Source organism: Haladaptatus sp. CMAA 1909 (assembly GCF_043952005.1).
Classification (GTDB): Archaea; Halobacteriota; Halobacteria; order Halobacteriales; family Haladaptataceae; genus Haladaptatus.
This window is the reverse complement of record NZ_JBIOAV010000001.1, coordinates 1,145,592-1,199,940: the sequence shown is the minus strand read 5'-3', so window position 1 is coordinate 1,199,940 and position 54,349 is coordinate 1,145,592. Positions and strand designations below refer to the sequence as shown.

Here is a 54,349-nt window from a genome sequence, read left to right as displayed (position 1 = left end):
CGACGGTATCCTTTTCCAGATAATGGTCAACAGTTGCAGTTTTAGTACCGGTCGGTTTCTTCAGACTCCATGTTATTTTCGGACGATAGCTTCCGATTCGCCAGTTGTCAGCTTGAGTGAGCGACATCGCGACGTCCCGCTTCGCCGTGGTGGACTTTTGTTGCCACTCGTACTGAGCATCTCGAACCTTTTCTCGAGTTTGTACACCGTAGGTGTAGTCGACGCGGGTATGCCGTTCCGAATACTCGAACCGATACTGCGTCTTGTATTCGGCGTCCTCGACCTTCACTCGTTTTCGATTCCCCGTGGCCCAATCATCGAAATGGAACTTTTGGTACGACCAGTAGGTGCTCGTCCTGGGCACCGTATACGTGTACTCCTCTGTCGTCGTGTAGGTTCTCGTGACCGTCGTCGTGTACGTGTACTCCTCCGGGACTTCGAGGCAGATTCCGTACGGACTGCACTGCATCACGTACTTCGTATCCGTTTTCGTCACTTCGACTTGCTTTGTCTTCCGGACCGTTCTCGTTCCCGTTTTCTCCACTCTGTACTCGTGAGCATATTCCTTCAACGTTCGATACTCGGGTGGGTGCGTTTGTACCCGGCGCGTTCTTCCAGTGAATGTTCCTCTGCCCGATTTCGAATCGCGCCATTCGTGTTCGGTGGTCGTGTAAGTGTGTTTTTCCGCTTCACGACCCGTGGACCACCAGTCCGGATGTCCTTGTAGGAATGCGGACTGCTGTAGTTCATTCGAGAATGAACGATCTACATCCTCGTATTTCGCATCCTCCACCTTTTTGCGCTCTTCAAGAGTATATTCGAAGCCGTCACGACTCTTCGAGTCAATCGTGTACCCCTTCGAAAGGTAGTTGTCGCGTTTCGAGGGCGACGTTGCGAGTTTCCACTTATAAGTCGGTCGTTTGACCAGATACTCCGTACTCTTTATTCGAGGATTCTTCCAGACTGTTCCGTATGCCCGTAACACCTCAACCTCCGGGATCTCGACCTCTTTATTCGTCTCCGGTTTGTCTTGATTATAGACTCGGAGTTTCGGACGCTCACTCGGGTCAAAAAGTTCAGACGCAGGGATTTCCACGACACCAGTGTAGAATCGCGGGTCGCTAATGTTAATCTCATCCGGAGAGATCACTCTTTTCTGCCAATTATCAACAGTCCCCGTGGCACCTTCGATAGACAGCCCCAGTTTGTAGTATAGATGATAGCTGTTTTTACTGAATTGATACTGATCCGTAGTAACTCGCAAACGTACTGTATCGTTCGGTTTGTAGGGTCCTTCCGATAGGACAGTAACGTCTTGGACGTTCGGTACGTAGTCATCGAGGAAATTATACTGGCGACGAGAGGTGAGGCCATATTCATCCTCTACTTCTAGCTCAGCAAACTCGACCGATCGAAATTTCGCAGTCATGTTATCGGGTGTAATCGGTTCGGCACCCTTTTTCCAAGTGAATTTTAACTCTGAACCATCCGGGTCAAAAGAATCGCTCGCATCAACAACCATTCCCCAATCTGATGGGTTGTAACCGGTTGTCCCATCGTTGATAACTGTCAGACGGATTTCAGGAGAGCTCGGTTTTACACGAAGTGTGAACTCTTTTGTAAATGATTTTTCGAGATTCCCTGTCTTTCCATTCACTATGTTATAATCTCTACTCATTCTGTAATTTTTTGGGAATTTCCCTGAAAAATGAGAATCTATAATCAAATCACCGTCTTTTTGTCTCCGAGATTGATCTATTTTCTTCACATAGCGACGTTCTCCAACCGGTACAATTCGAACATCCTCCGGATCAACTCCATTCAGATCTATCTTCGTGACGTGGTGTGCAGTGTACCGCTTCGGATCGATCCGCTCGTCGTACGAGTCGACATTGTTTTTCACGAAGCCTGACTGGATGATCTCCGGCATTTTTGCGGGAGTTAGCGTTCGTTCAAGCGTACTCGTTTGCCCTCGTGTGTCGACGGCGGTCACGGTGAGCGTGTACTGCTTCCCTGCTTCGAACTTTTGGGAGTCGAACGACACCGTCCGATAGCGCTGCATTCTCCCGGGAGAAGTGGCATCCATCTTGGTATGGCCGATCTCCGTTCCGCCGAGTCGGACGTGTACCGACCGAAGGTTATCGTACGGATCCGACCCAGTAGCGCGGCCGGAAACTGCACCGTAACTGTCCAGCGATGGCAACTCGACGCTGGGTTTGGGGTCGGCGACAACGGTCGTTGACCCGTCTGAAAAGCGGGCGATGTCGTTGGATCCATCCGAATATGTGACCATCGCATACAAGGAATGGTCCCCCGTTTCCCAATCGGTCGTGATCGATCTCCCGCTTCCAAGTCGAGCGCCATCCCCGAACCAACTAACGGAACGAACGTGGCTCGAACTGGGTGCGGATTGCACACTGTAGGACCCTCGAAGCGGCCGCGTCCCTGTAACTACCTCGTCGCCGGTAATCGTCGGCAAGTATTCCTCAGCGATTGGGGTAGATGAGGGAGAATCGGGCGTCGGTTGAGGTTGTTTTCGACTCCGTCGAATAGACAGGTCGAACGATTCGGTATCGGTTTGCCCGTCCGAATCGTAAACGGTGGCGGTAATGGTTCGTGTACCGGTGTTCGGAAACGATCTCGTGATGGTGTCGACATCGTTTGCTTCCGAAAGCGAATCGGTTGCGATCGTCGTCCCGTCGAGCGACCAAACGATGTGGTCGAGCGGAGCGGAACCGGCATCGACGGTCGCGGAGTAGACGGCTTGCTCTCCTACCCGAGGAGTTTCCGGACCCGAGACATCCACCTCCGGGTTCGCTCCCGGGGAGACGGTGACGTAGAGTGTGTCCTGACTTTTTGCGCCGTCCTCGTCGGTAACCGTCACGGAAACGATGTACGTCCCGACGGCGTTCGGTCGGAATCGGGTTCGAGAGCAATTCGGGCAATTCGGTGTGATGGTTCGCCCGCCGCGGGTTTCTATCGACCAGTCGTATCGCTCGATAGTTCCGTCCGGGTCGTGAGAGCCGGTTGCGTCGAGGAGAACTGTGCTTCCGCGCGAGACGTGCTGGTCGAGTCCAGCGTCTGCGAGGGGCGGTTCGTTTGCCGTCGTTACTGGCGGGAGAACCGACGTGGCGAGAAGTAGTAGCACGAGGGTGCTTGAAACGACTCGATTCATTCGTTCGACGGACTTTGTATCCTTTTACTTTAAAAAGTTATTTGATTTATCCTATTTCTTATATTGAAATAGTAGAAAGAGAAAACAACGCAACGAGTAAGTTATCCGCAATAGCCTCCTAATTGACGTTCAGTTATCCATTAATAAATAGGAAGTTTTTTCACGCGAAACGCCCGAAATCAGCCGCTACGGGGCATCTATCACAATAGTTCCTTGCTAATCTATGGCAAAGGCTTTACCACCTAGCGACTCAACTCTTATCCACCAGGCCGGGAGGCCAGGAGCTTCAATTATGACGGATGACGAACTCATCTGGCGAATCGCAGGCGGTTCCGGAGACGGAATCGACTCGACGAGTCAGAACTTTGCAAAAGCCCTCATGCGAGCAGGGTTACACGTATTCACGCACCGGCACTATCCGTCGCGTATTCGCGGCGGCCACACCTACGTGGAGATTCGCGCGGGAGACCACGAAGTCAAATCGCGCGGGGACAACTACAACTTCCTCCTCGCGCTCGGAGACAGCTTCGCGCGGAATCCACAGGAAGAAGCCTACTACGGCAACGAAGAGATAAAACCCCTGACGGAGAACTTGGACGAACTCCGCGAAGGCGGCGTTATCATCTACGATTCGGGACTGCTCGACACGGACGACGTCCCGGACTTCGAAGAACGTGTCGAGGAGAACAACTGGCACGTCTTCGACTTGGACCTTCGCGGACTCGCCAAGGAGTACGGCCGTGAAATCATGCGGAACACGGCTGGTATCGGCGCGACGTGCGCCATCATCGGTCTCGACCTCGATATCGTGGAAGAGCTGATGAGCGAAGCCATGCCGGAGAAGATCCTCGAGCCGAACCTCGAGGTTCTCCGCGCGTCGTACGAGGACCTCCAGGAGAACTACGACACGGACGTCGGCGTCACGGTCCCCGAGAGCGACTACGACGACGACCAAGTTCTGGTCTCCGGCAGTCACGGTATCGCCTACGGTGCCATCGACGAGGGATGCCGGTTCATCGCCGGATATCCCATGACACCGTGGACCGACGTGTTCACCATCATGACCCAGCACCTCCCCGACCTCGGCGGAATCTCCGAACAGGTCGAGGACGAAATCGCCGCCGCCTCGCTCGCAATCGGTGCGAGCCACGCGGGCGCAAAGGCGATGAGCGGGTCGTCCGGTGGCGGATTCGCGCTGATGTCCGAACCGCTCGGACTCGCGGAAATCACTGAGACGCCCATCGTGTTGGTCGAATCGATGCGCGCAGGCCCCTCCACGGGGATGCCGACGAAGCCGGAACAGGGCGACCTCGAACACGTCCTGTACACGAGTCAAGGCGACTCGAACCGCGTCGTCTTCGCGCCGGGTGATGCGCGTGAATCGTACATTCAGACGCGAAAGGCGTTCGAACTCGCGTACAACTACCAGATTCCGAGCATCATCCTCTACGACCAGAAACTCTCCGGCGGTCACGAGACGGTTCCGGAATCCACGTTCGACCGCGAGCCGAATCCGGACATCGGCGAAGTCGTAACCGAGGAGGAAATCGAGCAAGGCGAGCGCCTCGCCGGTCGGTTCAAGCGCTACCGCTACGACGGCGAGAACGGCGTCAGCCCGCGGTCCCTTCCGGGACAGAAGGGCGGCAACTTCCTCGCGTCCGGTAACGAACACAACGAGGCCGGTCACATCAGCGAGGATGCGGACAACCGCGTCACGCAGATGGACCGACGGATGGAGAAGCTCACCGCGATCCGCGATGATCTCGACTCGATGGATGAGTCCCACCAGACCGCTTACGGCGAGGACGACGCTGACTACGCCATCCTCAACTTCGGTAGCACGAAGGGTGCCGTCGAAGAGGCAGTCGACATGCTGAACGAGGACGGCCACTCGGTCAAGGCCATGAACGTCAGCGACATGGTGCCGTTCCCGAAGAACGAGGTCAACGCGTTCCTCGAAGACGTCGACGAGGCACTCGTCGTCGAGATGAACGCCACGGCACAGTTCCGCCGCCACATTCAGGCGGCGACCGGCAAGCACGGCGACAAACTGTACAGCCTGCTGAAATACGACGGCAACCCGTTCGAGCCGACCGACATCGTAGACGGCTTCGAAGCACGACTCGACGGCAGTGCCGAGCCAGCGCACAACACGCGCATCGAATCCGCAACGGGTGACTGAAAATGAGTGTATTCAACGCAATCGAAGAAGAACGAGAAATCGACGTGAACGAGTTCACGCCCAGCCTCGAACCGCAGGCGACGTGGTGTCCGGGCTGTGGTGACTTCGGCGTCCTCAAGGCGCTGAAACAGGCGATGCCCGAGGTGGGCCGAACGCCAGACGAAACGCTCCTCGTCACGGGTATCGGCTGTTCCGGGAAGCTTTCGAGCTACTTCCAGAGCTACGGCTTCCACTCCATCCACGGGCGGTCCCTGCCGGTCGCGCGCGCGGCCAAACTCGCCAACCCCGACCTCGAAGTCATCGCCGCCGGCGGTGACGGAGACGGCTACGGAATCGGCGGGAACCACTTCATGCACACGGCTCGTGAGAACCACGACATGACCTACATCGTCTTCGACAACGAGATCTTCGGACTGACGAAGGGGCAGACGTCGCCCACGTCGCCGAAAGGTCACAAGTCGAAGACCCAACCGCGCGGAAACGCGAAGAGCCCGATTCGACCGCTCTCGCTCTCGCTGACCTCGGGTGCGACGTACGTCGCGCGAACGGCGGCCGTCAATCCGAATCAGGCGAAGGAAATCCTCGCCGAGGCCATGGAACACGACGGGTTCGCACACGTGGACTTCCTCACGCAGTGTCCGACGTGGAACAAGGACGCAAAGCAGTACGTCCCGTACATCGACGTGCAGGACAGCGACGACTACGACTTCGACATCCACGACCGCCGTGAGGCGATGGAAGCGATGCACGACGCCGAGGACGCGCTCTACGAGGGCAAGGTCCTTACCGGTCGCTTCTACGTGGACGACGAGCGCCCCTCCTACCAGCAGGAGAAACAGTCGACGGGCGACATGCCGGAAACGCCGCTCGCGGAGCGGTACTTCGACGACGATTACGAGTGGGAGCGTAGCTACGACCTGCTCGACCGGCACAAGTAATCTCGTTTCACCGTTCTCGACGTTTCGAACAAGGTTTTCGTGGCCGTCAATGTGTTTTTCACTTCGCAAGGTATTTTTTCCTGTGCGGGAAACATACCGGTAACATGAGCACGGAATCGACCGAAGACCGGATTCTCCGCGTGTTAGAGGACGATGCACAGGCGTCGTACTCGGAGATAGCGGATCGGGCCGGTGTTTCGAAACCGACCGTTCGAAAATACATCGAGAAGCTCGAAGACGAGGGCGTCATCGTCGGCTATTCGGCGGAGATAGACCCCAAAAAGCTGTCCAGCCAGAGCATCGCGCTCGTCGGTATCGACGTCGAAAGCGAACGCTACGTCGAGGCGACCCGAGCGCTACAGGAGTTGGCGGACATCGACACGCTCTACACCTGCAGCGGCGACCACATGCTGATGGCCGAAGTGCGTGCGCCGAACGGCGGCGCCGTCGGGAGCGTCATCAGCGACGAAATTCTCACCATCGATGGCGTGACCGCGGCCCATCCGTCGTTCCTTCAAGAGCGCCTCAAGTAACTCGTATCGGTTCTCGACCATCGTTCGACGCATCAGTCACGGCTTTCTCCGGGAGTTCCGTAACGGGACGCGGTGGCTCGGGGCTTTCGTCGTGAGATCGTAGCGTCCGTTGCCACCAGCCGACGCTCCGCCACGCGTCGTTTTTGTACCCCACGTCCTCGTACGTTCCGACGTGTTCGAAGCCGAGCGATTCGTGCAGGCCGACGCTGGCCGCGTTCGGGAGCGCGATTCCTGCGTACGCGTTGTAGAATCCTTGCGCTTCGAGAAGCGAGAACAACGCCCGATAGAGTCCCTTTCCGACCCCCGACCGGCGATACTCGGAGTGGATGTACACGGAAACGTCCACCGACCACTGATACGCCTCGCGCGAGCGATGGGACCCGGCGTAGGCGTATCCGAGGAGGTCCCCGTCCAGTTCACAGACGAGCCACGGATAGGTCGGGAGTGTCGCTCGGATCCGGTCCGCTATCTCCTCGGAATCCGGTGGCGTCGTCTCGAACGAGATGACCGTCTCGCGGACGATGGGTGCGTAGATGGCCGCGATTTCGGCGGCATCGGTGATTTCGGCGAGTCGAAGGCTGAGCATGCAGGGAGTAGAACGCGGACCGAAATAAATCGCTGTCGGACTGGTTGCGCATAAGACGTTTAAGCCGAGGGACGGAATCCGAAACGATGGCCACGTATCAGCGCGAAGTGTGGGTCGATGCGCCGTTCGATGAGGTCTGGCGGTTCTACTCGACCGTGGACGGCTTGGAAGCGTTGACACCGGAGTGGATGAACCTCCGCGTGGAGGAGGTCCGCGGACCGGACGGGGACTCTGACCCGGACGTGCTGGAAGCGGGAACGGAAATCCGAATGTCGCTCCGACCGTTCGGAACGGGGCCGCGCCAGCGATGGACCTCGACAATCGTCCAGCGGACGGAGGAGGACGGGGCCGCGATGTTTCGAGACGAGATGGACGGGGGACCGTTTCCCGAGTGGCAACACACCCACCAGTTCTACGCCGGAGACGGGAAAACGCTGGTTCGAGACGTGGTGGACTACCGATTCCCGGCGCTCGGCGAAACGGGAAGTCCGTTCGCGAAGGTGGGCTTCGAACCCATGTTCGCATATCGACATCGAAAGACGAAGGACTTGCTGGAGCGATGAAGTTTATCCCCGTTAGGGTGGTAGCTGTCACCGTATGTCAGACGTAGCTGTTATCGGCGGCGGCCCAGCCGGATTGAGTGGGGCACTGTTCACCGCGAAAAACGGTCTCGACACGGTCGTTTTCGATACGGATGACACCGCGATGCACGCAGCCCACCTGTTCAACTACCTCGGAATCAAGAGCATCGACGGCGGCGAGTTCATGGAAACAGCCCGCGAGCAGGTGGACGAACAGGGTGTCGAACGAAAGCAGGGCGAGGAGGTAACGGGCGTCGAACGGTCGGAGGACGGATTTACCGTTATAACGGACGACGGCGAGTACGACGCCGCCTACGTCATCTTCTCTACCGGGCGGTCACGCGACATGGCCGAGGACCTCGGCTGTGAACTGAACGACGACGGCACGGTGAAGACGGACATGGACAACGAAACGACGGTCGAAAACGCCTACGCCGCCGGGTGGTCGGCCCGCTCCGATAAGATTCAGGCGGCGATCTCCGTCGGCGGCGGTGCGGCCGCTGGCTTGGACATCCTGAGCACGGAAAAGGGACGTGCCTTCCACGACTTCGACACACCGGAGGACGCGGAGTAGGCTACTCGATGGACTCGCCGTAGTCCCCGCCGAACTTCATGAAGAAGTAGCCCAGCGAGAGGGTGAACGCTAGCGCACCGGAGGTGGCGAGGCCGAGCGTCTTCGCGTTGCCCGGAATCGCCGGTTCCGACGAACCGCCGCCGGCAGCACCAACGGTGATGGTGCCGGTCATCCCGGCGCTCTTGTGCGGCGAACAGTGATACGCGTACTCGCCGGCCGTACTGAACGTGTGCGAGTAGGTGTAGCCCGTGTCGAACAACTCGCTCGCGCTTCCCGTCCCTTCCCAGCCAGCGCCTTCGGGTTGGCTTTCGGGCACGACGTTGTGGCCGTCCGATTTCCAGACGAACTTCACGGTCGTTCCGGGCGTCACCGTCAGCTTGTCCGGGTCGAACGTGAGGTCGCCGCCCGGCCCGACGATCACTTGTTTCGTCGCTCCACCGCCGCCGCCGGAACTACTGTTCGAGCTGCTATTTCCACCGGAACTCGTCGTCCCGCTTTCCTGTGCAGCCGCCGTTCCGGCTGCACCAGCCGCGACGACGCCCGCAGAACCGAGGAGAAATCCACGTCGAGTAACCGATTCGTCCGCTTCCCCATCTGTCATGGCCGGGGGTTAGTACCGGTGGGTACTGAATACTTTGGTTTGCCTACGACCTTTTTCTACGGTCGAACGTTCGTGGCGGGTCGGATCGACCCGCCACGAACCGTCTCCCTGAAAAAGCTCGACCAAAAGCACCACGTCACCCCACTTCCGTCGCTCCTTCCAGTCGCTCCGTCGGGGGTTCCTCGGCCCGTTCGCTCGCTTCGCTCGCTCACGGTGAGTACGCTTGTCGTGGAATTTCATCCAGCCTATCGCTCCCTCCGGTCGCTCACCGAGAAATAGCGACCGTAGGGAGCGGTTGGCCATTGAGACGACCGCCAGAAATCGGCTATCGACGCAAATCCCGGGGATGAGCAAGCGATGGAACTTCTCGAACGCTTGGAGACACAGTCGCTTGTCCCTAGCGTCTTCACCGGAAAATCTCCGATTTTCCGGGCCGACGATCGAGCGGAACGTAGTGGAGCGAGGGAGGAGTGCTTTTGGTCCAGCTTTTACAGGGAGCCAGCAAGAGCGATGGCATTCGCCATCGCTCTTCCCGCGACCGTCGTAAAAGGTGGTGGCTGAAAGGTGGGGTTTATAATGCGTAATCGTGGCTGCCGTCCTCGGTTTCGAGGAAAGCGGTGAGGAGGTCGATGGTCGCCGACACGTCGTCGCCGTTGGCGCTCTCGGTGACGGTGTGGAGGTAGCGCGTCGGAATCGAAATCGCGCCGACCGGTTTCGCGCCGTAGGTGTTCTGGAATCCAGCGGTGTCGGTGCCACCCGAGGGAAGGACTTCGAGTTGGTACGGGATGTCGCGTTCCTCGGCCACCGAGCGCATCCGGCGGTGGACTTTCGGCGTCGTGACGACGCTTCCGTCCTTGAGTTTTATCGCGGTTCCGTCGCCGAGAGTGGTCACGTAGTCACGCTCCTTGCTGACCGCGGGAAAGTCGTTGGCGACGGTCACGTCGAGGGCGACGGCGAGATCGGGATCCACGTCGACGCCCAACGCGGTGGCACCGCGGAGGCCGACTTCCTCCTGTACAGTGGCACAGAAGTGAATCGTCGCGTCAGGGTTTTCGATCCGCTTTGCCGCCTCCAGCATGGCGAAGAGACAGATCCGGTCGTCGAGCGCCTTGCCGGAGACGTTCTGACCCACCTGCACCGTCGTCTGTTCCATCGTGACGATATCGCCGACGGAGACGCGCTCGTTCGCCTCGTCCGCCGGAAGGCCGAGGTCGACGTAAACGTCCTCGACGTCCTCTTCCCCCTCGTCGCCGTCGAGCAGGTGCGGCGGGACCGATCCGATGACGCCCCGGAGGTCGTCGTCCGCGGTGTGGACGACGACGCGCTGCGCTCGCAGCACGCGGGAGTCCCATCCGCCGAGCGCGTCGAGCGAAACGAACCCGTCGTCGTTCACGTGCCGAACCATGAACCCGATTTCGTCCATGTGGGCAGCGACTGCGACGTCGTAGTCCGCAGACCCCTCTATCGTCCCGACGACGTTCCCCATCGCGTCAGTGTGGAGTTCGTCGACTTCGCCCTCCAACTCCCGCCGAACGATGTCTCGAATTCGGTCCTCGTACCCCGCCGCACCGTTCGTTTCGGTCAGTTCACATAGAAGTTCGAAATCGAAGTCGAATGCCATACCGAACCTCCTTCCTATCCCCGTATAAACCTCTCTGAACCGGAGAATAAACTCACAACGAGTGTATCGTGGTTCCGGAACGTTTTTGCCGTTTACTCACACAATGGCGGACATGGCTGACAAAGAAACGGAATTCCGACAGCAGTTTCACGACGCATTCGAAGGCGCAGACTACCCCGTCAGCAACCCGATGGAACTCGTTCCGGCGCTGCCGAACGGTCCCGGAACGCGTTTCGAAGCAGGCGACACCAGTTTTACCGCGATGGAACTGGCGACGAAGATGAACGATGCACAGGATTTCCCCTACGCCGACGTCGACGCCCTCGTCGATGACCTCATCGAGGGGCTGAAACAGAAGGACATGCTGTAACTACGATTCTTCTTCCTTGTCCGGGAGTGCAAGGAGCAGTACCTCCCACAAGTCGTGTTGCTCGTTGAACCGACTGTCGAGGATCCTGTCGTTTTCTCCGAGCGGAATCGGCTGTTGTGGCTGTGAGACTTCGAGCCACGTCAGGGTTGGCTCCGTGATTTCCATTTCCGCGATGTCCGCGGTTCGTTCGGTCTCCGCCCCGTACTCACCCATCTCTCGTTCGTGACGTTCCATCGTAGACCCCGTGCCGGATACCACAGCACTGCACATAACTGTGCTGGCGACGCTCAAACCGAGGGACGAAGTGACCGAAAAACATCGGCGTTCCGGCGTCAGCGGTCCACGTCTGGGTTTTCAGGGACCGCGGCGCGCTGGTCCGGATGGCGCGGGTGTCCGTTCGCGTACACGTGGTCGAAAATGGCGTCCACGTCGTAGCCGTCGTGTGCTTCGGCAGCATTCACGGCTTCCGCCACTTTCTCTTTTGCCTCCTCGCGAAGCGCGGCGTCGTCCTCGTCGGTCCAGCCGTGTTCGGTTTCGAGGTACTCCCGAGTCCGGTCGAGCGGGTCCTTCTCGGCCCACGCATCGACTTCGGCGTCGTCGCGGTACTTCGTCGGGTCGTCGGTCGTCGTGTGGGCACCCTGTCGATACGTGACCGCTTCGACGAGAATGGGTTCGCCGTCCTTCGCGCGTTGGAGTGCGTCCGAGACGGTTCGATAGACGGCGAGTACGTCGTTTCCGTCCACTCGAACGCCTTCGAAGCCGTAGGCATGTGCCTTCTGGGCGATGGTGGCGCTCGCGGTTTGGCGCTCCCACGGCACCGAAATCGCCCACTGGTTGTTCTGACAGAAGAACACCGTCGGCGTCTCGAACACCCCCGCGAAGTTCATCGCCTCGTGGAAGTCGCCCTCGCTCGTCGCTCCGTCGCCAAAGCTCGCGAGAACGGCACAATCGTCGGCCTTGTAGTTCGCGCCCATGCCGACGCCGACGGCGTGGGGCAACTGGGTGGCGATGGGTATCGTCGGCGGGAAGGTTCGCAATCCCTCCGCTTCCTCACGGTCCACGTAGTTTCCCGCCCCCGAGAGGTGGAGCAGGATGTCCCGAATCGCGTGTCCGCGGGTGATGTATATCCCGTGGTCGCGGTAGGTCGGGAAGCAGAAGTCGTCCGGCGAAAGCGCGTATGCCGCTCCGACTTGTGCTGCTTCCTGTCCCTGCAAGGGCGCGTAGGTCCCGATTCGCCCCTGCCGGTGGAGCGAGACGGCTTTCTCGTCGAATGTGCGGGCGAGTACCTGTAATCGGTACATCTTTTTCACGTCCGCCGAGGAGAGATTCACGTCCCCTTCGACATTGCCATCGAGTCCGACCACGCGCGCCATATCGGGTGCTTGTGAAGCCATATCTTGGAATCACCGACTGTCTATCGGTCAAACGCCATCGTTCGTTATAAAGCATCGGCTTGAACGGTATATTGGGAACAATCGGGAGGTGGTTTAAGTATCCGAATTATAAATCGTCGGAGATTATCCCGAAAGTGACGGAATAACCGACGATTTGTCAGGATGTTACGTTTCGAAACATTTAGGCGGGGGCTGAGAGATGTGTAGGCGTATGTCACAGTGGATCGGGCGGACGTTCACGAGCGACGCGGGATGGAATTTCCTCGAAACGATAGTCGATATCGGGAACCGTATGACGGGAAGCGACGGCGAACGAGCGGCCGCGGAAGTCACCCGCGACGCGCTCGCCGAGGCCGGCGCACGGAACGCCCGGTTGGAAGAGTTCGGCGTACAGGGCTGGACGCGGGGATCCAGTTCCATCGAAGCTGGCGAGACGACGCAGGACAGCATCGCGCTCCCGCGCAGTCCCGCCGGAAGCGTCGACGGTGAGTTGGTAGACCTCGGCTACGGACTCCCGGACGACTTCGAGAAACACGACATCGAGGGGAAGGTCGTGATGGTCGCCTCGAACGTCCCGAGCTACTTCGACCGGTTCATCCACCGACGGGAGAAGTACTACTACGCCGTCGACGGCGGTGCGGCCGCCTTCGTCTTCCGAAACCACGTCGAGGGCTGTCTCCCGCCGACCGGCAGCGTCGGCACCGAAGCGGACCCCATCGGCGACATCCCAGCAGTCGGCGTGAGCAAAGAAGTCGGCGCACGGCTCTCCCGGCGTTGGGAAGGCGACGACGTGACGGTTACCGTCGACGCCGATGCGTACGACGCGACCAGCCAGAACGTCCACGCCGAACTCGGTCCGGACACCGAGCAGGAAGTCCTCGTCACCAGCCACATCGACGCCCACGATATCGCCGAAGGTGCGATGGACAACGGCGCGGGGACGGCCATGGTCGTCGAGATGGCGAACGCGCTCGCGGAGCGCGAGGACGAACTCGACACGAAGGTCCACTTCGTCGCCTTCGGTGCCGAGGAGGTCGGACTCGACGGGTCGTCGCACATGGCGAGCGTCACCGACTTCGACGGCATCAAGGCCATCCTGAACAACGACGGCGTGGCCCGAGGGCGAACGCTCACGTTCACCACGCACGGGTTCGACGAACTGGACGACGCGGCCCACGAAATCGCGGACCGGTACGGCCACCCCGTCTCGACGATTCCCGAACAGGGACCACACAGCGACCACTGGCCCTTCGTCCAGTGGGGCGTTCCGGGCTACCACGTCATGAGCGAGACGGGCGACGAGGGCCGAGGGTGGGGCCACACCTTCGCCGACACGTTGGACAAGGTCGAAGTACGTAATCTCCGCGAACAGGCCATCCTCCTCACCGAACTCGCGGTTCTCCTCGCGAGCGACGAGTTTGAGGTCGAACACAAGGCGCCCGCGGAAATCGCCGACGCGCTCGAAGCCGAGGACCAAGCGGCGGGGATGAAAATCATCGGCGACTGGCCGTACGACGAGTAACCCGTCACGCGTTTTTACGCCACGAGTTTACTCGAAGCGCGGTATCCTTTTCAGGTCGGGGTGAGACTGTTCAGGTAATGACCGAACCACACGACCACCACGAACGGAGGCCAGAATGCGTGTAGGTGTCGTACCGAGCGCGGACGGCGATTCCATCGAGAAAATCGACGCCGCACTCGGCGACGACGCCGAGTGGACGGTGAGCGAGGACGCGAGGACCGTCCTCGATGCGAACCCGACCGTCGTCGTCGCGGTGGGCGAGCGGGCGATCACGGACCTCGTGCGTGCCGATGCGTCGGTTCCCATTCTCCCGGTCGATGCGGGACCGGGACTCGAAAGCGTCCCGCTGACCGACGTCGAATCCGCCATCGAGGACCTTCTCGCGGGAAAGTGGACGACGACGGGTCGCCCCCTCCTCTCGGCGACGGTCGACGGCGAGTACGTGGCCGATGCGCTGTTCGAAATGACACTCGTCACGAGCGAACCCGCACGAATCTCCGAATACAGCGTCAACGTCGAGGACGAACGTGTGTCCCAGTTCAGGGCGGACGCCGTGGTCGTCGCCACGCCGACCGGGAGTTTAGGGTACGCACGCGACGCGGGTGGGCCGGTGGTCGAACAGGGCGCGGGCGTCGTCTCGGTGGTCCCCGTCGCGCCGTTCGCCATCCACGTGGACGACTGGATACTCCGCGGCCCGGTGACGCTGGCCGTCGAACGGGACGAGGACGCGGTGGAACTCCTCGCCGACGACCAATCGGTCCGTGCCGTCGAACCGCACGAACCGGTCGAAATCACGTTCGGCGGCGTGCTGGAACTCGTCAGCGTGGAATCGAGTCGGCGGTTTTTCGCCGAGTGACGGAGCGGCCCAATTGGAAAGAATATAATACGCTGTCGCACAGAGTTTCGAGCATGCAACCCCTATCATTACTCGGGCCCATCGATGTGCTCGAACCTTACGCGGGTTTCGTCGTTTTCGGACTCGTGTTGGTCAACATGTTGACGCGCATCCTCGCGTCGCGTAACTACGAGAAACAGGCGAAAGACGACGACACGGAGACACTGAGTCGCTGGATTCCGCACGAGGTCAGCAACGTCCTGCTGGTCCTCTCGGCGTTCTACTTCCTGACGCTGCACCACCACGGCGGTATCGTCCTCTCGACGCTCGTCCTCGGTCTCGTCATCACGGACTTCTTCGAAATCGAAGCCCGTTCCGTCGAGCTTCGCCGGGGCCTCCCGCTCGAAAAGCCCAAAGCCGCCGTCTTGGCGTCCGTCATCGTCCTCATGTATATCGGCTACGAGACGGTCTTCTTCATCATCAAACCGCTCTGGGACACCGTTATCTGAAACGGTCCCGTCGCTCCCGTTTTTCTTCTCGTCTCCGAGTCCCGAGTCGTGGGATTTCGATTATTGATGGACGCTTGGCTTCGAGTACGTACTCTCGCACTCGTTGTCTCACCACGCGCCGAGAATCAGAAAAAAGCGAAAGACAGGGTCGCCGGATTCAGTCCTTGCGCTTCACGACATCGCCCAGCGTGTAACTGCCGGTCGAACTGCCGCCGCTCCACTCCTCGTCGTCAGCCCCGGCGCTACCGACGGTGAGGCTGATGTCGAGTTTCTTCTCCAGTTTCTTCTGCACGCTGTCGCTGGGCAGGATGTCGCCGTGTTCGAGTTTGCGGATGAGGCTCGCCTTCTCGTTGAGGTCCTTGGCGAGGTCCTCCTGACTCAGACCGGTCGATTCGCGCGCGTTGCGGATTCTGTCGTCGTAATCCTGCGCTATCTCCTCCATATCGTCGAACATGTCCTTCCGGCGCGAACGCGACCCGCCGGACGACCCTGAACTGCCAGTGCTGGTGTTCGAGTTACCCGAAGACGAGGACGTCGAATACTTGGTCGAGGTGGAAGAGGACTGCTGAGTCTTCACCTCGGTCCCGAAGTCGGCGCAGTTGTCGCACACGTCGAGCTCCGCGCCTTCGACTTTGATAGTCTTGGGAGACGCCGTTTCGGCACCGCACATCTCACACTGAACCATACGTGCTATTTACCGTCTCGACTCATAAATGGCACGCCACGTCAGGCCAAGGCGCGCCACGAATAGTAGAAGCGCTGGAGCGCCGTGAAGTGGCCGACGACGGCGAACAGGACGAGGAGGAGCGCCACGACGGAATAGCCGCCGACGGATTGGACGAACGCTGCCAACGCACCGACGACGCCGATGAGCGCCAACCGGTCGGCACGGCCGAGGAGGCCGCCGTAGACGCGGTCCAGTCCGACCGCCTGTGCCTGCGTGCCGAGGTACGATGTCATCAGCACGCCAGTTATAGCCGCTAACCCGAGGGCGTACTCGCCGATTCCCGCCGCGAACCCGACGATGAGGATGATGTCGGCGTAGCGGTCGAGGACGTGGTCGAGCAGGTCGCCAGCGGGCGAGTCGGTACCGAGTTCGCGGGCGAGCGCGCCGTCCAAGATGTCGAGCCAACCGTTCAGGAAGACGAGAACGCCGCCGACGAGATACCAGACGGGGTCGTCCGGGGCGACGTAGAACGCCACCCCGGCACCACCCGCGAGGACGAACGCGACGATACTCACCGCGTTGGGCGTCAATCCGAGGGTTCTCGACGCCGAGACGAACGGTCGAAGCGCGCGGTTCGCGACGGGACGAAGTTGGTCGAGCATTAGAGGTACTCCAGATAATCGACTGTTCCGGCGGACGGTTCTCTCTCGCCGCGAATAACCGCCTCGATATCCGACGCGACGGCCTCGGGCGTTCGGTCGGTCGTGTCGATTTCGTAAACCGACTCCGCGCCGTGTTCCGCGACGGATTCGGACAGAATCACGTCGAGGGCTTCGCTCTCGGCGTTCTCGTCGGCTTTCGCCGCCGTTTCGCCGCGTTCGAGCAGTCGCTCGCGCAACTGCTCGGGCTGACAGCGCAGCACGACGACCTTCTCCGCGTCGAAGTGGTGTGCGAGGTGCGAGTCGAGGAGCAACCCGTCGCCGCCGTCGCCCCGTTCGTCCAACCACTCCCGAATCGCGTCGAAGTTCGCATAGAGGCTTCCGCGCTCCTCGTCCGTCCCGTCGTGGAGTTCCTCCTCCCGAATCGCGTCGTTCAGGTGGACGGTTTCGAGGTCGGATTCGACCAGTCCGGTCGCCGTCGTCTTGCCCGTGCCCGGCGTCCCGGTGACGGCGACCCTCACGTGGACAGCACCTCGTTGAGTTCGCGCACCGCGCGGCGCGTTTCCTCCTCAGTCCCGCAGGTGATGCGCACGCAGTCGGGAAGCCCGAAACTCGTGCAGTCCCGAAGGATGACGCCGCGCTCTTGGACCGCCTCTGCGACCCTGTCCGCGTCCCCGACATCCGCGAGGACGAAGTTTCCGTGGCTCTCCCACGTCGGCGCATCGAGGTTCTCGTAGATGTACTCTCGCGCCCAGCGAGCCGTCTCGACGGATTTCTCGACGTGGTCGTCGTCCGTGAGCGCCGCGAGGCCGCCCCGGCAGGCGAGTTCGCTGGCCGCGAAGGGCGTGTTCACGCGTGCGTACGCGTCGGCCCACGCCTCGGGGACGACGGCGTAGCCGAGACGGATCCCCGCCAATCCGTACGCCTTGGAGAAGGTACGCAGGACGGCGACGTCATCACGCAGTGCGTGATTGCCAGATGCGCCGACAGGTGCGTCGCTGTCATCGCGCGGAGAGGGATTGCCAGACACGCCCTCTGGCGTGTCGTTGTCATCGCGCTCCGACAACAGGGAAATCGCGCTCGGCGCGTCGGCGTACTCGCCGTAGGCTTCGTCCACGACGACGAGCGTCTCCTCGTCGGTTTCCTCGGCGATTTCAGTCACAGCGTCGAGCGAGAACCGGCCGCCAGAGGGATTGTGCGGACTGGTCAGGTAAACGATTCGCTCGCCGTCGTACCCCGAGAGTACGGTGTCGGCGGTCAGCGAAAAACCGTCCTCCGGGGAGAGGTGATACTCGTTCACCTCGCCGTGGTGGTAGCGAGCGCTCATCCCGTAGTAAGCGAATCCGGGGGTGGGGACGAGGACGGAGTTGCCCGGGTCGAGCATGGCGCGCGCGAGGTAATCCAGCGCGCCGTCGCCGCCGTTCGCCAGCCAAACTTGCTCGTCCGAGACGTTCCAGCGGTCGGCGAGGCGTGCGGTGAGGTCCGTATGTGACGCTTTCGGGTACGTGCTCGCGTTTCGGGCGGCGTCTCGAATGGCCTCGACGGCCGCCGGACTCGGACCGAAGGGGTTCTCGTTGGATGCGAGTTTCACGAGGTCGTCCGGGTCGATTCCGAGTTCCCGAGCGACCTCCTCGATGCCCCGTCCGGCCTGATACGCGACGTGCGCGGAGAGGTCTCGTGGTTCCATGTCGGGAGGTGTCACCGACCGGTCTTAAGCGTGGCCACCCGCGGCCAGCACGACTAAGCGATTTCCGACCGACTCAGCCGTGAGGTACAATGACACACCATCTGCATCGCGAGAGCCAACGCAATCAGGAGGGCGAATCCGAGACGCAACGGTACGGCGGCCCGCGGGAGCAAGGACAGGGACGGGTGGGGAACGGGGGACAGACGAGACAAGGACGAGGGGAGCGGCGAAAACGAACGAACCAGCAACGGCGATACGGATCGAAAGCCGGCCATCGTCGAGGCGGCAACGAACGAGGACAGCGACACGAACACCGGCAGCGACAGCAAGAGCGGAAACGCTACGGCCGTCATCGACGGAGCGAACGGCGGGGCGGGTCCGAACGGGACCTGAGCGACGTCGAGCGAACCGTGATTCGTGGCGGCAGACAGGAGCGAAAGCAACGGCAGGAACGCCTACAGCGGGAACGGCGATACGGGAAACGACGGCAGCGCGGCGACCATCGCCAGCAGCAACGACACCAGCAAGAACGCGAACCGGAACGGCGATGGCAGCAACAGCACCGACAGCAGCGACAACGACGCGAGCAGCAACGTTCGCACGAACCCAGTCCGAAGCGGTTCGAGCGTCTTCAACGCTAATAACCGTCCTTGCGTTTTCAGCCAGAGACCTCATGCGGGGGAACGATGTAGCGCTGATAGCATGACATTCGATTCGTCCGCTGACGGGGGAGCACAATGACGCAGATCGGCTACACCATCTCGAGCGAGGAGCACGGGCCGAACGAACTGGTAGACCACGCCGTCCGCGCTGAGGAGGTGGGCTTCGAGTTCGCGTCCATCTCGGACCACTACCACCCGTGGATAAGCCAGCAGGGGAACGCGCCGTTCGTCTGGTCCACGTTGGGTGGGGTCGCACGGGCGACGGACGATTTGCCGGTCGGAATCGGCGTGAACTGCCCCATCATGCGAATCCATCCGGCCGTCGTCGCACAGGCCGCCGCCACCGCCGCCACGATGTTCGAGGGGAAGTTCTTCCTCGGCGTCGGAACGGGCGAGCGACTGAACGAACACGTCACCGGCGAACACTGGCCGGAACACGCGGTTCGGACCGAGATGCTCGAAGAAGCCATCGAAATCATCCGCAAACTGTGGCAGGGCGGACAGCAGAGCTACTACGGCGACCACTTCACCGTCGAAAACGCGCGTCTCTACACGCTCCCCGAGGAACCACCCGACATCATCGTCTCCGCCTACGGGAAGCGGGCGGCGCGGGCCGCCGCGGAACTCGGAGACGGGTTCTGGAGCGTCGGCCCGCAGGACACCGTGGAGACGTGGGAGGAGGCCGGCGGCGAGGGACCGCGGTATAGCCAAATGACCGTCTGTTACGCGGAGGACGAGGAGGAGGCCATCGACACTGCTCACGAATGGTGGCCGAACAGCGCACTCGCCGGCGAACTCAACTCGCAACTACCGACGCCGACGCACTTCGAGCAGGCCTGCCAGATGGTCACCCGCGAGGACATCGCGGAGGGAAGCATCGTGACCGACCCGGACCCGGAGACGCACATCGAGAATTTAGAGCAGTTCGCCGACGCGGGGTACGACCACGTCTACGTTCACCAGATCGGCCCCGACCAAGACTCCTTCTTCCGATTCTACGAGGAGGAAGTGTTGCCGGACGTGCAGTGAACGGCAGAAGAAACGCCCGAAAACTCGAAACGCCGTACGGTGCCGAGGGGATGGGATCGGGACCGTTCCCGACGACCACTTGCGCTGCCCGTACGCTCACTCGTCGGTCTCTTCGTCCACGTTCGCCTTTTCGTCCACGTCCGCCGCTTCGTTCTCATCCGCTTCCGTCACATGCGTAACCGACGACGCGTTCGACTTCGACCGACGGCGCACGAGCAGTACCGCCCCGACAGGAATCCCGAGGACGGCCAGATATGGGAGAAGGTACGCGATGCCGACGACGAACGCCCTAAGCATGACGACGACGCCATCGACCGAATCGAGGAACGCGGAGACGACGCCCGTGTCGTACCACGATTTCTCGGCGGGGGTTTCCGCCTCGGAATCCGGTTGCGGTTCCTGCATCCGCACCGTCACCGTCGAGTAGGCGACCCGTCCTTCGAGCGATTGCTGTTTCGCTTCCAGTCGCTCGATGTCGGACTGGACGGCGGAGAGACGCTTTTGGACGGCGAGAACGTCCTCCGTGTCGCTCGCGTTCTCGTAAAGCGCCCGGAGTTTGTCGCGTTGTGATTGGAGGTTATCGAGGCGAGCCTTCAAATCGACCAACTGGTCGGTCACGTCCTCGGTCCCCGTGTTCGACTCCTGGACTTCCCCCGCCTGCTTGGCCCGTTCGAAGAACGCCGAGAAGTCGTCCTTCGGGATACGGAAGACGACTTTTCCGGTGGTCCACGTGTCGTTGCCGCGTCGATGGACGCGCTGGGAGGAGTCGCTGACGAATCCGCCGCGTTCGCTGGCAAACTCGGTCAGCACCCGGCTCGCGTTGTCGAAGCTCTCCACCGACAGCGAGAGGTCGCCGGTTCGGATGAGCATCCGTTGCTGGACGACCAGCGCGGATTGTGCCGGCGACCCTCCGTCGGCTTGTCCGTCTCCCGCGTTGCCGCCGCCCGAACCGCCGCCGTCGGAACGACCGGTATCGTAGTTCCCGTTCTCCTTTGCAGCGTCGTCCCCGCCCATGCCGGAGCAGCCGGCGAGCGCGACGAGGAGGACCAGCGAAAGGACGGCCAGTTTTCGAGTCCGTGTTGTCATGGGAGATACTGGTAAACCTACAAACAAAACCGTTGTGTAGAGTGAAAGAGACGTTTCACCCATCCGTTCGTCCGTTTCCACGTCGTTCCAGGGGACCGTTCCTCGTTCCGCTTTCGTCCCGGTTTCCGTCGTTCTCGTCTCCATTTTTCACCGTCTCCACCCTTCACTTTCGAATGACGCAACCTATTTGGGGCCGCCGACAGTCGCTTCGGATATGTTCGTACTCGTCAACCTGAAAGCCTACCCCTGCGACCCGGTAGAAATCGCGGAGGCGGCCCGCAACGTGAGCGACGACTACGGCGTCGATATCGCCGTGGCACCGCAGACCGCCCACCTCTCGCGCGTCGCCGACACGGGCGTCGAGACGTGGGGACAACACGTCAGCCCGGTCGAACACGGAAGCCACACCGGAAGCGCCCTCGCGGAGGCCGTCGCCGACGCGGGTGCGACCGGAACCATGCTCAACCACTCCGAGTGCAGACTCAAACTCGCGGACATCGACGCCGGACTCGACGCCGCGGAGCGCGTCGGCTTCGACACCACGGTCTGTGCGAACAACCCCGAACAGGTCGGTGCCGTCGCCGCGCTCGGCCCCGACGCCGTGGCCGTCGAACCGCCGGAACTCATCGGGAGCGGCACCCCCGTCAGCAAGGCCGACCCGGACATCGTCACCGACGCGGTGACGGCCGCGGAAGCGGTCGATGAGGACGTGAGCGTCTACTGCGGTGCGGGCATCAGCACCGGCGAGGACCTCGTGGCGGCCCGTGACCTCGGCGCGGAGGGCGTCCTGTTGGCGAGCGGCGTCGCGAAAGCCGACGACCCGAAAGCCGCGTTGGAAAACCTCGTCGAACCGCTCTAATCGGTTCGAACTATTCGTCTGAAACGATGACGAAGTGGTCCTTCTCTTGTCGCTCTAACACTGATTCCTCGCGCATGCTGACGATGTAGCCCGTGACCGTCCGCTCCAGTTCGTGGTCCGCCCGGACGCGAACGAGGTTGCCGATTAGCTGGGCCGACGGCGGTTTTTGGGCCGCGCCGCAGTCGTAGATGGTGAGGAGTTCGTCGCCGCCCTCCGCCTCGTAGACGATGATGTGGGCGTGTTGCGGGAGACGCCAACGACCGTCCGCTTCGCCCGCCACGGCCAACTTGTTCATGTACCGGTGTACACAGGCGAGGGTAATCAGCGGTCCGGATGAAGCGACGTTCGAAACTCGGAGGACCGAACGTCAGAAGTCGGTGAGCGACACCTGTCCGTCGCGGGAACGCGTCTCACCGTCGTTCTCCTCGTCCGGTTCGTCCGGCGGTTCGGTCTCCGCCGTCGAACCGGAATCGGCGCCGACCGTCGATTTTTCGGACGATTCCCCTTCATCCCCCGACTGCGATGGCCGTGGTCGGTTTTCCGTCGTTTCCGGCGCGTCGAACCCGTCGAGACTCGTCTGGTCGCTCTCCGTGAACTGGAGGTTCGATACGCGCACGCCGACCTTTCGAACCCTGTCGTCGTCGAACTCGGTGAGCAAGTCGAGGGCCACCTCCTCGACCAGTCCGGGGTCGTCAACCGGCCCCGAAAGCGATCGTGCGCGGGTGTGAACGTCGAACGGTGGAGTCACGACCTTCACGCCGATGGTCCGATACATCGCGTTTCGGTCGCGGGCGCGTTCGGCGACGGCCTCCGCGAGGGTACTGACGCGTTCGCGTTTCTCCGCGGAATCGGTCGTCGGGTCGGTGAACGCCGATTCGCGCGAGAGGCTCTTCGGGCGGCCGGTCGGCGTCACCCGCCTGTCGTCATCGCCGCGTGCCCGATGGTAGAGTTCCCGGCCGCGTTCCCCGAACCGGTCCGAGAGGACGCGCGGGTCGGCGTCCGCGAGGTCCCCTGCCGTCTCGATACCCATCTCGCGGAGCGTTCGCGCCGTCACCGGCCCGATTCCGTGTATCTCGGCGACGTCGAGCGGGGCGAGGAATTCGCTCACCGTTCCCGGTTCGACGACGACCAAGCCGTCCGGTTTGTCGTGGTCGCTCGCTATCTTCGCCGCGCTCATGTTCGGCGCGACGCCGACGCTCGCCGTGACGCCGACTTCGCGCTCGATTCGGTTTTTGACGTGGCGAGCGAACCCCTCGGCGACGTTCCACGCGGTTCGGTCCGTGACGTCGAGGTAGGCCTCGTCGATGCTCACTTCGCGCACGGTGGCCGCGCAGTCGTGGAGGATGGCGCGAACGTCCGCGCTGACCGATTTGTAGAACTCGATATCGACAGGGCGGTAGTAGCCCAATTCGTTCTCCTCGTCCACCTCGTCAGCGTCGTCTTCTCCCTCATTACCGTCGTCACTGCCAGTAGCAGTTGCGTCATCCTCCGCCTTCCGCGGCAGTCGTTCGAGAGCCTTTCCAATCGCTTGGGCGCTCTCTACGCCGTGTTCCCGCGCCTCGTAACTCGCGGTAGCGACGGCACCGTGTTCTTCGCCCTCCTCGTATCCCATCCCGACGACGACCGGTTCGCCGCGAAGCGCCGGTTCGCGGAGTCGCTCGCAGGACGCGTAGAAACAGTCCATATCGACGTGAAGGACGATACGCTCCTCGCGTTCCTCTCCGACGCCGGGCAAGCGTGAACCGCCGCGGTTCGACATTGTGAGGGAGTTGGTGGGCGATCGGAATGAAGGTGTGCAAACCACGCCGAAAGTGAAAGATGGTTTGAAATATACATTGACATTTTTTACAGCCACTGGCGATTAATACGTTTCTCAAGCCATCTACATGAGATTTCGCTATGTTTATACACCGATATGTGGTAGCGGTTCCTACGATGGTCGCGCCCCACGAAGGACGTTCGAATGCCGATGAGCGACTGAGTATCCGGGTAATCAATGCAATCGCCGAACACGAGGGAACGACCCCCACGGAGATCAGGCCCGTACTGTACGATATCATCGACCCTGATGCACTCGACTCGCTCTTCTCCGCGACGTATCGCGGGGAGACCCGAGCGAACGGGAACGTCGAGTTTCAGTACGGTCCCCACAAAGTGACAGTCCACAGTGACGGACGGATCGAGATCGAGCACGTTCGGGATTCCCAACCCTTCTCTTCGGCATCCGAGACCGCATCGGGAGACAACTGACGCCGACAACGTCCCCCACGCGACCCTCCAACGGTTCGACATGACGGTTGCTAACCGTTTTCTCTATTTCGGGAACCGCCGATAGCTATATTACCGCCTCACCTCTGAGAGTGAAGTAGTATACCTGTGGTCAATACACCCAGTGATGATCGTATGGAGATCGAAATAGAGAACGTTAACGACGACAACCCCGCCGAAACGTCTTCGACCTACGTCTTCAACATCGAACGCGAGATGGCGAACGGACACACGTGCGCCGGTCTCGTCCGCGCCCTCGCAACAGTCATGGATGCGGAACCGAACCGGATGCAACCGCTCCACGCCGTCGTCAACTGCGACGCCATCGACGCGCTGTTCCGAACCCGCCGTTACGGGGATGCACGGGACAACGTCTCCATCACCTTCCACTACGACGTGTACGAAGTGACCGTCGACGCGAACGGCAAAGTCGTCGTGAAAGAGTAGACGGCCGCCATCTCACACGGTTCAACCCGCTGACAGCGACAGTCATCGAGTTTTCTGACGCATCGGTATCTCCCACGTTCATCGGCAGTTCGACGAACGGACGGCTAGTTCTCCGAACTTTTTAACCCTCGACTTACTACCTACAGGGTGATGAGATATTCAGACAGGGAGTCGATACGAACGTCCGGTTCGTCCCGTCCGTTCCGTCGCATCCACGCCCGCCGGGCGGTGATAACTCCATGATGCCGTGGGGACACGCCGCGTTCGGGTACACCCTGTATTCGCTCGGCCACCGCGTGTGGACGCGCGCACCGCCGTCCGCACAGGCAGTACTCGCCCTCCTCTTCGGAACCCAGTTGCCCGACCTCGTGGATAAACCCCTCTCGTGGGGACTCCACCTGTTCCCGCAGGGGTACTCCGTCGCCCACTCGGTGTTCGTGGCGATTCCGATCGGACTGTTAGTACTCGCCGTCGGCCTGTACAAAAACCGCGCCGCCGTCGCCGCCGCCTTCGCCGTCGGCTACTGGTCCCACCTCGTCGGCGACATCCTCATGGCCATGATGGAGCACCACGGGTCGCCGTTCGACCGCGTGCTGTGGCCCGTCGTGACCCTTCCGCCCTACGGCCACGAAGTGTCGCTGTTCGACCGGGCGTTCCACATCATCGGCGCGTTCTTCCACTCGCTCTCGACGGAAAAACAGCTGATGATAATCGGCATCTACCTCGCCCCGTACTTCTGCGTGTTCCTCCTATGGCTGATCGACGGCGCGCCGGTCGTCGCGGAACTGAAAAGGGCCGTCGTCGGGCGATAACTCCCGCCGACCGAAACCGAAGACGTCGGTCACTTTCTCGCAGCTAGTACACCTTCCGGGCGACTCATTTCAACGCTGGCGTCAGTTCGAACGTGTAGAGGCCGGTGAAGACATCGCTCACGACGACGAGATCTCGTGCGTCGTTGTAAACGGCCTTCCACGCCATCGGCGGCGACCCGAGTTGTTTGACTTCGTCGTTGAGCGCGATGTCGTTCACGCCATCGTCAGTGGGATACCGGTCCACGGGCTGTGGGTTCGTCGGATCGGTGATGTCGTACACTACGGTCCCCTCGTGCCAATCAGCGGCAACCACCAGCGTCGCCGCTTCGCCGGAAACGATATCGAAGTGGTGACCCGTCCAATCGAAGCGGCTCGCGTAGTCGCCGGTCATGTGCTGTGCGTTCGGCGAGACGGTAAACCCGACCGGAATCGGGTTTTCCGGTGAACCGTCTTTCCATCCGATATCGAAGACGTGTTTGCCGCCCGGGATTCCCTGCGGGCGTTCGTCACCGAACACGAGCAACTCGCGCTGCGGGTCGAAATGGCCGTGGTGTGCCGCCCCGAACGCCTCCTCGCCGAGCTGTGCGTCGTCGTACGGCTTTCGCTTCTCGTAGTCGAAGCGACCGATTTCCTCCGGATGCCGGGGCTCGCTCACGTCGTAGATGATGAATCCGATGAACTGCCCCGACTGGTAGGCACAACAGAGCAACTCCCGTTTCGAATCCACGTTGATGTCGTGACCCGCTCCCTGCGGACCGTGCGAACCGATCTTCCGAGGAGTCGTCGGATCCGAAACGTCGTACACGTCGAACCCGTTCGTCTCCAGTCCGTAGTTCATCGTGTAAAGAACCGGCTCCGTCGGGTGCGGTTTCACGTTGTGTGACTTGCCGTCCGAAACGGTGCCGACGACGGTGGGGTTCGTCGGCGTTCCGGCGGAGTGGCCGTAATCGACGACCTCGAAGTTCCCCGGCCACGTCTCCTCTATCGCCCGGTGATACAATCCGTCTCGGGCGTCGAACTTCACGTCCAGATTCGGCGCGTCGTCCGCGTTCCCCAAAAAGTGTACCCGCTTCGGCGCGCTTCTGTCGCCGAGATCGACGAGAAAGGTCCCGCTCGTGCCCCACTTGGTGCCGACGACGGCGTACTTACCGTCCTCCCGAACCGAAACTTCCGAAAATCCCCCACCGGGAGGAGGACCCGCCGAGAGGTACGTCTGTCCCAGTTTTCGCAGCGATACGTCACTGGGATCGACCGGTGAGTCGTGGTCCGTCGACGAAGTCGTTGTCGTCGTGGATTGGCGCTCACGAGATGCGTCTTTCACTTGAGAGCACCCCGCGAGCGACGAACCCGCGAGCAGCGCACCGAACTGCCGAAGCATTCGACGACGCGTCCATGAATCGTCGGTTGGTATCATCGTGAATCATCCACAACGGCGACCGCGTCCTTTGTTATGGGTCGTCTGAAACGAAAACGAACCCCGGATGCAGTCTCCTTCGACCGACCGACTCCGACGCGTTTCCGCTTACGGGTTATCCGTCCAGTTCTCGACCGATGGGTCATTTTATCTGCCCAAAAGAGGTGGCCTCATAGTCACGAAGAATCCCATTCGAATCCGCACGGACAAGAGCAGTAAGTGGCATTGAAGTGGACACTAGCTGGCGTCTTCGGCCATCATTCCGAGTTCATCAAATATCTCCTCGATCTATCGTGTAATCTTTCGAAGTACCTTTGTTTCCGATCCATGAGTCCAATTGAGGAGTCCGCTCGCCCCCCACCCACGGTCAGCTTTACCAAACAAGAGTTCTCGGAGAGAGATTCGAGAATTATTGTGACTTGCATGTTTGAGTTTGTCCGCCAAAATTCATACTTCTCAATCATCAGCACCGCGAATCCGTCTCCAGTGTGGGATTCTTCCGGAGTAAACCGCTCGGTGAGTGCTGCTTCGAGCTCCGAAAATTGTGGACCTGTGGCGGTATAGCTTTTCACCTGCATAAGCATTTCTTTGACCGGTCAGATAAAAAATAACCGTCTATTGGCACACTATACGCTAAATAAAGACAATGATGATCGAATCGTTGACTGGTGGAACCAGTAAAATAGCGACGATATTCCGTACTCGGTTCATGCTCGTTCCAGCACACCTATTTGACAGAAGAGATAAATCCGATAAACGTAATTGTGTACCAGATGGTTTCAACACCGCTGAAAATAGCGGGAGTTTGCATCGGTCTAGCCTTCTCTTTTAAGCTTGCTACTCGTGAAACACCTGGTTCAGGCCTCCAAATGGTATTCCTCGGCATAAGTATCCTTTTTGGAATAGCACTCATTCGAATTCTCCAGCAAAACCACACACTGTGAGAATATATTCGATTTACTCGATTCCGACTGACTAGCTCGTTTGGACTTCGACAGGCAATTCGTCCGTGTGGAGCAGCTCCGCGATTTCCTCCGCCGTCACGCTTCCTTGCCGCTCGGCTTTCTCCATCAGCTCGACGAACGCACCGTTCGGGACTGCAGCAGTGTCACCTCGCATCTGGAGATAGAACTCGGCGGCGCGATCGAGCGCCTTGCTCTTGGTCTTCTCGCCGGTCGCCTTGAGGAAGTATTCCACTCGCAGTTCCCGTGAATCGGTCATTCGAAGGCGTATATTATTGCACACGTCCCCTAGAAACCTAGCTTTGTCGGGTGACTGAAATACTGACCATATATAAAGAACGCCGAGAACCGCTCGATCAACTCGATTGAACCGGTGCCGAGTTACTCGTGATCGTTTCGATTTGCACACGGCGCTCACGATGGATGTGTGCAATTTCGCGGATTCGTTTCTCGCAGTCTACAACCCCAAGATGAGACGGGAAGATCAGTTCCTTAACTATTCAAATACTCTTTCTTACAATTGTAGGAAGCACGTCTCAAAGACGAAACTCAAATGTACCTCTGACAATTAACTTTTAATAATGAACCGCCGAGCATATCTCAAAACCATTTCTTCGATTTCAGCTGTAGGTATGGTTTCGTTCTCGGGGTGTCTCCAAGAGACTCAGATAGATGTAGACCTTAACAATACTACACCTCTTTCCGCGGAAATAGTCGACCATTGGTCATCCGGCTCTTTGCTCGAGGCGAATACCAAATATGTAGTTGTAGGGAAGGTTACAAACACCACTAACGGAAAAGCTACGATGCCATCTGTCGTTGCGAAACTCTTCGGCGAGAACAACAAGCAAACAACAGCAGAGCCAGCTTTCTATAAGATAGGACAAAAAAAGATCGAAGGAGATAATCCGCCAAAGAAGATCTCGGCAGGAGAGTCTGTGAAATTCAGATTTATTATTGAAAATAGTGGACTGCAAAATATTATAACAAATGTCGAAGAGTAAACTATGATTAGTAGACGTTAGATAAATCCGCATCCAAGGTCCGTATCGACCGGAAACCATTATCGAAGTTGAGTTCCCAATCATGCACGATGCCTTCCCAACGTGAATAAACTTCGAGTGAAATCGGTGAACCAAGGTATTCACGGATCTAGAATCCCATATGATGACTTCCTTTTTTAAATCCGGCCGAATCGATCTGTTGCCAGTCGTGGACCGCATTGTTCTGTGAATCTGGAATCGCCATATCTGCCAATGTCGTTGCGAGCTGTGCAGCCCCCAAAAGGTATCCAATACGGTGGACCGACTGGAAAAATTACCAGAGTCAGAACGAGGATCGTTCCGATTCGTCTCAGACAGCTGACGAAGGTGAGCGATGAAACGACTGGGTGTTCTCCTGATCGTGCTGCTCGCGAACTCCACGCTCCGCTCGTCGATTTGCGTCGAAATAAGAATGGGGTCGGAGGGATTTAAATCAAAGCAACGAGCAGCAGAGACAAGGCTATACGAGCAGGATTTCATCTTAAATATCCCCCTCATTATCGATTGAAAGGCTATCGAGAAACTTTCGCCGACGCTGTTCAAGTTTCTCGTCACCCGTCGCTACGTCGTAGTGTCGACGAATGACCTCCGGAGACGAATTTACACGTTCCGCCACGTCCTCGATAGGCATGCCGCAGTTGAGTTGCCACGTAATCGAGCCAGTGCGAACCTGGTGTGGAGAGCGAGACGAGGGGCATTTGCTGGAGTAATTCCGGTGGCGATAGTCGCACTTCTCCCGGTTCTGGCCGTGAGGACATCGGACGTGAACACAGGGCTGGGTTGCCAGATACGTCCAGCATCGAACCGTCGAATCGGAGGGACGCGCCTGCCGACAGGAGAACAGTGGCTTTCGACCGTTGTCATCCCGTTTGTCGATCCGTTCCCGAGCGATGTACGTATCCAGCACCGAAACGACGTTGGCGGGAAGACCGACCGGACGTTCACCACTAGAACCGTTCTTCAGCCGAGTTCCTGTTTGTGGCCGGTTCACGAATCGAAGCGTACCGGTGTCCGGATCGTAGTCATCGAGGTCGAGCGCACGAAGTCCGCTCATCCGACAGCCGGTGAACCAGAACACTTCGAGAACCGCGTGACGTGATGTCCCGCGATATGCCACCGAACTTCGATAGAACGAGAGGAGCATCTTGGCATCATTCGGGGGCAGCTGCACCTCGCTCCGTTCGTCCTCGGCGGAGAGTTTCGGTGACGGAACCTTCTTTTCGAGACCATCGTCAACCGCCTCGATTCGTTCAAGGTAGCCAATCAGTTGCTTCACCGCCATCATCTTCCCTTTCACTGTTACCGGAGCGTCTTCGGAAAGTGACCGTCGGTACTCGTCGAGGAGCCAGCCGGAGAGATCGCCGACTCGCTCGATGCCGTATTCTTCGCACCACTCGCAGAAACGGGTGAGTCGATTCGAGTAACTTCGAACCGTTCTCTCCGTGGAGTCGATTCGGCACTCGTCGAGGAATCGGTCACGAGCGTCACGGGGAGTGAGGTCGGCGGGCGAATGAGGCGATGTCATCCCAACCACCGCCAGCGGGCCAATTTCGGACCCATGTAGTTTTTACAGAGCGATTCCTCCGTCCTTATGTGGGGCGGGTGCCCCACGCTGGTTCCATCGAACATAGCATTTCCCGGAACCACCTTTTCAGGGACGGCGTACCAGCGCCGTCCCGAGTCCTGACTTAAACAGAATCATTCTCAGCGATTTGGTAGTTCCTGTATTATGGTGAAACCCAATATTGCATAAATGTTATCATCTCCCCAATATGGCAAATCTTTACTAAAATGTCCTAGTCGGCACATATACGGGTTTTCCTCACAGATACGAATTATATGAGAAAGTCGGGGAAGTGGATGACTATCTGGGACGACAGAATTCTTGAATATATCATAACGAATGAATCTGCGTCAGTGGGAGAGCTGGCAAATAGTGGTTATGTGAGGGTTTCAAACACACACGTTTCGCGGCGGTGTAAGAAACTGGCAGAGCACGGGATGCTGAAGCCACTCGGAAATGGCGTGTACATCATCACCGAGCGCGGAGAAGCGTACCTCGATGGGGAACTCGACACTTCGGAGGAGTCTCAAGACGACTCTCCCAGTATATCGAGCGAGATCAATGGAGATGGGGTGGAGTCTCAGGAAGAGGGGTAATTGTCAATGCCACTACGAAAATCGGCGCTGTGGATGGAACAACTCGACGACCGAATCCTCGAACACCTGAGCGAGGAATCGTGGTCGTCCCCTTCAGTGATGGAGTCAATGCCGGAGTTTCGCGCTTCTAAAGATCGAATCAACGAACGTTGTCGAGTGTTGGCCGACGCGGAATTAGTTGCCATCGTCGTCGGTGATATGGTCGAAATCACCCAGTGGGGTATGTTGTATCTGGACGGAGGAATCGACGCGGAACATCAGCCATGCCCGACGAAGCGAGCCTTTCGAGGTGTAACGAACTCCGAAATTCACGTGGCATGTGATAGCCCACTTAGATAACTGAACTGTAGACGTTAATGTAGAGAAGCGAGACGCGCTCACCCCCATTGAGGGGGACTCGCGCGCTCGCGCGCTCGTCTGCTTAAGTCGGAGAGCAGCCCGACAGCATGACCGACGCGCACGAGCGGCGTGACAACTCACGAGTAGCGAGGAGGAACGCGAGGATAGCAGGGAGGCGGCAGAAGGACGCGAGGAGAGTCATGCTGAGGCGTGCCAGACTTTCGGGATGGACGAGGCGGCAAGATCGATTGGGACCTTCTCGCCGGAGATTTCGTCTACCCCGCACACCTCATAGCCTGTGTCAGATAGGTGTCCGAACAGGTCAGATTCAGACCCCCCGTGTTCGTGCAGCCGGTCGAGGTACTGGCCCGCATGTTGGGTATGGACTTCAAGCAGCAAATCGGGGCGGGCGTCACACGCAGATAGTCCTTCGATGATTTTCTGTTCCGCTCCTTCAACGTCGATTTTCACAAGGTCGGGGGGGCCAAACTCATTGATAAGGGCGGCGAGTGTGACGACAGGTACCGTCACGGATTCTCCTTTGAGAAACTTCGAGTTTTCAGCAAGCGAATGAATCGCCTGGTTTTCTCCGTGGCTGCGGTAGAGTTCCATCTCACCCGGGGAATCGTACACTGCGGTTTGCCGGGCAGTTATCGGTAGGCCGTTGATTCCGATGTTTGCGGCGAGCGTACGATAGGCGTATGGTTCAGGTTCGCACGCGACGACTGTTGCGCCTGCACTCGCGGCGAGGAGTGAGTAAAAGCCGATGTTTGCGCCAATATCGAAGACGAGAGAGTCGTGGTTGATTTCCTCGCGAACGTAGGTTCGCATGCCGCTTTCGTGGCCGGAGAGGATCGAGTGATGATGGCGGTAATCAGGATCGAGGAACATGTCGAAATCTTCGATGGAATAGCGGTCGAGGTCGAAGAGTGGCGAGCGGGTGAGTCGTCGGATTGTTGATTTGAGCATAGTTATTGGCAATTGAAGATGAGGCCGATCAAGCCGCTTTGTTTATCGGCGGTGAGTGTCGTTAGTGATTTTACACATTCATTATTGAGGTCTGATTCTCTTTCTATCATGTTTTATGTAGCTTATAGGCCTGTGTTTGTGAATCAAATTACCAGATATTAAATATTGTCTAATTCCACTACAGTATTTATAATTTGATATTTTCGAGCCCTGCTTTGCCTCTATCATACTATTGATAAAAGAAAATCAGCCATTGAATAGCTTGTAGGCAACAGCGTCCGGATCGTACTTGGCGCTTGCTTCTGGCATTTTCCCGAGTATCGCCCCGTCTGTCCCGTCCACTCCAACCCCATCGCGGAGGATCACACGATACTCCTCGATGGTTCCATCCTCAGCCGGGACAGACGAACACGCCAGTTGCTGGGTATCTGGCATTGTGCGGATGTGCTTGGCGACGCCTTTGCCGTCGTCTCGATGCGCGAGATACGCAATCCGCGCATGGCGTTTCGCCGCAAGCCGAACCAATTCGCCCATCTTCTCGCGCACCACGTGAGAATTAGATTGCCCTTCGGCGTGATCGAGCGAGGCATCATCAACGAGGATGATTTTCTCACGTTTTGGTTCGTCCTCGACGAGGCCCACGAGTTCCTCGAAGTCCCGAACTGCCGAGTATCGGTCTATCCACTCGGCCGTGAACGCATCGCGTGGAATGTTCCCGATAATCTGGAGGCCGGGAAACAACTTGTCCGCAACATCGATACAGAGAAAACCAACGTTGGTTTTCCCGCTGTTGGTCGCTCCCGTGAGGACCATCACGCGCCCCTGTGGACGCAGCAGTTTCAGCAGACGAGTCAGTGCCGCAACGGGGCTTGTATCGAGGTCGCGCTGGGTCACGCCCGACAGGAATGCCATCAGTGAATCGTGCCCCTCGTGGACCGCGCGCGTCGCGAGGCCCGGTACCGCGAGGGCCACAGATTCAGCAACCCGTTCGCGAGTTTCGCTTCCGAGGTCGTAGTCGTCCCCAGCCACTTGCAGGTGAGCAAGTAACCGCGCGTGTTCGGGTTTGACCCGACCAACGAACGCGGGCAGGTCCACATCGCCACGGAGGTCACCATGAATACGTTCTCCGAACTCTCCATAGGCGAACCCGCGGTCAGTCATCAGCTACCCCGCTGGTTTCCGTGCCACCGAGCAAGTCGTCAAGGAGGTCGCGCGCCTGCTCTTCGTCGGCGTGGCCGTCATCGAGCAGACCATCGTCGTCGGTCTCCTCTTCGCGCTCCTCCTGATCACGAGTGACCGACTCCGGCTTTTCGGGTCGAACGCGTTCCCACGCTTCACCGAACGAATCCGTACCGAGTTCGAACTCGGCCAGTCGCGCCGTGTCCTCAGCGTGAAGCTGGGTCACGCCACGTCTGACGAGCGTACGCCCAATGCTCTGAAGCTTCGACACTTTCGCCGCTTCCTCTTCAAGTTCACCGTAGATTTCATCGGTTTTCCACAGAGTCGCCTCCAGTTCATCCGGCGGCAACACACTCCGATGAGTCCCATGTGCGGCATGCTCCTCTTCGTCGTACGACAGACACAGCCACGCCGGAACCGAGGTTCCCGCGAGTCGGTGCAACTCGCCCCATCGCATGTCGATCGCACGGAACTCCTCCGGGTCGAAGAACCGAACCGAGAGGTCAACCTCCGCGGGACGCGGGTCGAGAACGACGAGCGCACGTTGTTCGGGCAACCGTTCATTGAGCAGCACGTGCAGCAGCGAGACCGGGAAAGCCACGAGCGACGCGAGGAGCGCCGTGGACGCGAAGACGCCAACGAGGACCAGACCGGGCATCCCGAGGTAGATGTAGCCACCGAGCAGGACAATGGAGCCACCAAGGAGCCACCACCGCCAGCGGTAGAGTTCATCAAGCCACGTCCGGTCATCCGATCGCGCAGGGAGGTCCGAATCAGCAGTCACCGGCAGGTCCTCTTCCGCTGTCATAGGTCCTCCCGTTGCCAGACGATTCCGGCAATCCACTGACGTGAGCGGAGCGCAACGAACGCGGCCACCATCGGCCCGAGGGCTGCCGCGAGCCAATACGTTCCCTTTGAGTACGTATCCGGCAGCAGCGAGTCATCCGATGCGGGTGTCCCATCGTCGGAAAACCAGTACACGTTCTCGGACGTGCCGACGGTAAACGTCTGGTCGCCCCCACGTACCGTCGCCGGTACTTTGAGGCGATACTGCCCACGCGGGACGACGTAGTTTTGGCTACGGACTTTGCCCGAGCCACCACTCCGACGGATGCTATTGGAGTCCACAACGCCGAGCTCCACGGGGTCGAGGCCCGCATTCGTGATGGTCACGAACGCGTACCCGTCGCGGTACTCCACGCTGTTGACGAACACGCGCCCGCCGAGCGTTTGGGTGTACTCCGGGATGTTGTCATCATCAATCGCCTTTTGCAGTCGGTCGATGACACCGAACGGAAGGTCAGAACCGCCGTGCGTGCCGTTGACGGTCGTGGTCGAGGCGGTCGTGGTCACGGTCGAAGTGGTCGGCGCAGTCGTCCCGGTCGAGGCGGTCGTGGTGGGTTGGGCCACCGCAGCCCCACTCAGCATGACAGGTAGCAGGACGAGCAAGACCACGGTGGCCGACCGCATTACGAGCGGCCTCCCGTGAAGACGCGCACGACTGCCGCGACGTTTCCAAGTGTCATCTGGAGGTATACGAGGCCCACGCCACCAGCGACGAGCGCGACGGCACCGAGCAGGACACCTTCAGACGAGACAGTCCCGAGGAAGGGGAGATCGAGCGAGAGGTCAGGCAGCAAGCCATCAGGTAGCCACGGACCGTCGCCACCGAGGTTCCCCCAGTCGATATTGATACCGCCGAACGTCGGGTCATCGTCAGCGAGTTCTTCGCGGAGGCGTTCGTTCGCCTCTGCCAACTCTTCGAGTTGCCGCGAAATCTCGGTCACATTGGTCGTTTGCGGGTCACGGTCATCATGGTCGATAGTGTCCACGTTCTCGCCGTCTTCGGTGGTAATGGATTCGACCGTGAACGACCCGCTCTGAATGCTGACCATCTGGGAGGTGGTGTCGGTCACCAACTGACCATCTTCCCAATGCGAATCAGTCGCTTCGTAGTTGAGGCCAACCACACCACCGAGGTTGTCCACGCTGTACGTGGTCGATGTGTTCCACGACCCCGACGCGGGTGGGGTCGAGGCCCAAATCGTTGCGGCCTCAAACGTCCGCTCACTTTCGATAGTGTCGCCGTCGATTTCTGCCCCTTCGTGGACGGTGATCGTGAGCCGACTGTGCGCCTCGGCGGTTCCGAGGCCCATCTGTTCGCGCATCCAGTTAGCGTAGGCCGCTTGATCTACGTCATCCGGCGTCATCCGAACGCGGTCGTAGCCGTTTGCTACGTCCGTTATGTTCACGTCGCCACTCTGGATAGCATCGAACGCATCCGAGAGGTAACCGCTATTCGAGTCCCCGAGGCCCGAGAGGACATCGTTGTCGATGCCTTCGAGGGCGTCGTGTTTCTGGGCGAACGTATTCGTGTACGAAGTCGAGACGAGCGACGAGTACGGCGTAACGCTCACCACGTCGCTGTTCGGGGTGCCGTTGAGTTCCAACGTCCCGCCCGTGCCATCGAACGTTTCGCTGCCAGACGGCCCGGAAATCGTCGTCGAGCCATCGTCGTTGACGACGACCGAGACGGTAATCGTGTCCGACCCCCAGCCGTTGCCCGCGATGCGAGTCCACGAGCCGCTGTTTTCGAACGATTCACCGGGAGCAACGAACTGGATGTACGGAACTCCACCACTGCTATCAGCATCATACCAGAGTTCACCGCCCGATACGTCGGCGAATTTGCGGTCCTCTTCTGCACCAAAGTTACCCGCCGTTTCGAGGTCCAAGTCCAGTTGGTGGACTTGGGCGAGTTCCCAACTACCCGTCTGTGAGACGTTCGTTTGGGTATCGTCAGCGAGGTAGTCGAACGACCCGGTATTCATCAGGTCGATCCACGCCCCGGCACCGTTCGCACCCTCAGGATTCCACACCCGGACGAGGAGATCGTCCGTGAGTGGATTCACGGTATCCGAACTGTTGTCCGGGTTCGAGGCGACCGGCACCGAGAAGTTCGAGCCATCGGAGAGGGTCAAATTCTCCGTTTGGTTCGTGTCGAAGCTGTAGCCCGTCACGAACGACCCAGATTCGTTGACCTTGCCGATGCGAAGCGATTCACCACGAATCCCTTTATCCTCGGCGAGGCGTTCGAAGCGCCCGATACTGTCCGCCATCGAGCCGTAGTAAATCCAGAGTTCGCGCTGCTGGGCGGTGGTCCGGTTGTGGACCGCGCGCCGTGCATCGGTCACCGCTGCCACACGGTCGCTTCCGTTCGCAACCGACTCCATGAACGCGATACGAGCATCACTATACGCCGGATTCTTCATCTCCGACTGATACGTATTGAACTGGGTGAGGTACGTCTCCCAGTAGCGTTTGTCTTCGAGCGCTTCCTGTGCAAGGACGCGTTTCGCTTCTTCAGTCGTGTCCACGTCCGCAATGTCCTCTGTTCTGATGCAGGGATTCGGTGATTGTGCAACCCCCGAGATACCGCCACGAGTGAAGCCAATAAGCGCCCCGAATGCTTGTTGAATCGGGTCGTTACAGACGTTCAGTTGTGGGGTGTTCTCGGCGGCCGCGACAGTCCCGACCCCGGCAGTCGAACCAACGACCACTTGCAGGAGGACGAGTAGCACCAACACCAACGAGTTACGTTTCCGAGCCATCATTTTACCGAGCGATGACTGCGGAGCAGGCGAGGAACAACAAGAAGAGCAGCACCTGACTCACGGGTTCAGTTGACTGGACGAACGAGCCGACTTCATCCACCAAGGCGTAGCTTGCCATGATGAGCATCGAACTCACTACGACGGTCCATTCTGCCGGGTGGTAGTTGCGGGCATCGCGGGTCGAGGACGACGCGAAGACCAGCGACAGGGACGCGAACGAGACGAACGCGGGGAACAGGGGCCGTGATTGGAGCCACGTGGTCACGTCGGTCGCAATCCCGAGCATCACTGCCGAGGCGAACGCGAAGACCGCAAGGGCCAATGCGGTCAGCAGTGAGAGCGACTGAAAGGCATGTGCGACGCTTTGGTTCCGCGCCATCAGTTGTCACCCTTCTTGAACCGGAGTTCACGGGGGTAATACGTCTGCTCTTCGCCGTCTTCGTCGGTAAACGACTCTTCATCCGAGGATTTCAGGTGTGCCACCGGAGCGCCCACGAGCAGCGCAGCCTCAAGCTGTTTCCGCATGGTCGCATTCAGCCACAGTTCTTGACCGTCGATCTCGATCACACCGTTGTGTCCAGCCGACAGGTTCGCACCCGTGATCCGGCCCGTGAGAGCATTGCCCGGGTCGAGGTTTATCGTGTTGTCGTTTTGATCAATTGCCTCAGCATCGACAGATTCGAAGTCTTCGACATCGAAGCCATCTTCCGTTTCCTTTTCTGCTTTTGCCATCGCAAGAGATAGGTCTAGAGATTGGTACTTAAACCTCCAACTACAGAAGAAGGTCAGTACCGAGAAAGCTCTACCTGCCCCGCTGGAGGTTGAGGTGGCTTCGGACTACACTGTTTCGGCGGATCAAGTGACTCGGCTCCATCGATTTCTTCGAAAATAACTCCTTGATGTTTCACGGCGAAATCCTCTTCTCCGTCTCGATCAATGCGACAAACACTTTTCAGGTCCCATTTACCGTTTGCATCTACCATGACCGAACCACCGTCACCATCGTCGTCCGGACGAACGTCGAAGTGGGGAACGCGGTCAAGCATATTGTCACCGTCGTCTCCACAATCAGCGCGGATCAACTCGTTGGCACGAGTCGAAAAACGCACCATCTGCGAGCCAGTAGCCCACGCGACAGCACGAAACGCGATTTCCTCAGTCGGTCGATTGAACAACTCATCACCGTACGCACCGATGTACTCCCCGAGATACGAACCGAGGTTGTTCACGGCATCAGAATCCACCTCATCAGCATTCGCATTTTTCTTTGGAGAGACCTTTTTAACCGAAATCGGTCGTTTCTCCTTTTTCTCGTGAAAGTAATTGTGAGCGTCTCGATGGGCCGAATCACAGAGTTTCACGTGTCGATCCATCGCAGCGTGAAAGTCCGACTCCGAAATCTCGCCATCGACGAAGACAGCGACGTGAACGTGACCGTAGCAGGATTTGTGTTTCTCGATAACGGCAGAGTAACACCAATCCTTGCCGCCAAGGGCATCTCGCACAGCGTGATAGACACCGCGACCACGATCAGGTCGCCACGTCGATACCACGTCGCGGAGGTGGTCAGCAGGACAACGCCAACCTCCGTTTTCATTGCGTGACGAGGCCGAAAACGTCAGCATCGCCGTGAACGGATTGTCGAATTCTTCGACCATCTGACGTTCGAGGGCCTTCAGACGAGCATAGTACTTTGAACCGTACCGAGGCTGATGGGAATTCGGCATTTGGGTACGTACAGTTTCACCTTCCGGATTCACAAATTTCAAATGGGCGTGTCGATAGCCATTGTACCAGTTGAGAAATTCATTCATCACCAGAGACCACGACCGAGATCGAAAGCCTGAATCGTATTTCTCCATGACAGCTTCGTCTCGGAGTTTCGTATTCTCCTGAACAGAGACCGGACGAGCAGCACGAGCAGGCATCTCCGCAACGAACGAATCAACAATTCTATTCTTCTGTTTCCACCACTGAGCAACGAGTGAAAGCCGTTCATCGGCCGTTTCAGCTTTTGAACGGTCGGTTGTACAGTTAGTCTTGGAAGGCCGAGAGACCGCAGAGTCCTCAGTCGCCATTTGCGACCCCCGAACCGAAGTCGGCCAGCTGATACTGACGAATGGAAGTTGTGTTCGAAGGAACGTCACTCACTCCAGAACGAGGCTGGTCGCTCCCTTCGGTCCGCTCCCTGCATTCCGGGCTTGCGCTCGCTTCGCTGCGCGTTCCGGGCCTCTGCCCATCCTCTGTTCGTGACGACGCTGGAGGGAACCGCCTGCTCGTCCCCGCACCGATGACGCTGTGACAGCGGTGGTCGAGCAGCCTGAAGAAGTCGGAGATCGACGAGGCGAGATGATCGACTTCGAGCCGATGCGCTCGATAGCAGTCAACACAAGAGGAAGCGAAAAACTCGGGCGAATCTGCCGGACGCAAGCACTGAGAACGGCAATCTGGATACTTGCAACGATAGCTACCGTAACCGGATAGATCGACACCAGAACGCCGAACGCTCATCGAAAAACCTCCGAAAGAGCGTTAGCTACGGTTGATAATACTCCGAATAAATGGGATAATATTAAAGTCGTTATGGGGTCGGAGGGATTTGAACCCCCGATCGACTGATATCTCCGGTGCGCCTCGGAACTCCAGAGGGTCGTCAACGCGAGCGATGATCAGTCACTCGCTCGGTATATCAGCTGGAGTTTCGTCCCGGGCGCGTAGCCTCTGGAGTCAGTCGCCATCCCTGGCTTGGCCACGACCCCGCGAACTGTGATTGGTCGAAACGACCTAAAGGGGTTTCGATTTCTACTCCTCTCGCGTCCCCCATTCGCAGTCTTGGCATTTGTACCCCGTAACGAAGGCCGTCACGCTCGGCATGTACCCGACCTTGAGCACGTCGCCGCCGCAGTCGGGGCACTTGCGCTCCGCGTCCTCGATTCGGTCGGCTTCCATCACGGTATCGTCCTCTATCAGTTCCGCCAGTCGCTTCGGCGTCACCATCCGTCCTTGTACGACGCGATTATCCGGCATGTGAAAACCACGGAGAGGAGAAGGGAAAAACGTTACAGCCGCGAGTCGAGGTGGGCCGACCCTACAGCCACGGGCGGCGTTCGTCGCCGTCCTCCTCGCCGGGGTAACCGTAGGCGGCCGAGGAGTCCTCGCCCTCGGTGAGGTCGGCGTTCTCGCCGCCGTCCGTCACCGCGGTGTTGCTGTCGGCAGGTTGAGGGCGGGGTTCTTCGACCGGTTCCGGGTTGGCAACGGACTGTTCGGCCGCTTCGACGGCCGATTCCATGTGGTCGCCGGGTTCGAGCGCCAGCAGGCACGTGACCGCGAGGACGGCCAACGGGGCGCGACCCGGTGCGAAGCCGAGTATCGACAGGGGCAGGACGCCCAGTGCGACCGCGCTACCGAAGCGGAAGCGGTCGATGTCGACGATACCGCGAAGCCACGGTGCGGTGAGGGCGACGATGAGTGCGAAGCCGACGCCGGTTGCGGCCGCCGCGACGGCGGGGAAGACGTGGGCCGCGTCTATCGTCGTCTTCAGTTCGAAGCCGGACGGTTGCAGGCTGGCGAGCATCCCCAGTCCGATGATGATTCCGGGGCTGGGCAGGTACTCACCGATGCGGGCACTCGCGGTCTTCGCGGCGATGGCGACGATGACCAGCGCCGCGAATCGCTCGAATATCCCCATGTTGAGCGCACTCTCGATGGTCGGTGCGAACGCCGCTTCCACCGCCGCGAGCGCGATGATACCGACGCCGACCGCGAGAACGCTCGTCGCCTGTTCGACGGGCGTTCCGTCCATCTCGGCGAGGATGACCGCGACGGTCGCGCTTCCGCCGAAGACGAGCAGGCCGACTTGGATGATTCCGACCGGAGAACTCAACGCACCGGCGAGCACCATCGCCGGGAAGATACCGTCCACGAGGGGAAGTCCCATGACGGTCGCCAGCAGCTTCGTTGCGCCACCTACTTGTCGCTCTAAGCGGTAGGCGACTGGGTGTTGGGAACTGCTCATCGACTAGTGACTATGACCCTGACCCGTGGGCGAAGGGTGATGGTACCTGCGGTGCGACCGGTGATGTGAGTTCGGTCGGAAATTCCCCGCAAGCGGTTTTCCTACCAGTGTTGTGCACAGTTTTGCAAAAATTGCAATCGGAGCGAAAGAGTCGCCGCTCGTCCGACCTGCAATACACTGTGCCATGAGACTGGTAGAGTCCATATCTACAAATATTGTCGATTATTGCTTAAGTGTTGCGTGAGAGATGACCCCATGCGACGTGAAATGGATGTGAAAACCGGAATCATACCTGCTGTTTTTCGCCGAATAGAGTCGTTCACCGACTGTCCCTCAGTGGCAATATTTGCCTCTTTCGGCGTAAATCGGCGAGATACGCATATGTGTGTATACAATCCAACGATTACCACGTCAGCCAAGCACAATCTCGCAACGTTTTTCAGTGGCCGCTTCGTTCGGATTACATGGCGAACGATTCTCACAACGACGGGCCGTTTTCCGAAAAACTCCGGGTACCTGAGGCACTCACCTTCGACGACGTACTCCTGCGTCCGAAGGAAAGCCGCGTCGAACCGGACGACGCCGACGTGAAGTCTCGCGTTTCGAAGAACATCGAACTCAACGTGCCGGTCCTGTCCGCGGCGATGGACACCGTCACGGAGAGCGAAATGGCGATAGAGATGGCGCGACAGGGTGGACTGGGCGTTCTCCATCGAAACATGGACGTCGAGGCGATGGTCGAAGAGATCGAACGCGTCAAACACGCGGACGAACTCATCATCCGCGACGTCGTGACGGCGAGCCCCGAACAGACCGTTCGAGAGGTGGACACGATGATGGCGCGGAAAGGAGTCAGCGGCGCACCCGTCGTGGACGAGGACGACGAAGTTCTCGGCATCATCTCCGGCACCGACATCCGCCCGTACCTCGAAGTCGGCGATAAGGACGAAGTGCAGGAGGCGATGACGGACGAGGTCATCACCGCGACGGAGGAAGTCACCGCCCGCGAGGCGCTCGAACTGATGTACGAACACAAAATCGAGCGCGTCCCCATCGTGGACGACGAAAACCACCTCACCGGCCTCGTCACGATGCAGGGCGTCCTCCAGCGCCGTGAGTACGGCGAGGCGGTCCGTGACGACGACGGCCACCTCCGCGTCGGGGCCGCCGTCGGACCGTTCGAAACCGACCGTGCAATCGCCGCCGACGAGGCGGGTGCCGACGTGCTGTTCATCGATTGTGCGCACGCGCACAACCTGAACGTCATCGACGGCGCGCGGGAAATCAAGGAGTCGGTTGATGCCGACGTCGTCGTCGGAAACATCGGGACGGAGGAAGCGGCAGAAGACATCGTGGACTTCGCCGACGGCCTGAAGGTCGGTATCGGCCCCGGAAGCATCTGTACGACCCGCGTCGTCAGCGGGTCCGGCATGCCCCAAATCACCGCCATCTCGCAGGTGGCCGACGTGGCGACCCGACACGACGTTCCCGTCATCGCGGACGGCGGCATCCGCTATTCCGGCGACGCCATCAAGTCCATCGCGGCGGGCGCTGACGCGGTGATGCTCGGGTCGTATTTCGCGGGGACGGACGAGGCCCCGGGCCGCGTCATCACCATCGAGGGCAAGAAGTACAAACAGTACCGCGGCATGGGCAGCGTCGGCGCGATGAAGAGCGGCGACGGAAGCCGCTACCTCAAGGACGACCCGCAGGACGAAGAGGAGTACGTCCCCGAGGGCGTCGAAGCGGCCAAACCGTACAAGGGGACCCTCGAAAGCGAACTCCACCAACTCGTCGGCGGCATGCAGTCCGGTATGGGCTACGTCGGCGCGGAGACGATTCCGGTGTTCAAAGAGCGCTCGGAGTTCGTCCGCCTCTCCTCCGCCGGACAGCAGGAGAGCCACGCCCACGACGTGATGATCACCGACGAAGCGCCGAACTACAGCCCCGGCGAGTAATCGGGTTTCGTCCCGGTAATTGACCTATCTGCCGACACTTTCCACTATTTTCTGTATCCACAGATTCCAAGCTGGCTAGCGTTCGCAAGTGAGCGGTTCGGAGAACCCGAACGAAGCGATTCACCGCGAGCGAAGCGAGGCGCGAAGCGCCTCGTAAAGCGAGCGGGCCAAGGAACCGTCGAAGACGGTGACGCCGTGCTTTTCATCAACGTTTTGCCAGGGAACGAACTGCGAACCGACGGCTCGCAGTTCGTGAGTGCAGCAAAAGGTTGTACGGGCCGGGCGCGATTTGAACGACGCCCAGACGTTCCGGGTCACTCACGTTCGTTCGTTTCCCGGGCATGCGACTGGTTTACTTCAAATCGCTAATGCCGTTTTGCCACTCACGAAGTAGTTCGTGGCAAAAGCGGGCCGGGCGCGATTTGAACACGCGACCGTCTGATTAAGAGTCAGACGCTCTGCCTAACTGAGCTACCGGCCCAACGCATTCTGAAAAAGTCGGGTGTGACGTAAATACGTTTCCTTTCGGATTGCGGTCAGCCGGTTTGCCGGGAAACGGGAGGGGAAATATGGGTCGAAAACGGAGGGATTCTCCGTCGAAAACCCGCATAAATATCAGGTTATTTTCACTGGACGCTTCTTTCTCCCGTGATCGAAGCAGTCGAAGAAGGGCGTCGGATACTCGTTCGCTCCACGGACGTTTGACGTTCACATCGGCTCGTAGTGACATTCTTTTTGGACTATTTTGAACGAATACGAGTCCGCGTTTGCGTGAGTAAAACGGTCCGCTGGGCTGGTTTCAGCGTCGCTCCGGGAGGATTAAGTACCGGCCGGGGTAACGCCCCAGTAGTAATGAGCGCCGGGATAACTATCTCTTCGATGTCTTCGTACGCAATTCTCGGTTGTGGGAGCGTCGGCTACGCTGTCGCCGAAGAACTCGTCGCACAGGGGAAGGAGGTTCTCATCGTCGACCGGGACAGCGACCGTGTTGAGGCGCTCCGTGATCAGGACCTGAACGCGCAGGGGGGCGATATTCGAGAGGAATCGGTGGCGGACGAAGTCTCCGACCGGGACGTCGTCCTCATCCTCTCCTCGGACGTCGCGGCGAACAAGGAAGCCGTCTCGAACCTTCAGTCCGGTGGAGGCGAGCGGTTCACCGTCGTCCGAGCGAGCGATCCGGTGTCGGCGGACGAACTCACCGAGATGGGGGCGGACGTGGTCATCAACCCCTCGACGGTCATCGCCAACTCCGCGCTTCGCTCGCTCGAAGCGGGCGAGTTGGAGTACAAGGCCCGGCAACTGTCCGGCGTCATCGAGGACACGTCGGGCAAACTCGCGGTTCTCACCCACGACAATCCCGACCCCGACTCCATCGCCAGCGCCGCCGCGCTCCAGACCATCGCCGAAAGCCTCGGCGTCGAAGCGGACATCCTCTATCACGGCGAAATCGGCCATCAGGAAAACCGCGCGTTCGTCAACCTGTTGGGCATCGAACTCCTCCAGCGCGACGAGGTGGACATCGAGAGCTACGACACGTTCGCCCTCGTGGACCACATGCGGGCGACCCAACCCGAACTCGACCACCCGGTCGACATCCTCATCGACCATTACGAACCGGATTCGGAGTACGAGGCGGAGTTCTCGGACGTTCGACCGAACGTCAGTTCCACCTCGACCATCATGACGAAGTACGTACAGGAGTTCGACATCAACCTCAGCGAGGAAGTCGCGACGGCGCTCCTGTACGGAATCCGCGCGGAAACGCTCGACTTCAAGCGCGACACGACGCCCGCCGACCTCACCGCGGCGGCGTATCTGTACCCGTTCGCCAACCACGACACGCTCGAACAGGTCGAGTCGCCGTCGATGTCGCCCGAAACGTTGGACGTGCTCGCGGAGGCCATCACGAACCGGGAAGTGCAGGGCAGTCACCTCGTCAGCAATGCGGGCTTCATCCGTGACCGCGACGCGCTGACACAGGCGGCACAACATCTCCTCAACCTGGAAGGAATCACTACTTCTGCCGTTTTCGGCATCGCGGACGACACCATCTACCTCGCCGCTCGCTCGAAGGACATCAGGATGAACATCGGCAACGTCCTGCAGGACGCCTTTGACACCATCGGCGAGGCGGCGGGCCACTCCACGCAGGCCAGCGCCGAAATCCCGCTCGGCATCTTCACCGGCATCGAGACGAACGAGGACAACCGCGATACGCTCCTGTCGCTCACCGAGGAAGCCGTCAAGAAGAAACTGTTCGACGCGATGGGCGTCGATGGAGAGACGAACGGAAACTAGACGACCGCTTCTTCTTCTCCGCCCTCTTCCGATTGTTTCAGTCGTTCCACGACGTCGTTGACGAGGATGACGTCGCCGACCGCACGGACCCACCGATACGGGATGATGACGCCACGTCCCGTCGAGATTCGGTTGCCGAACAGTTCGTCGTTGATTCCGCCGAGCGCGAGACCCGTCACGGCGATTTCGTTCAAATCGAGTCGAAGATCATCTACCTCGCCGACGAAGACACCGTTGTTGGAGTAAACCTCGCGACCGACGAGCGTTGTAATTTCCGCTGGGCTTCCGTCCATATGCAGGAGTGATGGTATGCGCGGGCCTTAACTCTTGGCAGATACCGAATCGAGGACAGTTCCGAACTCGTCCAGTCCCTCCCGAACCGTCTCGGTATCGAGGCCCAGACTTAGTCGAAATCGCTCGTCGTCGTCGAAGAATCGACCCGGAACGACGAGGATTCCCTCCTCCCACGCGGCCTCCGAAATCTCGTCGCCGTCGGCCGACTCGTGGGTGAAAAAGCCGTATGTACATCCCGGGGCGACCGACCCCGAGAGGTCGTCGCGTTCGGCGACGAACGCCGCGAGCAGGTCCCGGTTCGCCTCGATTCGGTCGCGCGACCCGTCGGCGAGGTCCGACTCGTCGTACAGCGCACGGCGGGTCAGCGCCATTGCGGGACCCGAAACCGCCGGGACGTGAAACATGACCGACTGCGCGCGTGAGACGAACTCCGCGTCGGCGACCAGCCATCCCACCCGAACCGGACCGAACCCGAGGAACTTGGTCACGGAGTTGGTGATGACGGTGTTGGGGAGGTTCACGGCGGTCGGACCGCCGAACACGCTGGCTTCGTCATCGGTACAGAAGGGCGCGTACACCTCGTCCACGAGGAGGCTCGCGTCGTTGTCGGCAACGGTACGACTGACCTCCGCGAGCGTCTCACGACTCGCTCTGCTCCCGCTCGGGTTGTGGCGGTTCGTCACGACCACGCAGCACGTTTCGTCGCTCAGCGCCCCCTCGATTCGTGTCGGGTCCAGTTCGTAGCCCGTTTCTTCCAGTCGTCGGAATCGGTCCACCGTGGCACCGAGTCCGTCGGGCGTCGAAACCAGCGGTTCGTAGCCGGGCTTTTCTACCAATACGCGGGGAGTTCCGTTCCCGTCGTCCTCATCGTCCTCGCCGTTGGATTCCGCCGCGCCGATCGCGGTGGCCATCGCGACGAAGTTTGCGTGCGTCGCTCCGGCAGTGACGAGGACGTTCTCCGTCCCCACGTCGTACGCGTCGGCGATGATGGTTTCGAGGTCGAGGTCGTCCGGCGGGGACGGCAGGTCGCCGAGGTCCGGCGGGACGATACCGTCCGGTTCCGGCACCGCCCGGCGAAGGTCGCTCGACCCGAGGTCGTGAGTTGCGGCGTCGGGCCGTCCGGTGATCCAATCGAGATAGTCGATAGTTGAGAACATGACGGAGGGTACGAGAACGAGGCTTTTAACGTTCGGGAAGGGTGCAAAGCGCGTCGGACGGCTCAGTCCTTCGATATCGCGAGCGGCATCGACCCCGCGTCCGCGGCGAGCGAATCGAACCGCTCGCGGGCCGCTTCGGCCATCGGATAGACGCCGTGGTACGGGTCCGGGTCCCCGGCGACCCCCGTGACCGTTCGAACGGCGTCCGCGATGGGTTCGTAGTTGTCGCCGACGATATCGCCGACCAACGTCGGCATCCCGGCCCGCTCACAGAGTTCGCGGGCCGCGTCCCGCCCGACGTACACCCGTCCTTCCTCGCGCTCGGCGAACACCAACGCGAACGGCGTCCCGTCGAACTGCGCGTCGAGGAACGACTGGGCGGCGTCGTTACCCCACGGAATCGCGCCCACGCCGCGTACCCGGCGAAGGGCGGACGCGGCGGCCGAGCAAAACGGGCAGTCGCCGTCGAAGACGAGGACCGCGTGATACTCGCTCATACGATTCTTCGTACGCGATTTTCGCGGAAAAGTGTTCTCACAGAGTGCGGAAACGTCCGTCTATCGCTTCGAACGTCCGGGCGGCTGGTCGTGTTCGGCTCGGAGGTCCAGCATCTCCTCGTACTGACAGGCCTCGAACGTGACGTCCGAACGGGGTTTCGCAGTGCAGGGAAGAATCATGTCCGCTTCCCTGTCCTCCTCGTAGTAGCGCCGCGAATCCGACTGGTCGACATCGCCGGAGAGGAGTTCGGCGGCGCAGGTCGTACACCACCCCTGCTGGCAGTCGGCGGGGAGCCATACTCCGCGGTCCCGCGCGGCGGCGAGGAGGTACTCGTCCTCGGGAACGTCCATCTCGACCGTCTCGCCCGCCTGTTCGATGTCGCACTCTTCGGGGACCTCTATCTCGACGGTGTGGGGACTCACGGGCGTCGTAATGACCACGAAGAAATGAGACTGTTGGCCGGAATCTGTTACGCGGATTCGTTGAAGTCGTGGTTCTTGGAGTACGGCGCGTCGCCGGGTTCGCCCCGGACGAAGTGGCCCGCCGGGTTGGCTTCGTCGTCGCGTTCGCGCGAGAGGAGTTCGATGAACCACGCCTCGTGGTCCACTTCCTCGTTGTAGATGCGCGACGCCAGGTCGTAGGTTCGCGGGTCACAGTCGCGGGTCATGTCGCACACTTCGGCCCACGTTCGGATGGCACAGCGTTCCGCTTCGAGGAGCGTTTCGAGGATGTTCTCCGGCGTCGGGTCCTCGGGCAGTTCGGCGTCCGGGCAGGACGCACGGTCGGCGAAGGCCCGGATGTCGTTAGGGAGCTGTCCGCCGAGTTCGTAGACGCGCGGCATCACGAGTTCGAAGTGCGCGCGGTCTTCGAGACGGGCGTCCTCCGTTATCTCCTTGTAGTCCTCCTCGCCCGCCAACCAGCAGCGGAGATTCGTGTAGTAGTAGTACGTCGTGAACTCCGCGCCGATGGCGTCGATGAGCGTCTCCTTTATTTCCTCGGGTTCTCCACCACGTCGCCGGACGGCTTCCATCCCCACTCGTTGGCTTGTGTCCCCCGGTGAAACGTTTCCAGAGCCGTGTTTTTTGTCGTCTGACATAGTTTCTGACCTCTTTATGGCACATGATTTTCGTTTCCTTAAAATTTTCTTCGTTGTTTCGGCCGATGTTTTCAAGTACCAAAAAATCCGTTGTGTGATAGGTGTTTTGGCTGGCTATCCCTCCTCGGACGTTTCCGAGCGGTAGCGCGGTGTGGAACAGCGAATTGCTCGCGTTGAACGCGTTCGAGTCGAACGGTAGACGATAGCATACGGGCTCGTAACCGGTGATTACTCAAGGGGATAGCCTACATTGAACGACGTACTTTCACGGGAACGACACGTTGACGCGAATAACCCACCCGTTCTGGGACCACTTTGGAGGCAACGTCTCCATACCGTCTGCTTTCTCTTGGGAGGAAAAGAGAAATTCCAATTTATTTCCTCTAATTATCATTTAGAAAAAGCTATCTCTACCGGGTACCACGGAACGGATGCGATGTCCGAAAGTAATGACACGTTGTCGACGTACCTCGAAGAGAACCCACGAATGATCGGCGTGCTGTTCGCCATCTGCCTGCTGCTCACCCAGACGGGTAACGTAGCGGCGGCGGCGGGCGGAACGATTCGATAACCGACGTTTTTTACAGCAGTTCCGGATTTACTTCGGTCGACCACGAGAGTTCGCCATCGACGATTACCGGAATCCGTTCGAGGCGGAGGAACCGGACCAGCGTCTCCTCGTCCACCGAGAACGTGTTCACTTCTCCACCGCTCAGGAAGTACGTCTCGATATCGCTGATGAACGGGGTGAACAGGGCACCCATCCCGGATTCGATGGTCGGGTACGTCGTTATCCCCAACTCGTAGCGCCCGTCACCCGCCCGCCCCAGATGACAGACGAACGGGGTTCCGCTTTCGCTTTGGGCGATTTCTATGCTGCCATCGCCGACGGTGATGTACTGATTGCCGACCATCTGTTGCTCCCGAACGACGGTGAGCGCGGATCGAAGCGAGAACCCTCGGTTCAGGAGATGAGCGATGGTCCGTCCGATCTCTATCGCGCTCTTGTTCGTGATTTCGCTGTAGGTGACGACGCCGCCGATACTTCCGGAGTCGACGAGCGCGATTCCCTGTTCGTACGACCGACACCCGTTCAATAGGAAGGTATCGACCGCGACGTCGTCGATGGATTCGACGTCGAGTTTCCCGTCCCGACAGATGAAATGCCCATCCTCGATGTGACCGATGTAGTGAAGGAAATCGGTGGGCGTAGTGAGGACCGACGCGAGTTCGTCCACCGAGAGGTTCCGATGAACGTCGATGTCGAACGCGAGTTCATCCCGCTTCCCGTAGAGCGCGTCACCCGCGTCGTACTCCGGACTCATCTCCGGTTCGTTACACACCACCGTGATGTCGATACCCTCAGTCGAGGAGGAGCGCTCCAACCTGTTCTCGAACGCGCGTTCGATCAGTTTGTTCGCGCCGATGGGCATCCCCCGACCGAGCCACGCGTGTTCCAGCGAATCCGTCACGGTCGGCGCGACGTACGGGTCGGATTCCGCCCGTTGTTCACCCCGTCGCACCTCCGCACCACGAAGAAAACTGTCGATCGGATCGGGAGTTTCCGGCACTGGTTCGTGACGGTTGTGCTCCCTCGGCGTCGTGACGAGCGAGAGGTTGTTCGCCAGATACGGAATCGCCCCGACGTTGGTGATATCGTCCGTGACCGTCGTCGACAACAGCCACGTCGGGACGTGTTCCCGAACGGCGTCGAACGGCACGTCGAGATACGTTTCGACCTGCTCTGCGAGGTCCAGTTCGTACAACTCGTCGAGCGGGATGTCGAGGAGGGGTTCGATCGCGCGCCGCTCGTGGAGCGGTATCTGATAGAGCCCTTCAGTTCGCGTTACACAGTCGAACAGCAACGATTGGCGAAGTATTCGTTCGATTTCGCCCTCATATCCGCGTTCGGGGTGGTCGAGAGGGTGGACGAACCCGCGGTCAGTCACCAGCCTCGGGTCGTCGCCCGGAACCAGGGTCCCACCGAGATAGTACGCGAGGGTACTGGCCGAGTATATCATCGGGAGTTCCGGCGGAAGCTCGATTCGAACGCCCGTTTCCGGTGGCGCGATTTCGGCGGGAACGTGCAGTTCGTCCCCGAGTTCGATTCGAGGAGGATGGCCCCTGAGCGACGGAAGCGACCGCTCACAGCTCACCGTCTTCAGTGCCGACCCGAACGTCGAGACGGCGGCCATCACGTCGCGTGGCGACGACGTCGTCGTCACCGTCGCTGCTGGCTGTTCGTGATAGGAGCGCGCCCCCATACGAACCCGCGTTTCCGTATCGAACTCGAACGCCATGTGTTCGGCCGACGAAGCGAGGGTCAACGCACCGCTAACGCGCAGGTAAATCCGAATGGGCGCGTTCAGTTCGAGGAGATACTCCCCCTGGGGGAACTGTTCGTACGAAAAATCCTCGGCCTTCGTCAGGAACGTCCCGTCCACGGTGCGGACGTGCGTGATGACGACGTAGGGGAGTACGAGGGTGTCCGTCGTGAATTCGGTCGCGTTGTCGACCGGAAAGTAAAACTGGTCGACATCGGACGGACGCGGGTCGACTGCGTCCGACGTTCGAATCGGGAACTGCCGTCGGTGAATCGGGTCGACGACGGTAATCCCGTCGAACTCGGAACTGGGGCGAAATATCGGCTTCATTTCAATTCTGTGGGCTGGCTCGTCGAGGGCGTTCCGTAACCGCCGCGATGAGATTGGTCGGTCGAAAACCGAGCGCGGAAATCGTCAGAGCGGAAACCACGTAGTCGTGTATTCCGTGTCGTGAAGGTGCCATCGCTGCGTCGGCCCGTCCTCGTCGATTTTCAGCTCGATAGTTACGTCGAACAGCGGTTCGACGGCTTGGACCGAAGCGGATTCGTATGCCCCCGGGAAGACGTACTGGCCCAGTCCGGCCACCTCCTCGACGGTTTCGGTAACGTTTCGAACGAACTCCTCCACGGCGTCCGCTCCTTCCTCGTCCGAAAGGAACTGTAACGAATCTAAACAGAACCGTAGCTGCCCCGGTTCGAACCCCTTTCGCTGATACTGGAGTTCGAATATCTCGTCCAGAATCTCGGTTTGGAAGTCGTCGAGCGACCCCACGACCGACGATACGGACGGTCGGGTCGGTCGATTCCCCGTTCGCACGTCCGTCGCAGACCGCACCGCCGCCTCGTGGGAGAGGACCCGTGCGTTGTCGAGGTTCGCGTTCGCCCGGTCGAGTCGCGTCCGGGCCACGCCCGTATCGCGTCCGTAAAGCGCGAACAGATGCGTTCTTCCGTAGTTCGGTTCTCCCAAGAACTGCACGCTCAACTCCTCGAAAACGTCCGCCGGAACGTCGCCGGTGAGCAGTAGATTTCCGCCGGTTCGCTTCAATCGCCCAAGTTCGGACTCGATTTCTATCGTTCCGTCGCTGTTCGCGGTAACGTAGTGGCCCGCGAACGTGAACGTTACTTCACCGTTCCGTCGGGGGGTTCCGTCGACGAGCGGTCGGAACAAGTCCTCCAGCGCATCGGGGTCGATGCACCCGTACAGCGATTCCGGGACGCCGGTGGAGTCAACCTGCGCACGCTCGGCCATCCGCTGGACGATGTACGTACCTAACGGTTCCTCGCTCCCCCAGTCGTACTGCAACCGCGTCGGTTCCTCTACGCCGCACATGAACGGCAAGGTAGAACCATCCTGCGTCGTGCCCATAGTCTCGTAGCGGTAGTATCCGCACGGCAAAAAGCCCTCGTACCGGTTTTGCGTTATATCAAATAACGGTATCGAAACACCACCCGATGATAACTCGAATTTCGCGGTGATATCGGCTCAAATGACCGTTCGTGACTATATCGTCATCCTCCACAGGGCGGCCTTCGCCGACTGGTGACGGGGGAGGACGGGCAACTGTCGAGACATATCGCCACCATCGGGTGATTCATGCTCGTCACTGCACTAGAACGGGTATGGGTGATAGGTCGACCCGCGGGGAGGGGAAACTCATGGAGTTGCTGCGGTTCTTGGATACGGTCGGAGCCGAGTCACTCACCGCAACGTCGGATTGGGTCTACGAACTGCTCAAGGACGAACAACGACGACACCTCGTCCTATACCTCAGCGAGCAGGAAACCGAGACGCCGATCTCGCGGGTGGCGGCGGACGTGGCGAGCCGATGTAACGAAACGCCCGTGACGAACGTAACGCAGTCCGAACAGGAGCGGTTACGCTTTCGACTCGAACAGGAACACCTGCCGCGACTGGCCGACTACGGAATCATCTCGTGGTCGTACGGGGAGGACGTCGTGGAACCGATTCCGTCGGTATTGCACTCCGACGAGGGGTAGTTCCCGTGATTTTCCCGACACCTGCCACGGACGAAACCGGTTAGGTCACCCGAACCCAACCCCCGCACAGTGCAGGACACCATCGACTGGCTTCGCGGGCGACCGTACTACGAGGGCCAAATCGCCCGTCACGAGACGGTTGCGGGGAACGACGGCGAGTTTCGCGACCTCTCGCTCGAATCGCGGCTGGTATCGGCCCTCGAAGGGCGCGGCATCGAGCGACTCTACCGGCACCAAGCCGAAACCGTCGAAGCGATTCGCGGCGGCGAGAACGCCGTCGTCGCCACGCGGACCGCGAGCGGGAAGAGCCTCGCGTACACGATTCCGGCGTTCGAACGCGCCATGGACCACGGCGGTCGGACCCTCTACGTCGCGCCGCAGAACGCCCTCATCAACGACCAGGAGGAGACGCTCTCCGAACTCGCCCGCGACTTGGGGTTCGGCAGCCGCGTCTCGGTGGCCCAGTACACCGGGCGACTCGACAAGAACGAAAAGCGGGCCGTCCGTGACCGACGGCCGACCGTCGTCCTCACGACGCCCGACATGCTCCACTACGCCCTGCTCCCGTACGCCCACCGCCTCTGGGACTGGTTTTTCAAGGGGTTGGAGACGGTCGTCATCGACGAAGTGCACGAGTATCGCGGCGTCTTCGGCAGCCACGTCGCGCTCGTCCTCCGCAGACTCGCGCGAATCTGCGACCGATTCGATTCCGCCCCGCAGTTCGTCTGCTGTTCCGCGACCATCGGCAACCCCGTCGAACACGCGAGCGCCGTGACGGGTCAGCCGGAATCGTCCTTCGCCCTCGTGGACGAGGACACCAGTCGCACCGGCCCGACCCACTGGCTCCTCTGGAACCCGCCGGAGTACGAGGACGACCGCTACGGCGGTGCGAAACGCCGGAAGTCGAACCACGGCGAGACGAAGCGACTCTTCGCCGACCTCGTGGGAAACGACTACCAGACGTTGGCCTTCACCCGCGCCCGGCAGGCCGCCGAACGGTACGCGATGGAGAGCGCGGACGAACTCAGGCGGCGCGGCGAGCGTTCGCTCGCCGACGATATCGCGGCGTATCAGGCGGCCCTGCGCAACGACCGCCGCCGGGAACTGGAAGAAGGCTTGCACTCCGGAACTGTTCAGGGCGCGTGGAGCACGAACGCGCTGGAACTTGGCGTCGATATCGGCGGCCTCGACGCCGTCCTGCTCGACGGTTATCCCGGCACGCGCATGGCGGCGTTCCAACAGGCCGGGCGGGCGGGACGCGGCACGGACCCCAGCCTCGTCGCGCTCGTCGCAGGCGAGGACCAGTTGGACCAGTACCTGATGGCGAACCCGGACGAGTTCTTCTCGGGCGACCCCGAGCGGGCGGTCGTCAACCCGGAAAACGAGGAGTTACTGCCATCGCACGTCACCTCCGCCGCGCGCGAGACGTGGCTTT

The 54,349-nt window shown here is 59.9% G+C and carries 59 protein-coding genes and 2 tRNA genes (2 of these 61 only partly in view); 24 read left to right on the top strand and 37 right to left on the bottom strand.

Annotation, left to right across the window (positions count from 1 at the left end; genetic code table 11):
• Positions 1-3,175, bottom strand: the 5' portion of a protein-coding gene (locus tag ACGYLY_RS06680) for a PKD domain-containing protein (RefSeq protein WP_395282395.1). 206 nt of this gene lie to the left of the window's left edge; 3,175 of the gene's 3,381 nt are visible here — the first part of the coding sequence; its start codon is at positions 3,173-3,175; the stop codon falls past the left edge of the window.
• Between the two features lie 292 nt (positions 3,176-3,467).
• On the opposite strand from ACGYLY_RS06680, the gene ACGYLY_RS06675 reads away from it, so the two are divergent.
• The 3 genes from ACGYLY_RS06675 to lrpA1 all read left to right on the top strand — a co-directional run bounded on the left by ACGYLY_RS06675 (position 3,468) and on the right by lrpA1 (position 6,828).
• On the top strand, positions 3,468-5,357 hold the full coding sequence (locus ACGYLY_RS06675) for a 2-oxoacid:acceptor oxidoreductase subunit alpha (protein WP_231183598.1): 1,890 nt from the start codon (positions 3,468-3,470) through the stop codon (positions 5,355-5,357).
• 2 nt (positions 5,358-5,359) lie between these two features.
• Positions 5,360-6,295 carry a thiamine pyrophosphate-dependent enzyme gene (locus ACGYLY_RS06670; protein WP_231183597.1) on the top strand — a complete coding sequence of 312 codons (936 nt, stop codon included), beginning with the start codon at positions 5,360-5,362 and terminating at the stop codon, positions 6,293-6,295.
• 104 nt (positions 6,296-6,399) lie between these two features.
• Entirely contained in the window at positions 6,400-6,828 is a 429-nt protein-coding gene (gene lrpA1, locus ACGYLY_RS06665; protein ID WP_231183596.1) for an HTH-type transcriptional regulator LrpA1, read from the top strand.
• On the opposite strand, the gene ACGYLY_RS06660 is transcribed toward lrpA1, so the two are convergent.
• Complete coding sequence (locus ACGYLY_RS06660; protein ID WP_395282396.1) at positions 6,821-7,414, bottom strand: arsinothricin resistance N-acetyltransferase ArsN1 family B; 594 nt, start codon at positions 7,412-7,414, stop codon at positions 6,821-6,823. The two genes, lrpA1 and ACGYLY_RS06660, sit on opposite strands and share 8 nt — an antisense overlap.
• 86 nt (positions 7,415-7,500) lie before the next feature.
• On the opposite strand from ACGYLY_RS06660, the gene ACGYLY_RS06655 reads away from it, so the two are divergent.
• Positions 7,501-7,977 (top strand): SRPBCC family protein, encoded by a 477-nt coding sequence (locus tag ACGYLY_RS06655; protein ID WP_395282397.1) that lies wholly within the window; start codon positions 7,501-7,503, stop codon positions 7,975-7,977.
• Between the two features lie 34 nt (positions 7,978-8,011).
• Complete coding sequence (locus tag ACGYLY_RS06650) at positions 8,012-8,569, top strand: FAD-dependent oxidoreductase (RefSeq protein WP_395282398.1); 558 nt, start codon at positions 8,012-8,014, stop codon at positions 8,567-8,569.
• Position 8,570: 1 nt separating this feature from the next.
• On the opposite strand, the gene ACGYLY_RS06645 is transcribed toward ACGYLY_RS06650, so the two are convergent.
• A complete protein-coding gene (locus ACGYLY_RS06645) occupies positions 8,571-9,170 on the bottom strand; it encodes a plastocyanin/azurin family copper-binding protein (RefSeq protein ID WP_395282399.1) in 600 nt (199 codons plus the stop codon).
• Between the two features lie 72 nt (positions 9,171-9,242).
• Between ACGYLY_RS06645 and ACGYLY_RS06640 the strand changes: the two genes are divergently transcribed.
• Positions 9,243-9,449: a hypothetical protein gene (locus ACGYLY_RS06640; protein ID WP_395282400.1), complete on the top strand. Its 207-nt coding sequence runs from the start codon at positions 9,243-9,245 to the stop codon at positions 9,447-9,449.
• A 292-nt stretch (positions 9,450-9,741) separates the two neighbouring features.
• Here the strand turns inward: ACGYLY_RS06640 and ACGYLY_RS06635 are convergent, their stop codons facing one another.
• A complete protein-coding gene (locus ACGYLY_RS06635) occupies positions 9,742-10,791 on the bottom strand; it encodes a M42 family metallopeptidase (protein ID WP_395282401.1) in 1,050 nt (349 codons plus the stop codon).
• Between the two features lie 112 nt (positions 10,792-10,903).
• On the opposite strand from ACGYLY_RS06635, the gene ACGYLY_RS06630 reads away from it, so the two are divergent.
• A complete protein-coding gene (locus ACGYLY_RS06630; protein ID WP_395282402.1) occupies positions 10,904-11,161 on the top strand; it encodes an MTH865 family protein in 258 nt (85 codons plus the stop codon).
• Here the strand turns inward: ACGYLY_RS06630 and ACGYLY_RS06625 are convergent, their stop codons facing one another.
• Entirely contained in the window at positions 11,162-11,395 is a 234-nt protein-coding gene (locus ACGYLY_RS06625) for a hypothetical protein (protein WP_395282403.1), read from the bottom strand.
• A 98-nt stretch (positions 11,396-11,493) separates the two neighbouring features.
• Positions 11,494-12,555, bottom strand: a complete 1,062-nt coding sequence (pdhA, locus tag ACGYLY_RS06620) for a pyruvate dehydrogenase (acetyl-transferring) E1 component subunit alpha (RefSeq protein ID WP_395282404.1) — start codon at positions 12,553-12,555, stop codon at positions 11,494-11,496.
• A gap of 211 nt (positions 12,556-12,766) precedes the next feature.
• Here pdhA and ACGYLY_RS06615 point away from each other — a divergent pair, with 211 nt between their 5' ends.
• The 3 genes from ACGYLY_RS06615 to ACGYLY_RS06605 all read left to right on the top strand — a co-directional run bounded on the left by ACGYLY_RS06615 (position 12,767) and on the right by ACGYLY_RS06605 (position 15,421).
• On the top strand, positions 12,767-14,077 hold the full coding sequence (locus ACGYLY_RS06615) for a M28 family peptidase (protein WP_395282405.1): 1,311 nt from the start codon (positions 12,767-12,769) through the stop codon (positions 14,075-14,077).
• A 115-nt stretch (positions 14,078-14,192) separates the two neighbouring features.
• Entirely contained in the window at positions 14,193-14,933 is a 741-nt protein-coding gene (locus tag ACGYLY_RS06610; protein ID WP_395282406.1) for an ATP-NAD kinase, read from the top strand.
• A gap of 53 nt (positions 14,934-14,986) precedes the next feature.
• Positions 14,987-15,421, top strand: coding sequence for a hypothetical protein (locus tag ACGYLY_RS06605; RefSeq protein ID WP_395282407.1), 435 nt, complete (start codon positions 14,987-14,989; stop codon positions 15,419-15,421).
• Positions 15,422-15,578: 157 nt separating this feature from the next.
• Here the strand turns inward: ACGYLY_RS06605 and ACGYLY_RS06600 are convergent, their stop codons facing one another.
• From ACGYLY_RS06600 to ACGYLY_RS06585, 4 genes are read right to left on the bottom strand one after another with little or no spacing between them, the layout of a single operon-like run.
• Positions 15,579-16,106: a multiprotein bridging factor aMBF1 gene (locus ACGYLY_RS06600; RefSeq protein WP_231183577.1), complete on the bottom strand. Its 528-nt coding sequence runs from the start codon at positions 16,104-16,106 to the stop codon at positions 15,579-15,581.
• Positions 16,107-16,147: 41 nt separating this feature from the next.
• Positions 16,148-16,750 (bottom strand): CDP-alcohol phosphatidyltransferase family protein, encoded by a 603-nt coding sequence (locus tag ACGYLY_RS06595; RefSeq protein ID WP_231183576.1) that lies wholly within the window; start codon positions 16,748-16,750, stop codon positions 16,148-16,150.
• The gene (locus ACGYLY_RS06590; RefSeq protein ID WP_395282408.1) at positions 16,750-17,268 is read right to left on the bottom strand and encodes an adenylate kinase family protein; all 519 of its coding nucleotides are present in this window, start codon (positions 17,266-17,268) and stop codon (positions 16,750-16,752) included. The genes ACGYLY_RS06595 and ACGYLY_RS06590 overlap by 1 nt, the downstream gene beginning before the upstream one ends.
• Complete coding sequence (locus ACGYLY_RS06585) at positions 17,265-18,434, bottom strand: aminotransferase class I/II-fold pyridoxal phosphate-dependent enzyme (RefSeq protein WP_395282409.1); 1,170 nt, start codon at positions 18,432-18,434, stop codon at positions 17,265-17,267. Before ACGYLY_RS06585 ends, ACGYLY_RS06590 begins: the two co-directional genes overlap by 4 nt.
• Before the next feature lie 89 nt (positions 18,435-18,523).
• Here ACGYLY_RS06585 and ACGYLY_RS06580 point away from each other — a divergent pair, with 89 nt between their 5' ends.
• Entirely contained in the window at positions 18,524-19,075 is a 552-nt protein-coding gene (locus tag ACGYLY_RS06580) for a hypothetical protein (protein WP_395282410.1), read from the top strand.
• Between the two features lie 96 nt (positions 19,076-19,171).
• Complete coding sequence (locus ACGYLY_RS06575) at positions 19,172-20,125, top strand: TIGR03557 family F420-dependent LLM class oxidoreductase (protein WP_395282411.1); 954 nt, start codon at positions 19,172-19,174, stop codon at positions 20,123-20,125.
• A gap of 96 nt (positions 20,126-20,221) precedes the next feature.
• On the opposite strand, the gene ACGYLY_RS06570 is transcribed toward ACGYLY_RS06575, so the two are convergent.
• Positions 20,222-21,211 carry a DUF4349 domain-containing protein gene (locus ACGYLY_RS06570; protein WP_395282412.1) on the bottom strand — a complete coding sequence of 330 codons (990 nt, stop codon included), beginning with the start codon at positions 21,209-21,211 and terminating at the stop codon, positions 20,222-20,224.
• A gap of 214 nt (positions 21,212-21,425) precedes the next feature.
• Here ACGYLY_RS06570 and tpiA point away from each other — a divergent pair, with 214 nt between their 5' ends.
• Positions 21,426-22,070, top strand: a complete 645-nt coding sequence (gene tpiA / locus ACGYLY_RS06565) for a triose-phosphate isomerase (RefSeq protein WP_395282413.1) — start codon at positions 21,426-21,428, stop codon at positions 22,068-22,070.
• Between the two features lie 10 nt (positions 22,071-22,080).
• Here tpiA and ACGYLY_RS06560 read toward each other — a convergent pair whose 3' ends face one another.
• Complete coding sequence (locus ACGYLY_RS06560; RefSeq protein WP_395282414.1) at positions 22,081-22,365, bottom strand: hypothetical protein; 285 nt, start codon at positions 22,363-22,365, stop codon at positions 22,081-22,083.
• A gap of 72 nt (positions 22,366-22,437) precedes the next feature.
• Positions 22,438-23,829 carry a helix-hairpin-helix domain-containing protein gene (locus tag ACGYLY_RS06555; protein ID WP_395282415.1) on the bottom strand — a complete coding sequence of 464 codons (1,392 nt, stop codon included), beginning with the start codon at positions 23,827-23,829 and terminating at the stop codon, positions 22,438-22,440.
• A 176-nt stretch (positions 23,830-24,005) separates the two neighbouring features.
• On the opposite strand from ACGYLY_RS06555, the gene ACGYLY_RS06550 reads away from it, so the two are divergent.
• The 3 genes from ACGYLY_RS06550 (at position 24,006) to ACGYLY_RS06540 (ending at position 25,597) form a co-directional block, all read left to right on the top strand.
• On the top strand, positions 24,006-24,320 hold the full coding sequence (locus ACGYLY_RS06550) for a HalOD1 output domain-containing protein (protein WP_395282416.1): 315 nt from the start codon (positions 24,006-24,008) through the stop codon (positions 24,318-24,320).
• Between the two features lie 153 nt (positions 24,321-24,473).
• Positions 24,474-24,785, top strand: coding sequence for a HalOD1 output domain-containing protein (locus ACGYLY_RS06545; RefSeq protein WP_231183565.1), 312 nt, complete (start codon positions 24,474-24,476; stop codon positions 24,783-24,785).
• 239 nt (positions 24,786-25,024) lie between these two features.
• Complete coding sequence (locus ACGYLY_RS06540) at positions 25,025-25,597, top strand: metal-dependent hydrolase (RefSeq protein ID WP_395282417.1); 573 nt, start codon at positions 25,025-25,027, stop codon at positions 25,595-25,597.
• 64 nt (positions 25,598-25,661) lie between these two features.
• Here the strand turns inward: ACGYLY_RS06540 and ACGYLY_RS06535 are convergent, their stop codons facing one another.
• From ACGYLY_RS06535 to ACGYLY_RS06525, 3 genes are all read right to left on the bottom strand, one after another.
• On the bottom strand, positions 25,662-27,011 hold the full coding sequence (locus ACGYLY_RS06535; protein WP_395282418.1) for an LVIVD repeat-containing protein: 1,350 nt from the start codon (positions 27,009-27,011) through the stop codon (positions 25,662-25,664).
• 257 nt (positions 27,012-27,268) lie between these two features.
• Positions 27,269-27,589 (bottom strand): hypothetical protein, encoded by a 321-nt coding sequence (locus ACGYLY_RS06530; protein WP_395282419.1) that lies wholly within the window; start codon positions 27,587-27,589, stop codon positions 27,269-27,271.
• Between the two features lie 397 nt (positions 27,590-27,986).
• Positions 27,987-28,232 carry a hypothetical protein gene (locus ACGYLY_RS06525; protein ID WP_395282420.1) on the bottom strand — a complete coding sequence of 82 codons (246 nt, stop codon included), beginning with the start codon at positions 28,230-28,232 and terminating at the stop codon, positions 27,987-27,989.
• Positions 28,233-28,554: 322 nt separating this feature from the next.
• On the opposite strand from ACGYLY_RS06525, the gene ACGYLY_RS06520 reads away from it, so the two are divergent.
• Positions 28,555-28,977, top strand: a complete 423-nt coding sequence (locus ACGYLY_RS06520) for a hypothetical protein (protein WP_395282421.1) — start codon at positions 28,555-28,557, stop codon at positions 28,975-28,977.
• A 520-nt stretch (positions 28,978-29,497) separates the two neighbouring features.
• On the opposite strand, the gene ACGYLY_RS06515 is transcribed toward ACGYLY_RS06520, so the two are convergent.
• Positions 29,498-30,541 carry a tyrosine-type recombinase/integrase gene (locus ACGYLY_RS06515; protein WP_395282422.1) on the bottom strand — a complete coding sequence of 348 codons (1,044 nt, stop codon included), beginning with the start codon at positions 30,539-30,541 and terminating at the stop codon, positions 29,498-29,500.
• 314 nt (positions 30,542-30,855) lie between these two features.
• Here ACGYLY_RS06515 and ACGYLY_RS06510 point away from each other — a divergent pair, with 314 nt between their 5' ends.
• Both ACGYLY_RS06510 and ACGYLY_RS06505 read left to right on the top strand, forming a co-directional pair.
• Positions 30,856-31,176: a MarR family transcriptional regulator gene (locus ACGYLY_RS06510; protein ID WP_395282423.1), complete on the top strand. Its 321-nt coding sequence runs from the start codon at positions 30,856-30,858 to the stop codon at positions 31,174-31,176.
• A 6-nt stretch (positions 31,177-31,182) separates the two neighbouring features.
• On the top strand, positions 31,183-31,515 hold the full coding sequence (locus ACGYLY_RS06505) for a hypothetical protein (protein ID WP_395282424.1): 333 nt from the start codon (positions 31,183-31,185) through the stop codon (positions 31,513-31,515).
• 198 nt (positions 31,516-31,713) lie between these two features.
• On the opposite strand, the gene ACGYLY_RS06500 is transcribed toward ACGYLY_RS06505, so the two are convergent.
• From ACGYLY_RS06500 to ACGYLY_RS06450, 11 genes are all read right to left on the bottom strand, one after another.
• Positions 31,714-32,484 carry an FkbM family methyltransferase gene (locus ACGYLY_RS06500; protein ID WP_395282425.1) on the bottom strand — a complete coding sequence of 257 codons (771 nt, stop codon included), beginning with the start codon at positions 32,482-32,484 and terminating at the stop codon, positions 31,714-31,716.
• A gap of 246 nt (positions 32,485-32,730) precedes the next feature.
• The gene (locus ACGYLY_RS06495; protein ID WP_395282426.1) at positions 32,731-33,645 is read right to left on the bottom strand and encodes a hypothetical protein; all 915 of its coding nucleotides are present in this window, start codon (positions 33,643-33,645) and stop codon (positions 32,731-32,733) included.
• The gene (locus ACGYLY_RS06490; protein WP_395282427.1) at positions 33,638-34,471 is read right to left on the bottom strand and encodes a hypothetical protein; all 834 of its coding nucleotides are present in this window, start codon (positions 34,469-34,471) and stop codon (positions 33,638-33,640) included. The genes ACGYLY_RS06495 and ACGYLY_RS06490 overlap by 8 nt, the downstream gene beginning before the upstream one ends.
• The gene (locus tag ACGYLY_RS06485; RefSeq protein WP_395282428.1) at positions 34,468-35,133 is read right to left on the bottom strand and encodes a hypothetical protein; all 666 of its coding nucleotides are present in this window, start codon (positions 35,131-35,133) and stop codon (positions 34,468-34,470) included. Before ACGYLY_RS06485 ends, ACGYLY_RS06490 begins: the two co-directional genes overlap by 4 nt.
• Positions 35,133-37,274, bottom strand: a complete 2,142-nt coding sequence (locus ACGYLY_RS06480; protein ID WP_395282429.1) for a hypothetical protein — start codon at positions 37,272-37,274, stop codon at positions 35,133-35,135. Before ACGYLY_RS06480 ends, ACGYLY_RS06485 begins: the two co-directional genes overlap by 1 nt.
• A 4-nt stretch (positions 37,275-37,278) precedes the next feature.
• On the bottom strand, positions 37,279-37,656 hold the full coding sequence (locus ACGYLY_RS06475; RefSeq protein WP_395282430.1) for a hypothetical protein: 378 nt from the start codon (positions 37,654-37,656) through the stop codon (positions 37,279-37,281).
• Positions 37,656-38,009, bottom strand: a complete 354-nt coding sequence (locus ACGYLY_RS06470; protein ID WP_395282431.1) for a hypothetical protein — start codon at positions 38,007-38,009, stop codon at positions 37,656-37,658. Before ACGYLY_RS06470 ends, ACGYLY_RS06475 begins: the two co-directional genes overlap by 1 nt.
• A 53-nt stretch (positions 38,010-38,062) precedes the next feature.
• Positions 38,063-39,355 (bottom strand): replication protein, encoded by a 1,293-nt coding sequence (locus ACGYLY_RS06465; RefSeq protein WP_395282432.1) that lies wholly within the window; start codon positions 39,353-39,355, stop codon positions 38,063-38,065.
• Between the two features lie 506 nt (positions 39,356-39,861).
• A tRNA-Trp gene (locus tag ACGYLY_RS06460) sits at positions 39,862-40,036 on the bottom strand.
• 43 nt (positions 40,037-40,079) lie between these two features.
• Complete coding sequence (locus ACGYLY_RS06455) at positions 40,080-40,304, bottom strand: DUF5795 family protein (RefSeq protein ID WP_395282433.1); 225 nt, start codon at positions 40,302-40,304, stop codon at positions 40,080-40,082.
• 61 nt (positions 40,305-40,365) lie between these two features.
• Positions 40,366-41,292, bottom strand: coding sequence for a DUF5794 domain-containing protein (locus ACGYLY_RS06450; RefSeq protein WP_395282434.1), 927 nt, complete (start codon positions 41,290-41,292; stop codon positions 40,366-40,368).
• Between the two features lie 464 nt (positions 41,293-41,756).
• On the opposite strand from ACGYLY_RS06450, the gene guaB reads away from it, so the two are divergent.
• Positions 41,757-43,250, top strand: coding sequence for an IMP dehydrogenase (guaB, locus tag ACGYLY_RS06445; RefSeq protein ID WP_395282435.1), 1,494 nt, complete (start codon positions 41,757-41,759; stop codon positions 43,248-43,250).
• A gap of 120 nt (positions 43,251-43,370) precedes the next feature.
• Here guaB and ACGYLY_RS06440 read toward each other — a convergent pair whose 3' ends face one another.
• Positions 43,371-43,568 (bottom strand): hypothetical protein, encoded by a 198-nt coding sequence (locus tag ACGYLY_RS06440; protein WP_395282436.1) that lies wholly within the window; start codon positions 43,566-43,568, stop codon positions 43,371-43,373.
• A gap of 89 nt (positions 43,569-43,657) precedes the next feature.
• A tRNA-Lys gene (locus tag ACGYLY_RS06435) sits at positions 43,658-43,731 on the bottom strand.
• Positions 43,732-44,102: 371 nt separating this feature from the next.
• On the opposite strand from ACGYLY_RS06435, the gene ACGYLY_RS06430 reads away from it, so the two are divergent.
• Entirely contained in the window at positions 44,103-45,548 is a 1,446-nt protein-coding gene (locus ACGYLY_RS06430) for a DHH family phosphoesterase (protein WP_395282437.1), read from the top strand.
• Here the strand turns inward: ACGYLY_RS06430 and ACGYLY_RS06425 are convergent.
• From ACGYLY_RS06425 to dps, 5 genes are all read right to left on the bottom strand, one after another.
• Positions 45,545-45,841, bottom strand: a complete 297-nt coding sequence (locus ACGYLY_RS06425; protein ID WP_395282438.1) for a PRC-barrel domain-containing protein — start codon at positions 45,839-45,841, stop codon at positions 45,545-45,547. The two genes, ACGYLY_RS06430 and ACGYLY_RS06425, sit on opposite strands and share 4 nt — an antisense overlap.
• A 27-nt stretch (positions 45,842-45,868) precedes the next feature.
• Entirely contained in the window at positions 45,869-46,999 is a 1,131-nt protein-coding gene (locus ACGYLY_RS06420; protein ID WP_395282439.1) for a pyridoxal phosphate-dependent aminotransferase, read from the bottom strand.
• A gap of 62 nt (positions 47,000-47,061) precedes the next feature.
• Positions 47,062-47,496: a DUF393 domain-containing protein gene (locus ACGYLY_RS06415; RefSeq protein ID WP_395282440.1), complete on the bottom strand. Its 435-nt coding sequence runs from the start codon at positions 47,494-47,496 to the stop codon at positions 47,062-47,064.
• A 60-nt stretch (positions 47,497-47,556) separates the two neighbouring features.
• The gene (locus tag ACGYLY_RS06410) at positions 47,557-47,919 is read right to left on the bottom strand and encodes a 2Fe-2S iron-sulfur cluster-binding protein (RefSeq protein WP_231183467.1); all 363 of its coding nucleotides are present in this window, start codon (positions 47,917-47,919) and stop codon (positions 47,557-47,559) included.
• Between the two features lie 47 nt (positions 47,920-47,966).
• On the bottom strand, positions 47,967-48,593 hold the full coding sequence (dps, locus tag ACGYLY_RS06405; protein WP_231183466.1) for a DNA protection during starvation protein: 627 nt from the start codon (positions 48,591-48,593) through the stop codon (positions 47,967-47,969).
• Between the two features lie 436 nt (positions 48,594-49,029).
• Between dps and ACGYLY_RS06400 the strand changes: the two genes are divergently transcribed.
• Positions 49,030-49,164: a hypothetical protein gene (locus ACGYLY_RS06400; protein WP_395282441.1), complete on the top strand. Its 135-nt coding sequence runs from the start codon at positions 49,030-49,032 to the stop codon at positions 49,162-49,164.
• 10 nt (positions 49,165-49,174) lie between these two features.
• Here the strand turns inward: ACGYLY_RS06400 and ACGYLY_RS06395 are convergent, their stop codons facing one another.
• A complete protein-coding gene (locus ACGYLY_RS06395; RefSeq protein ID WP_395282442.1) occupies positions 49,175-51,247 on the bottom strand; it encodes a hypothetical protein in 2,073 nt (690 codons plus the stop codon).
• Between the two features lie 84 nt (positions 51,248-51,331).
• Entirely contained in the window at positions 51,332-52,282 is a 951-nt protein-coding gene (locus ACGYLY_RS06390) for a HalOD1 output domain-containing protein (protein WP_395282443.1), read from the bottom strand.
• 254 nt (positions 52,283-52,536) lie between these two features.
• Between ACGYLY_RS06390 and ACGYLY_RS06385 the strand changes: the two genes are divergently transcribed.
• Both ACGYLY_RS06385 and ACGYLY_RS06380 read left to right on the top strand, forming a co-directional pair.
• Positions 52,537-52,914, top strand: coding sequence for a hypothetical protein (locus ACGYLY_RS06385; RefSeq protein WP_395282444.1), 378 nt, complete (start codon positions 52,537-52,539; stop codon positions 52,912-52,914).
• Between the two features lie 69 nt (positions 52,915-52,983).
• Positions 52,984-54,349, top strand: partial view of a DEAD/DEAH box helicase gene (locus ACGYLY_RS06380; protein ID WP_395282445.1) — the 5' portion only. Its footprint extends 953 nt past the window's final position; the window shows 1,366 of its 2,319 coding nt (coding positions 1-1,366); it begins with the start codon at positions 52,984-52,986; its stop codon lies beyond the right edge, outside the window.

Excerpts from the sequence above, each read along its gene's own strand:
- ACGYLY_RS06675 (WP_231183598.1), top strand. The coding sequence starts at position 3,468 with ATGACGGATGACGAACTCATCTGGCGAATCGCAGGCGGTTCCGGAGAC.
- ACGYLY_RS06670 (WP_231183597.1), top strand. The coding sequence starts at position 5,360 with ATGAGTGTATTCAACGCAATCGAAGAAGAACGAGAAATCGACGTGAAC.
- lrpA1 (WP_231183596.1), top strand. The coding sequence starts at position 6,400 with ATGAGCACGGAATCGACCGAAGACCGGATTCTCCGCGTGTTAGAGGAC.
- ACGYLY_RS06660 (WP_395282396.1), bottom strand. The coding sequence starts at position 7,414 with ATGCTCAGCCTTCGACTCGCCGAAATCACCGATGCCGCCGAAATCGCG.
- ACGYLY_RS06655 (WP_395282397.1), top strand. The coding sequence starts at position 7,501 with ATGGCCACGTATCAGCGCGAAGTGTGGGTCGATGCGCCGTTCGATGAG.
- ACGYLY_RS06650 (WP_395282398.1), top strand. The coding sequence starts at position 8,012 with ATGTCAGACGTAGCTGTTATCGGCGGCGGCCCAGCCGGATTGAGTGGG.
- ACGYLY_RS06645 (WP_395282399.1), bottom strand. The coding sequence starts at position 9,170 with ATGACAGATGGGGAAGCGGACGAATCGGTTACTCGACGTGGATTTCTC.
- ACGYLY_RS06635 (WP_395282401.1), bottom strand. The coding sequence starts at position 10,791 with ATGGCATTCGACTTCGATTTCGAACTTCTATGTGAACTGACCGAAACG.
- ACGYLY_RS06630 (WP_395282402.1), top strand. The coding sequence starts at position 10,904 with ATGGCTGACAAAGAAACGGAATTCCGACAGCAGTTTCACGACGCATTC.
- ACGYLY_RS06625 (WP_395282403.1), bottom strand. The coding sequence starts at position 11,395 with ATGGAACGTCACGAACGAGAGATGGGTGAGTACGGGGCGGAGACCGAA.
- pdhA (WP_395282404.1), bottom strand. The coding sequence starts at position 12,555 with ATGGCTTCACAAGCACCCGATATGGCGCGCGTGGTCGGACTCGATGGC.
- ACGYLY_RS06615 (WP_395282405.1), top strand. The coding sequence starts at position 12,767 with ATGTCACAGTGGATCGGGCGGACGTTCACGAGCGACGCGGGATGGAAT.
- ACGYLY_RS06610 (WP_395282406.1), top strand. The coding sequence starts at position 14,193 with ATGCGTGTAGGTGTCGTACCGAGCGCGGACGGCGATTCCATCGAGAAA.
- ACGYLY_RS06605 (WP_395282407.1), top strand. The coding sequence starts at position 14,987 with ATGCAACCCCTATCATTACTCGGGCCCATCGATGTGCTCGAACCTTAC.
- ACGYLY_RS06600 (WP_231183577.1), bottom strand. The coding sequence starts at position 16,106 with ATGGTTCAGTGTGAGATGTGCGGTGCCGAAACGGCGTCTCCCAAGACT.
- ACGYLY_RS06595 (WP_231183576.1), bottom strand. The coding sequence starts at position 16,750 with ATGCTCGACCAACTTCGTCCCGTCGCGAACCGCGCGCTTCGACCGTTC.
- ACGYLY_RS06585 (WP_395282409.1), bottom strand. The coding sequence starts at position 18,434 with ATGGAACCACGAGACCTCTCCGCGCACGTCGCGTATCAGGCCGGACGG.
- ACGYLY_RS06580 (WP_395282410.1), top strand. The coding sequence starts at position 18,524 with ATGACACACCATCTGCATCGCGAGAGCCAACGCAATCAGGAGGGCGAA.
- ACGYLY_RS06575 (WP_395282411.1), top strand. The coding sequence starts at position 19,172 with ATGACGCAGATCGGCTACACCATCTCGAGCGAGGAGCACGGGCCGAAC.
- ACGYLY_RS06570 (WP_395282412.1), bottom strand. The coding sequence starts at position 21,211 with ATGACAACACGGACTCGAAAACTGGCCGTCCTTTCGCTGGTCCTCCTC.
- tpiA (WP_395282413.1), top strand. The coding sequence starts at position 21,426 with ATGTTCGTACTCGTCAACCTGAAAGCCTACCCCTGCGACCCGGTAGAA.
- ACGYLY_RS06560 (WP_395282414.1), bottom strand. The coding sequence starts at position 22,365 with ATGAACAAGTTGGCCGTGGCGGGCGAAGCGGACGGTCGTTGGCGTCTC.
- ACGYLY_RS06555 (WP_395282415.1), bottom strand. The coding sequence starts at position 23,829 with ATGTCGAACCGCGGCGGTTCACGCTTGCCCGGCGTCGGAGAGGAACGC.
- ACGYLY_RS06550 (WP_395282416.1), top strand. The coding sequence starts at position 24,006 with ATGGTCGCGCCCCACGAAGGACGTTCGAATGCCGATGAGCGACTGAGT.
- ACGYLY_RS06545 (WP_231183565.1), top strand. The coding sequence starts at position 24,474 with ATGGAGATCGAAATAGAGAACGTTAACGACGACAACCCCGCCGAAACG.
- ACGYLY_RS06540 (WP_395282417.1), top strand. The coding sequence starts at position 25,025 with ATGATGCCGTGGGGACACGCCGCGTTCGGGTACACCCTGTATTCGCTC.
- ACGYLY_RS06535 (WP_395282418.1), bottom strand. The coding sequence starts at position 27,011 with ATGATACCAACCGACGATTCATGGACGCGTCGTCGAATGCTTCGGCAG.
- ACGYLY_RS06530 (WP_395282419.1), bottom strand. The coding sequence starts at position 27,589 with ATGCAGGTGAAAAGCTATACCGCCACAGGTCCACAATTTTCGGAGCTC.
- ACGYLY_RS06525 (WP_395282420.1), bottom strand. The coding sequence starts at position 28,232 with ATGACCGATTCACGGGAACTGCGAGTGGAATACTTCCTCAAGGCGACC.
- ACGYLY_RS06520 (WP_395282421.1), top strand. The coding sequence starts at position 28,555 with ATGAACCGCCGAGCATATCTCAAAACCATTTCTTCGATTTCAGCTGTA.
- ACGYLY_RS06515 (WP_395282422.1), bottom strand. The coding sequence starts at position 30,541 with ATGACATCGCCTCATTCGCCCGCCGACCTCACTCCCCGTGACGCTCGT.
- ACGYLY_RS06510 (WP_395282423.1), top strand. The coding sequence starts at position 30,856 with ATGAGAAAGTCGGGGAAGTGGATGACTATCTGGGACGACAGAATTCTT.
- ACGYLY_RS06505 (WP_395282424.1), top strand. The coding sequence starts at position 31,183 with ATGCCACTACGAAAATCGGCGCTGTGGATGGAACAACTCGACGACCGA.
- ACGYLY_RS06500 (WP_395282425.1), bottom strand. The coding sequence starts at position 32,484 with ATGCTCAAATCAACAATCCGACGACTCACCCGCTCGCCACTCTTCGAC.
- ACGYLY_RS06495 (WP_395282426.1), bottom strand. The coding sequence starts at position 33,645 with ATGACTGACCGCGGGTTCGCCTATGGAGAGTTCGGAGAACGTATTCAT.
- ACGYLY_RS06490 (WP_395282427.1), bottom strand. The coding sequence starts at position 34,471 with ATGACAGCGGAAGAGGACCTGCCGGTGACTGCTGATTCGGACCTCCCT.
- ACGYLY_RS06485 (WP_395282428.1), bottom strand. The coding sequence starts at position 35,133 with ATGCGGTCGGCCACCGTGGTCTTGCTCGTCCTGCTACCTGTCATGCTG.
- ACGYLY_RS06480 (WP_395282429.1), bottom strand. The coding sequence starts at position 37,274 with ATGGCTCGGAAACGTAACTCGTTGGTGTTGGTGCTACTCGTCCTCCTG.
- ACGYLY_RS06475 (WP_395282430.1), bottom strand. The coding sequence starts at position 37,656 with ATGGCGCGGAACCAAAGCGTCGCACATGCCTTTCAGTCGCTCTCACTG.
- ACGYLY_RS06470 (WP_395282431.1), bottom strand. The coding sequence starts at position 38,009 with ATGGCAAAAGCAGAAAAGGAAACGGAAGATGGCTTCGATGTCGAAGAC.
- ACGYLY_RS06465 (WP_395282432.1), bottom strand. The coding sequence starts at position 39,355 with ATGGCGACTGAGGACTCTGCGGTCTCTCGGCCTTCCAAGACTAACTGT.
- ACGYLY_RS06455 (WP_395282433.1), bottom strand. The coding sequence starts at position 40,304 with ATGCCGGATAATCGCGTCGTACAAGGACGGATGGTGACGCCGAAGCGA.
- ACGYLY_RS06450 (WP_395282434.1), bottom strand. The coding sequence starts at position 41,292 with ATGAGCAGTTCCCAACACCCAGTCGCCTACCGCTTAGAGCGACAAGTA.
- guaB (WP_395282435.1), top strand. The coding sequence starts at position 41,757 with ATGGCGAACGATTCTCACAACGACGGGCCGTTTTCCGAAAAACTCCGG.
- ACGYLY_RS06430 (WP_395282437.1), top strand. The coding sequence starts at position 44,103 with ATGAGCGCCGGGATAACTATCTCTTCGATGTCTTCGTACGCAATTCTC.
- ACGYLY_RS06425 (WP_395282438.1), bottom strand. The coding sequence starts at position 45,841 with ATGGACGGAAGCCCAGCGGAAATTACAACGCTCGTCGGTCGCGAGGTT.
- ACGYLY_RS06420 (WP_395282439.1), bottom strand. The coding sequence starts at position 46,999 with ATGTTCTCAACTATCGACTATCTCGATTGGATCACCGGACGGCCCGAC.
- ACGYLY_RS06415 (WP_395282440.1), bottom strand. The coding sequence starts at position 47,496 with ATGAGCGAGTATCACGCGGTCCTCGTCTTCGACGGCGACTGCCCGTTT.
- dps (WP_231183466.1), bottom strand. The coding sequence starts at position 48,593 with ATGTCAGACGACAAAAAACACGGCTCTGGAAACGTTTCACCGGGGGAC.
- ACGYLY_RS06400 (WP_395282441.1), top strand. The coding sequence starts at position 49,030 with ATGTCCGAAAGTAATGACACGTTGTCGACGTACCTCGAAGAGAACCCA.
- ACGYLY_RS06395 (WP_395282442.1), bottom strand. The coding sequence starts at position 51,247 with ATGAAGCCGATATTTCGCCCCAGTTCCGAGTTCGACGGGATTACCGTC.
- ACGYLY_RS06390 (WP_395282443.1), bottom strand. The coding sequence starts at position 52,282 with ATGGGCACGACGCAGGATGGTTCTACCTTGCCGTTCATGTGCGGCGTA.
- ACGYLY_RS06385 (WP_395282444.1), top strand. The coding sequence starts at position 52,537 with ATGGGTGATAGGTCGACCCGCGGGGAGGGGAAACTCATGGAGTTGCTG.